This is a genomic window from Halobaculum gomorrense (assembly GCF_900129775.1).
Lineage (GTDB): Archaea > Halobacteriota > Halobacteria > Halobacteriales > Haloferacaceae > Halobaculum > Halobaculum gomorrense.
Window position 1 is genome coordinate 391056 of sequence record NZ_FQWV01000002.1, and the last position, 54476, is coordinate 445531.

Here is a 54476-nt window from a genome sequence, read left to right on the forward strand (position 1 = left end):
TACGGCGTGCTGGCGAACCCCGACGTGACGTACACGGGCGCCGAAGAGATCGAACCTTCGGAGGGCGACGTGCACGTCAAGACTGTCGCCTACCAGTGGAACTGGCGGATGAACTACCAGACGGCGAACATTACCGAACTGACCGCAGACGACATCGACACTGCGGTCGTTCCGCAGGCGGAGGGGGTCGAAGGCCCGGTGATCGTGGTTCCACAGGGCCAGGATCTCTACTTCACGACTGCCTCTGAGGACGTGATCCACGGCTTCAGTGTCCCCGCACTCGGGCTGAAACAGGACGCCATCCCGGGGCAGACGAACACGATCAAAACAGTCGCCAAGGAAACGGGCGTTTACCAGGGGTACTGTACGGAGTACTGCGGTGTCGCTCACTCCAAGATGTACTTCACCGTCATCGTCGTCGACCAGGGTACCTACGACGAGTTCGTCGACAGCCAGACCGGTTCCAGCGACTCCAGCGGCTCAAGCAGCGCGTCGCTAGCAGCGCCGACCAGGCTCGGCGCGTAGTGCGACCGGACGGTAGCGGACGGTAGCTCCGATCAGTTCGGTGGCGGTCACCGCTCCGCGGGGGCGACCGCCGGTCCGACGGCGTCGCCCCCGCGTTCAAGTCGACGGTCCCCGTAGCGTCCGTATGCGCGACGAGGCGGAGATCCGAGAGCAGTACGAGTACCTCGCCGAACAGTTGGACTCCGAGGAGATGCGCCATCAGGGCGTCCGAGAGCTGTTCACCCACTACAAGCGCGCCCTCGGGTGGGTGCTGGAGGAAGAGCACATCTGAGCGGTCGCCGGACCGATCGCCGGCCCCGGTAGCTTAATATCGATTCCGCGGCTATCGGTATGTGACGCTTCGTCTGGAGGGCCGAAGCGTCAGCGGGGACCGATCCGGGCGGCGCGCCGCGGGTGTTTCCGCGGCGCGCCCCCGTTCGTTCTCGGGTCCCACACCGCCGGTCCGTGAGCCACGGCCCACGCCAACTATTCGATGCTGAACCCCGTTTTTTCGCTCTCGTTTCCGTCCCCGTCGTTCCACTCGATCTCGAACTCGACGCTCAACTCGTCCGGTCCGCTCCCGGTCTCGCGTTCGGCTTTCACCTCGAACGTCGCCGACGCGGGCACGCGCATCGTAATGGAGTCCCCGGTTCCCGACAGCGTGAACGAGCCGTCCGATTCGAGTTTCTCGGCGAGTTCGCGGAGGTGCGCGGCGATCTCGCTGCGGTCCTGCCGACGCTCCGATTTGAACAGCACTTCTTCAGGCATGTGTGTTGCTACGGCGTACGGTAGCAAAAACCAGTCGGCGATGCCGCCGACGGATCCATCATCCATGTGGGTGGGGCGTGGAGTCGAGTACATCCCGTCGAGCGATCTCGGATCTCGTGATACGACGACGAAAATATATTATTTCTGAGGTGATTGCGACTCGGCGTAGCGTGCGTGAACCGCCGGTTCGAGCCCGAACGACCCGATCAACGAGCGGCACATTTATCTCGGACCGATAGTAACAAGCTAGGAGACAGTACCAATGTACGACCTGACAGGGTTCCAGCGCGACCTGCTGTACGTGATCGCTGGCCAGGACGAGCCCCACGGGCTCGCGATCAAAGCGGAGCTCGAGGACTACTACGAAAAGGAGATCCATCACGGTCGGCTGTACCCGAACCTCGACACGCTGGTCGAGAAGGGGCTCGTCGAGAAAGGCCAGCGCGACCGGCGGACGAACTTCTACACGCTCACGCGCCGCGGGCGACGAGAGATCGAAGCCCGTCGCGAGTGGGAGCAGCGGTACGTCGACTAGCGCCGACGGGGCACCGATCGCTTCCCGCTTCAGCTCTCTATTGCCGCTGTTCTCCCTCCCCCGGGCGCGACTCACTCCTCCTCGGTTGCTTCCCGCTCTCCGTGAGTGGAATCGCCCTCTGAGTCGGGCCCGGAATCGACGTTGCCCCGGGTATCGGCGTTCGCCTTCGCGGCGGCGACGGCGTCTGATCCCGACTCTTCTGGGGGACCCGCGGCCGTGAGATGCGTCGGGTCGACGGCGTACGGTCGGAGCGGTTCGCCGGCGAGCAGTTCCGGGAGGACGATTCGAACGAAGTGCACGACTAGCACGAGCAGGATCGGCATGAGGAAGATCCCGTACCAGCCGAACAGCAGCGGTCCGAGCGTGTACGCCAGCATCACGGCGCCAACGTGCAGCGACCGGCCGGAGACGTACGGTCGCAACACGAGGTCCGGGATCGTGTCGACGACGACCAGCGACGCGAGCGCGAACACGAGCACGAACGCAAGCCCGCCGGTGACGCCGTTCGCGACCGCCCGCGCCGCCATGAACACGGCGACCGGGACGTACACCAGCTTCATCCCGACGATCGGGACCAGGCTCGCGACGCCGGCAAGCAGCCCGACGAGCGCGGCCGCCGGGATGGACCCGCCGACGGGCGCGAACACGTTGAGCACCGAGTAGACGATCACGGCGATCGTCCCCGTGACGATCGCGTTGAGGATATTCCCGAAGAAGACCGACTTCAGGTCGCGGTCGACCGCGAGACCGTACGCGTCGACGATCCCGGCCTGGTCGGTGAACCGAACCAGATAGCGGCCGAGGCGCGCCCCGTCGCGGAGCAGGTAGAACGCGACCGCGAGCATGACGAACAGATGGATCGCCCCGGTACCGATAAACGCGAGGGTGCCAGCGGCCTGCGTGAGTGAGTTCACCGTCCCGCTGACCGTCTCGATAGTGATGTACCGCTGCCAGTCGAGGGCGGCGATCTGCGACGGGTCGGTCAGCGCGTCGAGCGTGCTCTCTGTGAACGGGAGCTGCGCGAGGTACCCGTTGGCGGCGATGTTCAGCTCCTGGACCTGGTTGGCGACGATGAGCAGGGCGTAGCCGACGAGCAACAGCGCCGGGAGCGTCATCGCGAAGATCGCTACCGCGGCGGCGACGCTCGTCTGCGGGATCCGCCTGCGGATCCGGTTGTAGATCGGTCGCGTCGCGTAGTAGATGAACACTCCGAACACGAACGTCCCGACGAACGAGTAGACCACGAACGTCAGCGCCGCCGTTAGCAGCGCGCCCACCCCCCACCACGCCGTCCGCGACCAGTCGACGTCCGAAAGCGTCATACGCAGTGCCCTCCGTGCGCCGCCAAAAGCGTGTCGCGGCGACCGACCGATCGCGCCCACGCCGCCCGAAAAAGTATATACTACTATAGAGTAGTATTGTGTCATGGATACGTCGGGTGCGGGTATCGTCGGCGATCCGCTGGCGCTGCCCGTCGCGCGGCTGGCGTTGGCGGCGGCGCTCGGGCTGTTTCTCGGGCTGGAGCGCGAGTGGTCCGAGAAGTCGGCCGGTATCCGGACGTTCTCGCTGACCAGTCTCGTCGGCGCGGTGTTCACGCATCTGGCGACGGAGACGGCCGTCGGCGGCGCGCTGCTGGCAGTCGGCGGCGTGCTCGTCATCGTGCAGGGCGTCCTGTTGGCGGTTCGCGGACTCCGGACGGGCGCGGACGGCTCGCTGTCGCTCACCACGTCCGTCTCGCTGTTGGCGGCGTACGGCGTCGGCGCGCTCGTCGCCGTCGGCGCTGTCGTCGAGGGCGTGACCGTCGCGGTGGTCTCGGCGGCACTACTGGTGTTGAAGCGGGAGCTGCACTCGTTCGCGGGCGACCTCTCGCGTGCGGAGCTGCGCTCGATGACCGAGTTCGCGATCCTCGCGTTCGTCGTCTACCCGGTGTTGCCGGCGGGCGAGCGGGTGGTGTTCGGGGTCTCGCTGGAGCCGCGGGTCGCGTGGCTCATGGTCGTCACCGTCGCCGGGATCGGCATCGCGAACTACGCGCTCGTGCGGACCTACGGCGGCCGCGGAATCGCCGTGACGGGCTTTCTGGGCGGGCTTGCCTCCTCGACGGCCGTCGTGGGCACGATGCTCGACCACGCGACCGACCGGACGGAGTCGGTGTCGTACGCCGTCGCCGGCGTGCTGTTGGCGGACGCGGCGATGGCGCTGCGCAACCTCGCCATCGCCGTCGCGTTCACTGTCGGGGGCGATTCCCCCGTGCTCCTCGGGGTCGCCGCGCCGTTGGGCGCGCTCGCGCTGGGCGCTGTCGCCGTGGCGGCGGCGACCGCCGACTGGCGCGCTCGGGTCGACCTCGACATCGAGTCGCCGTTCTCGCTGCGCAACGCCTTAGCGTTCGGCGCGGCGTTCCTCGTCATCCTCGCGGCCAGCAGCCTCGCACAGGCCCGCTTCGGCACCGCCGGGCTGTACGCGTCGGCGGTCGTCTCGGGACTGGTCTCCTCGGCCGGCGCGACCACCTCGGCGGTGTTGCTGTACCGCAGCGGCACCGTCGGCGCCGGCGCGGCGACGGTCGCTGTCCTGCTCGCCACCGTCTCCAGCGTCGGGGTGAAGGCGGCACTGGCGTTCGCCGGCCCGCGGGCGTTCGTGCGACGCGTCGCCGTCTACAGCCTCGCGCTCGTCGCCGGCGCAGCCGCGGTCGCGCTCGCGACGACGATTGCGTGATCCGGCGTGGTCGACGCGGTTTGCCCCGGCCGGCCCGATTCGTTCCGACAATACTGGCCAGTTATTGAAGTCTATTACAATGAATTTCGAAACCGTTGAATCTCTCGTCAATCCAGGCCACTATTTTATATTTCGGCGTCCAGATCCATCGGCATGGACCGAGACACGGCCGACGTGCAGGTCGCCGGGATGCCGGGCGACCGCGCCCGCGAGTGGGCCGCGTACCACCGGGAGGTCGCCGCGACGACGACGTACGTGTACGACTTCGTGTGGGACATCACCGCCGAGGCGGAGGGGCCATTTTGCACCGACGTGGACGGGAACGTCCTGCTGGATTTCACCTCGCACGTCGCCGCCGCGCCGCTGGGCTACAACAACCCGAAGATCATGGACCGGATGGCGGAGTTCGACATGGTCGACCCGACGAAGATCGCCGGGCAGGACTTCTACGTCTCTGACGGCGCGGACCCGGGCGAGTCCGCGCTCCCCGGCCCCGCCGACCTGATGCACGAGCTCGTCGACCGCACCGACCACTACGGGCTCGACACCGTCTTTCTCTCGAACTCCGGCGCGGAGGCCGTCGAGAACGCGATCAAGATCTGCTACGACGCCTCCGACGGCGGGAAGTACGGCGTCACCTTCGACGGCGCGTTCCACGGCCGGACGCTCGGGGCGCTCTCGCTCAACCGCTCGAAGTCTGTGTACCGCAAGCAGTTCCCCGAGGTGCCCGGCGTCCACGACGTGCCCTTCTGCGAGGACCGCGGGTGTTCGCCCGAGACGTGCTCGTGTGGCTTCTTCGTCGACGACGGCGACACGTCGCTGCTGCGGAAGAAGCTCGACCCGAAGACGGGCCACGTCGACCCCGAGGAGACCTCTTACATCGTCATGGAGCCGATCCAGGGCGAGGGCGGCTATCGCTTCCCCTCGGAGTCGTTCATGGCGGAGGTCGCCGACCTCGCGGAGACGCACGACATCCCGCTGATCGCCGACGAGATCCAGTCGGGGATGGGCCGCACCGGCGAGCTGTGGGGCTCGGACCACTACCCGATCGAGCCGGACGTGATCACCGGCGCCAAGGGGATGCGCGTCGGCGCGACCATCGCCAACGAGGAGACGTTCCCCGAGGAGCGCGCGCGCCTCTCCTCGACGTGGGGCGCTGGCGACATCGTCTCGTCGGCGCAGGGCGTCTTCACGCTGCGTGCCATCGATGAGTACGACCTGCTCGACAACGCCGTCGTCCGCGGTGCGCAATTCAAAGAGACCGTCCGCGACGCCGCTCTCGACGGCGTGACCGACGTGCGCGGGAAGGGACTGATGCTCGCCGTCGAGTTCGGGTCCGCCGACCTCCGAGACGAGGTGCTGGAGGCGGCGCTGCACCGCGGGCTGCTCACGCTCGCGTGTGGCTCGACGGTGATCCGGTTCCTCCCGCCGCTGGACGTGACCGAGCGGGAGATCGAACTGGGCGCGCACCTCCTGATCGACGCCGTCGGCGACGCGACGTAGTCGGGGGCGGGGCTACGCCGCCGGGTCGTCGCCGGCGTCGCGCGCCTCCGCCTCGCTCTCGCGTTCCTCCTCCTCGGCGAAGAAGTCGGACTCATCGTCCTCCTCGTCCCGCCGCAGGTAGTCGCTCTCCAGCATCTCCGAGATGGCCCGGCCGAGGTCGTCGAGCTCCTCGTCAACGCCGTCGGCGCCGCGGTCGGGGAACACCTCGCGGTCCGCCTCGGGGATCGACGGGGCACGATAGCCGACCTCGTCGCCGGCGGGGTCCCAGTAGAAATCGAACTCCCCGAACAGTCCGAGTCGGCCGACCGTCTCGAACTCTTCGACAGACAGGTAGGTGCTGTCCGCCCACTCCGCGAAGGCATCCCCCCACGCGCCGTCGTGGAGGGCCGTTTGGATCGTCTCGCGTCGGTAGTCGTCGCCGGACTCGTCCTCGCCGGCGTCGACCGCGTCGTACTCGCCTCTGCTCCGGGGGCCGCGCAGGCTCGGCGGGTCGGAGACATCCACGTCCAGTGTCATACCGACCGTTCGGCGCCCCGGGACAAGGTCCTTCCTCCGGTTCCCGCGCAGCCGAGCCGAGTCGGGACGGAGCGGGCTTACTGCTGGTAGCGCCGCTCGTCGCTGCGCTCGGGGTAGCCACCGGCGCCGCCGGTCCCGTCGGCGCCCCCGGTCATCTCGTCGTACGTCATCCCAGACAGGTACTCGTCGTACGTCACGTCGAACGCCTGCCGGAGGTGGAAGTCGAGGTCGCCGGTGTCGAGCGTCCGCCGGAACAGCGCGTGGATCCCTCGCCGAATCAGCTCGTCGCGGTCAGTGCCCAGCGCCGCCGCGAGCAGCGACAGCTCGTGTTTCGTCTCGCGGTCGAAATCGACCGCGATCTCGTCGTCGAGATCGCCGTACTCCGCGGTGATTGCGTCGTCGAGGTCGTCGAGGCTCACGGTGGGTGGGTGTCGCGGCCGGCGGAAACCGGTTGCGCTCTGGCTCGGCCTCCCTCGCCGAGCGCGACCGCCGACCCGGGACCGTCAGCGCTTTTCGCCCGGCGACCCCCGACCCGGTAATGAGCGCACACCTCCCCGACGACCGCGACGCGGTGCGGGAGGCGCTGATCGCGTGGTACGAGACCGATCACCGCGAGTTCCCGTGGCGGCGAACCGACGACCCCTACCGGATCCTCGTCTCGGAGGTGATGAGCCAGCAGACGCAGCTCTCGCGGGTTGAAGAGGCGTACGCCGACTTCCTCGACCGCTGGCCTGCGGTGGCGGATCTCGCGGCGACTGAGCGCGGCGCGGTGGTCTCGTTCTGGTCGGGCCATTCCCTCGGCTACAACAACCGCGCGAAGTACCTCCACGAGGCGGCCACGCAGGTCGTCGACGAGTACGACGGGGAGTTCCCGACCGACCCCGAGAAACTGCAGGAGCTGATGGGCGTCGGCCCGTACACCGCGAACGCGGTCGCGTCGTTCGCGTTCGACAACGGCGACGCGGTAGTCGACACGAACGTGAAGCGGGTGCTCCACCGCGCGTTCGGCGTCCCCGACGACGACGACGCGTTCGAGGCGGCCGCGAGCGACCTCATGCCCGACGGCGAGTCGCGCGTCTGGAACAACGCGATCATGGAACTGGGCGGGGTCGCCTGCGGCCAGTCGCCGCGCTGCGACGAGGCGGGCTGTCCGTGGCGCCGCTGGTGTCGCGCATACGAAACCGGGGACTTCACGGCGCCGGACGTGCCCGAACAGCCGAGCTTCGAGGGGAGCCGGCGGCAGTTCCGCGGGAAGGTCGTGCGCGCGCTGGGGAATCACGACGAGCTGACCCTCGACGAACTCGGCCCGCGCATCCGGGTCGACTACGCGCCCGACGGCGACGGCGAGGGGAGCGAGGACTGGCTCCGTGGACTCGTGGGCGACCTGGCGGACGACGGTCTCGTCGAGGTCACGGAGACGGAGGAGGGAACCGCGGTTCGGCTTCGGCGGTAGCGCGACCGTCACCCCGTCCCGGGACGAACGTGGCACGGAGTGACCCGGAGGCCGTCGACCGTAATTCGTTTATTCGAGGTGCCCCGCCGAGGTTGTATGCCCATCTGCCAGAACTGCGAATCGTTCGTGACCGAGCGATACGTGAAGGTGTTCGAGCCGGAGGATATCGCCCGGCCCCGCGCGTGCCCCCACTGCGAGGACATGGTCCGGCGTGGGAAGGAGGTCCGCGCAAAAAAGAACTGAGTCGGCACCGATCAGCCGCCTGGTCTCTCTGCCGCCGATCTCTTCGTTCTCACCTCGCTTGCAGACCCCGAACGTCCCCGTCGATCAGGGTTCGATCACGAGCTTCCCGAGGAAGCTGTCTTCCATCACTGCGACCTGGGCCTCCGCGGCGCCCTCGAGGTCGTAGCTGTGGGCGACTTCGATCGTGATGTCCTCGCCCCACAGCGACCCGATGTCCGCGAGCGCGTCCGCGAGGCTCGGCGTGTTGAACATCGACATGAGCTGGAGGTTCAGGTCCTTGCCGCGCGCGGCCGACGACTGCGGGAACCCGATCTGGGGGTCGTTCTCGCCGATGCCGACGACGCGACACCCCTGTGCGGCGACCTCGGCGTCGAAGCCGAGGTACTCGTCGAGCCGGTGGTCGAGGATCACGTCGACCCCGTCGCCGTCGGCGGCGGCGACGACCGCCTCCGCGAGGTCGTCGCGGTTGTAGTCGAGCACCGCATCGGCGCCCAGTGCCGCGACCTCGTCGTGGTAGCTCTCGGCGGCAGTGGCGATCACGTGCGCGCCGGTCGCGGCGGCGACCTTCACCGCCGCGTGGCCGACGCCGCCGGAACCGCCGTGGATCAGCACCGTCTCGGCGGGACGCAGGGTCGCGTGCTGGACGAGCGCCCGCCAGGCGGTGACGGCGGCGACGCCCGCGCCGCCGGCGGCGACGAGGTCGGCGTCGTCGGGCAGTACCGCGATCCGATCGTCGGGGACCGCGACGTACTCGGCGTAGCCGCCGGGCATCGCCCCCGACAGGCCGGTCGCGAACGCCCTGTCGCCCGCGGCGATCCCTTCGACGGCGTCGCCGACCTCGACGGCCGTGCCGGCGGCGTCGACGCCGGGGACCGCGGGCAGGCCGTACGGCTCGTAGGAGCCCTCGCGGAAGTACGTGTCGACGGGGTTGACGCCCGCCGCTGCGACCTCGACGATCACCTCATCGGGGGCCGGCTCCGGCCGGTCGACCTCGTCCACCTGGAGCACCGATTCGTCGCCGTGTTCGTGGAAGCGGACTGCGCGCATGGGCGATACGTCCACCCGGGCCGACTTAACTCCGGGCGGCAGCGGAGCCGGTCGGTGCGGTGACGGCGCGGCGGCGGAACCGACGCGGCGGGTCGAGCGGTGACATCCTTCCCGGCGTACACGCCGGGGCTTCCCGTACCGCAGGTGAGATAGCCGACCGGTGGAGTGAAATCGTCCCCCGCGGTAGCGGTCGGATATGTCTCTCCGGCACGCCGGCGCGACGCTGTTCGGCACCGGGCTGCTCGTCTGCACGGCATTGCTCGTGACCGTCGGCCCGGCCGCGGCGACGACGCTCGTGGCCTGTCCCGGTCCGGAACGACTCGCCGAGTTCGCCGTGACTGGGGTGCGGACGTGGCCACCGACGCTGACGTACACCGACGGCTGCAACGCCATCGTCCTCCGACCGTCGGTGCTGTGGTCGGCCGTCGCCGCCGCGGTCGGGCTCGCGCTGGCGGGTGTCGGGCAGGCGCTCGTCCAGCGGACGTGAGCGAGGAGGCGACCCGGCGCTGCGAACGAGGAGGCGACCCGGCGCTGCGAACGGACGCGAACGCGACCGGAATCGGCGGGATTTAACCCCCCGAGTGGCTGCTATCCACACGCATGAAACTTCACGAATATCAAGCGAAGCAGATCTTCGCCGACGCCGGGATCCCGACCCCGGACTCGCGGCTCGCGTCCACCGTCGACGAGGTCATGGACGCGGTCAACGAGATCGGCTACCCGGCGGCGATCAAGGCTCAGGTCCACGTGGGCGGGCGTGGCAAGGCCGGGGGCATCGAGATCGCCACGAGCGAGGCGGAGGCGCGCGAGGCCGCCGAGTCCATCCTCGGGATGGACCTCAAGGGCTACACCGTCGACAACGTCCTCGTCGAGGCCGGCGTCGACTTCGAGAACGAGCTGTACGTCGGGATCACGATGGACCGCGGCGAGGGCGAGCCCGTCGCGATGGTGTCGACCGAGGGCGGCGTCGACATCGAGTCGGTCGCCGAGAAAACGCCCGAGAAGATCGCTCGCGAGCACATCGACCCTGCGTTCGGCCTGCACCCGTACCAGGCCCGCAAGGTCGTCTTCGAGGCCGGCATCCCGGCGGACGTGGCGATGGACGTGGCGTCGATCCTGGGGACCCTCTATGACCTGTACGAGTCGAAAGACGCCTCCGAGATCGAGATCAACCCCGTCATGATCACCTCGGATCGCGAGGTCGTCGCCGCGGACGCGGTGATGAACATCGACGAGGACGCGCTGTTCCGCCAGCCCGAGCTGGCCGAGATGGAAGACGAGGCCGCCGAAGACGACTTGGAGGCCAAAGCCAACGAGTACGGCTTCGACTACGTCCGCCTGTCGGGTAACGTCGGCATCATCGGCAACGGCGCGGGGCTGGTGATGACGACGCTCGACCTCGTCGACTACTACGGCGGCGAGCCCGCTAACTTCCTCGACATCGGCGGCGGCGCCAAGGCCGAGCGCGTCACGCACGCCCTGGACATGGTGTTCGCCGACGAGAACGTCGATTCGGTCGTGTTCAACATCTTCGGCGGGATCACCCGCGGCGACGAGGTCGCAAAGGGGATCAACGAGGCGCTGGCGGGGTTCGACGAGATCCCCAAGCCGGTCGTCGTCCGCCTCGCGGGGACGAACGCCGCCGAGGGAATGGAGATCCTCAACAAGGACCTCGTGCAGGTCGAAGGCACCCTTGAGGACGCGGTCCAACGTGCAGTGAAGAACGCTGAGGAGGTAGAAGCATGAGTATCTTCGTCGACGACGACACCCGGGTCGTGGTGCAGGGCATCACGGGCGGGGAAGGCAAGTTCCACACCGAACAGATGCTGGCGTACGGCACGAACGTCGTCGCGGGCGCGGTGCCCGGGAAGGGCGGTCAGGAAGTCACCGGCGTCCCAGTCTACGACACCGTCGACGAGGCCGTCGACGCCGAGGACGCCGACGCCTCCGTCGTGTTCGTCCCGCCGGCGTTCGCCGGCGACGCCGTCTTCGAGGCGCTCGACACCGACCTCGACCTCGTCGTCGCCATCACCGAGGGCATCCCCACCCAGGACATGGCCAAGGTGAACAAGCGCCTCTCGGAGGTCGACACCCGCCTCATCGGGCCGAACTGTCCGGGCATCATCACCCCCGGCGAGGCGAAGCTCGGCATCCTCCCGGGCAACATCTTCGAGTCGGGCGACGTGGGGCTGGTCTCGCGCTCCGGGACCTTGACGTACCAGGTCGTCTCCAACCTCACCGAGCGCGGTATCGGCCAGACGACCGCCATCGGCATCGGCGGCGACCCGATCATCGGCACCTCCTTCGTCGACGCGCTGGAGGCGTTCGAGGCCGACCGGGACACGAAGGCCGTCGTCATGTGCGGCGAGATCGGCGGCGAGGACGAGGAGCAGGCCGCCCGCTACATCGCACAGAACATGGACACGCCCGTCGCCGGCTTCATCGCCGGGCGCACCGCCCCGCCGGGCAAGCGCATGGGCCACGCCGGCGCCATCGTCTCCGGCTCCGGCACCGGCACCGCCGAGTCGAAGATCGGCGCGCTCAACGACGCGGGCGTCCCCGTCGGCGACACGCCTAACGAGGTCGCCGACCACATCGAGGACTTCCTCTAGACGCTCCCGTTCTCCGGTCCCCGTTTTCTCACCCGTCGTCGACGCCGAGCGCCGCCCGCAGTTCCGCTCGCGTCACGGTCTCGGCGTTCGTCGCTTCGCCGTCCCCACTCCCGCCGTAGCCGACGCCGGTGGCGACGAGCGCGACGTGCGCACCGACATCCACCGCACCGGCATCCACCGCACCGACGATGTCGCGAGTGGTCGCCGCGGCCGCCGGCGGGAGCGGAGTTCATCGCCACCGATCCCCGTGCCGTATGCCATCTTTCCACGTTCGGGAACGACGGACTCTTTCGTGTGAGTCGTGAACCGCGACGTAGCTCCGACAGCACCGCTGTCGCGAGTCCCGCTCTCATGAACGCACGCAACGCACTCCCCGCGCTCGCACTGCTCTCCGTGCTGGTCGGCGCGGTCGCCCTCGCGGGCGGCCTCGCCGCCGGCACCGCAACCGCACAGACCGCCAACTCTTCGGCCGACATCTCCTTCAACGACCAGGTCGGCGTCGAGGAGGTCACCGTCGCCGAGGTGACGCTCCCTGAAGGCGGCTTCGTCGCCGTCTACAACTCTTCGGGCGGCCTCGTCGGCGCCTCCGCGTACCTGGAGGCCGGCACCCACGAGAACGTCACGGTCGCCGTCTCTCCGGCGTTCTCGCGCAGCCAGGTCGTCGTCGCGGAGGCCCACCGCAACAACGGCTCGGAGTCGTTCAACGCCTCCGCCGATCTCGCGTACACGAACGAGAATGCCCAGGCCGTCGCCGACACGGCGTACGTCGCCACCGAGGAGTTCTCGCGCACGACCGCGACGGCGACTGAGACCGCCACCGCGACGGAGCCGCCGACCGGGACCGCCGCGACCACGGCGAGTGACGGCGGCGACGCGACGGCGACCGACTCCGCCACCGAGACGAGCGGCCCCGGCTTCACCGCCGTCGCCGCCCTCGTCGCGCTCGTCGGCGCGGCGCTGCTGGTCCGCCGGTAACGTACCGTCGCCGCTCCGACCGACCGGCAGACGCCGATTTTATGGTCGATTCCGTCGGTTCCGCCCTGCTTCGGATGCGGTGCCGGGACCGCCGGGACGGAACGCGGGATTGAACCCTCGCGGCGCCGAATCGAGCGTATGACCGACGACGCCGCGGCCGACGAGTCGACCCGCGACGGCGACGAGGACGCGAGCGGCGCCGACGCCCGCGACGACGAGTGGCTCGCTCGGATCCGCGAGATGCGCGCCGAAAAAAATGAGTTCCTCGCGAGCGACCCGCAGTCGCCCGTCGACCCGGCGCTGCGCGACGATTTCGACGGCCTCGACTACTTCGACCCGGACCCGGCGTACCGCGTCGAGGCGGCCGTCGAGGTGCACGACGACCCCGACACCGTCGAGTTGACCGTGCGCAACGGCACGGCCGAGCGGTTCCACCGCGTGGCGACGTTCTCGTTCACGCTGCCGAACGCCGAGGGCGAGCCGGTCGAGGAGACGCTGGAGGCGCTACGTGCGGAGGGGTCGGCCACGTTGTTCGTCCCCTTCCGGGACAAGACGACGGGCCAGCAGACGTACGACGGTGGGCGGTACATGGACCTGCATCCGGACGGCGACCTGGCCGACATCGACGCGGTGACGCTCGATTTTAACCTCGCGTACACGCCCTTCTGCGCGTTCGCGGACGCGTTCGCCTGCCCGCTGCCGCCGACGGAGAACTGGCTGGAGGTGGCAATCCCGGCCGGCGAGCGCGGCCCCGAGATCGCCTGAGCCGGCGAGCGTGCGCTCGGCTGCGGCGACGGCGGCTTCGCTCGCGGCGCGACCGGTCGAAAAGTAACTCTTAGTACGCGCGAGGTGCCACCGACGCCCATGCAACGAGACGTGGTCCTCGGCGGGATCCTCATGCTGGTCGGCACCGCGCTGTTCTTCCCGAGCGTCGCACCGCAGTCCGGGCAGCTCGCGACGTGGGCGCTGGTCCCGGCGGCGGCGCTGCTTACGTACGGGACGTACCTCATCGGCACCAGCGAACGCGGTCGCGCCGTCTGAACGGGAACGAAAACGAAAACGAGAACGAAAACGAAAACGAAAACGGAAACGAAAAACGAAAACCAGAATCGCGACCGCCGATCCCGATCCGATCCCGAGCGCGCACTCAGTTCTCTCGGCTCTCGTCGTACCGTGTCAGCGCCGCCTCAGCGCCGCCTGCGACGTAGCCCGCGTCGACGCCGACGATCTGGTAGTCGTACCCCAGGTCGGCCCACTCGTCGACCTCCCGAAGCGAGGTCGCCAGGGTGCCGACCGGCACCTCGCTGTCCGCCAGCACCGACTCGACGGCCGCGCGGAACCGCTCGGCCTCGTACTCGCCGAAGATGCCCAGGTCCGCCGAGAGGTCCGCCGGGCCGACGAGCAGCGCGTCGAGTCCGTCGACGGCCGCGATCTCCCCGGCGTTCTCCACCGCCGCCTCGGTCTCGATCTGTGCGATCGCGGCGACGCGGTCGTTCGCCCGCTCGTAGTAGCCGTCGAGGTCGCGCCCGTACGCCGAGGCGCGCGTCCCCGCGACGCCGCGGCGGCCCTCGGGCGGGTATCGAACGGCGTCGACGAACGACTCGGCCTGCGCAGCCGTGTTCACCTGCGGCGCCATCACGCCCGCCGCGCCGGTGTCGAGGACGCGCTTGATGCGGACGTGGTCGTTCCACGCGACGCGGACCACGGCGGCCGTGTCGGCGGCCGCCGCCCGCTCGGTGTCGCCGCGGCCGCGGTCGCCGCTCCCGGCGCCGTCGCGTGCGTTCGCGGCGTCGACCGCGCGGACGGCCGCCTCGACGGATTCGAGTCCCGTCGGGGCGTGTTCGGTGTCGATCACGACGAAGTCGGCGTCGGTGAGCGCGAGCTGTTCGGCGAGCTGTGGCGACGGCGTCGACAGCCAGTGACCGGCGGGGCTCTCGCGGAGCGTCGCACGCAGTCCCGCGACGCCGGGGTCGTCACTCATATGAACCACTCCTCGCCGACGGGACATCAACTCCACACAACCCCCGTTCGACTGCCGCTACGCCGACGCCGACCGGACGATCCCCGCGAGCAGCGCGCCGCCGCCGACGGCGACCACGACGACCGCGACGCCGATCGCCTGGGTCGGCGACTGGTCGATCCACCGCTGGAGCCACCACGCCCAGTAGTGGAGCTGCGTGTACACGGCGAAGCGGTACGGGACGTGGATCCACGCGAGGAGCGTCACGGCCGCGACCCCCAGATAGTCGACGGCGTCCCGCTCCCGTACCCACATGGGGGCCGCTCGCACTCCGGGTCATAAAAGGGTTCGTCCCCGAGTCTCGGGCGTGAGAACCGTCGAGCCGCGTCGCCGGTCGGGGTCCGCCCCCGCCTCTCGGCTCGGCCGCTACTCGCCTCCCGCGGCCTCGACGCGAGCGGCGTACGTTTCGAGTTCTCCCGCGAGCTCGCGGGCCTCGGCCGCCGAGAGCGTGACGCCCTCGGCGTGGGGTGGGAGCTCCTCCAGTTGCGTGTTGTCGAGTTCGAGTTCGAGCGTCACCTCCTCGGGCTCCTCACGCGGCGCGGTGACGTTCAACACGGCGACGGCCGCCTCCTCGAAGTCGTGGCCGCGGGCGAAGCCGTCGAGCAGGTCGAAGGTGGTGTAGGCGTTGACGCGGATGAGCCGGTCGGGCATGGGCGGCCCTCAGTCGTCCGACGGGATAGGGCTGCCGTCCGCCCGCGCCGGCGCCGGCGAGGCGTCCATGTCGTCGTCCTCGGCGTAGGGGTACCACGTCATCTTCGTGTTGTGCATGTACGGGTCCTCGTAGTCGGTCTCCTCGGGCTCAACCAGCTCCGCCAGCGTCTCCTCGTCGGTGCGCTCGACGAAGTCGCGGAAGCTCTCGTCGCCGTTCTTCCGCTCCTCGAAGTTCGCGAGGAGGTTCTCGATGGCGCCGGGCACCTCGTCGGCGGGGACGCGCTGTTCGACCCACTCGGCGAAGCGCGGCTCGGCCCCGAGGCCGCCGCCGAGGCCGATGTCGAGCGCCTCGACCGGCTCGCCGTCCTTGCGGGTCTTCATCCCGCGCAGGCTGATGTCGGCGATCTGCGGCTGCGCGCAGGAGGCCGTGCAACCCGACAGGTGGATGTGGAAGTCCTCGACGCCGTCGGGCACCTCGACGTTGTCCTTGAGCCAGCGGGCGTACCGCACCTGCCGGTTCTTCGTCTCGACGATGGACAGCGAGCAGAACTCCGTGCCGGTGCAGGCGATGGAGCCGCGCATGAACGGGTGCGGGTCCGGCTCGTAGGTGTCGAGCAGCGGCTCTTCGAGCAGCGCGTCGAGGTTCCCCTCGGGCACGTCGGTGACGATGACGTTCTGCCGCTGAGTGACGCGCACCTCGCCGGAGCCGTACTCGTCGGCGATCCGGGCGAGTTCGCGGGTGTCGTCGGCGCCCATCCGGCCGACGAGGACGTTCAGGCCGACGTAGTAGTTGCCGTCGTTCTGCTCGTGGACGCCGACGTGGTCGTGGTGCCCGTCGTCGTTGCGCCCGGAGTTGTACGTGTAGTCGTCGCGCAGGTCGTCGCCGGCGTGTTGGAGCTCGAAGTCCACGTAGTCCTCTTGGAGGACGCGGCGGATCTTCTCGGTTCCCCACTCGTCGGTGAGGAACTTCATCCGGGCGTTATAGCGGTCCTCGCGGTCGCCGTGGTCGTTGAACAGCGCCGAGATGCCGCCCGCGACCGCATCGGCGTCCTCCGGCGGGACGAACACGTCGATGCTGCGCGCGAGGCGCGGCTCGTTGCGCGAGAGGCCGCCGCCGACGCGGACGTTGAATCCCTTGACGCCGTCCTTCTCGGCAGGCTCGAACGCGAGGTCGTTGATGTCGCCCTGGCCGCAGCCCTCCTCGCAGCCGGTGACGCTCACCTTCCACTTGCGCGGGAGGTTCGCGTGGTCGTCGTTGCCCTTGAACGTCTCGTTGAGATCCATCGCGACGGGCAGCGCGTCGACGAACTCCGCGGAGTCCTTACCCGCGACGGGACAGCCGACGATGTTGCGCCAGGAGTCACCGCACGCCTGCTGGGTGGAGAGACCGTTCGCCTCCAGCTTGTCGAAGATCTCGGGCACGTCCTCCAGCCGGATCCAGTGGAGCTGGATCGACTGGCGGGTCGTCCAGTCGACGTACGCGTCGCCGAACTCGGGGTTCTCGCCCGGGCCGCGGGCGTACTCGTCGGCGATGTCGGCGACGACTTCGACTTGCCCCGGCTCCAGCACGCCGTTGGGCGTCCCGATCCGCATCATGAAGTAGCTCTCCTGGCCGTTCCGCTGGTGGTACAACCCCCACCACTTGAAGCGCTCGAACCAGGCGTCGTGTTCGTCCTCCGGGATCGACTCCCACCCCTCCTCGGCGAACTTCATCAGGTGCTCCCTGATCTCGTTGCCGTACACCTCCGATTTCCAGTTTTCGACGTCCGTGGGCATTCGTGGACGAACACACTCGCCCGACGACCCTAAAGTGCGCTCCCGCGTCAATCCTCCCCGACGCTGCCGGGAACCGGCAACCTTTGCGAGGTCGCCGGTGCGCCGAGGCCGCCGCCCGAAAACCGAACCGCCTCCGCCGCCAGCGACCGGAATTCCCCGTCGACCACGCGACCGACCGGAACCGCCCGGACCGACGCGTCGGTGCCACACCGGATGCACTGCCCGTACACGTCGGCGGTGACGGTCCGACCGTTGACGCCCACGTCGGTGAACCCCTCGACCACGAAGTCGGCGCACGCACAGGCGCACACCGGGGTGCTGCCGCCGGCAACGCGCCACAGTTCGCTGACGCTGACCCGGCGCTCGTCGTTCACGGACACCCACGCGCCGTCGTCGAGCACGCGGAGGGCGACGCTCATACTCGATCGAAGCGGCCGGCGAACATACTCTCGTCGCCGGGCGCAACGGCCGACGGTTCCGGTGACGCCGGTGCGGTCGGGGATCGCCAGCAGTCGTCCGGATCCTCACGATCCGGCCGTCCCGGATAGCGGCAGCAAGATCCTCGACCGGGGAGCGTCGGTCACGTTTGACTGTGCGACGCGGCTTATGATAGTTGGGTGTCTGTACGGTAGTGATGGCAGAACAGACGACCGACGATCGATACGGCGACGAAGAAGTCGACACCTCTCATCTCGACGATCTCGAAGACGGATGCGGCTGCGCAGAGGTGTGGGAACACCTCTCTGAAGACGGGGAGTCGGAGTAGAGGGTCAGCGAGCGACTAGCTATCAGTCCAACACGCACTTGCTCCATCCGAAGAGCGATCGGAAGCAATGAACCAAACGGTCAAGATCTCTGTCCAATGACCCGCATAGTCATACCTCACTGATCCTCAGAGGAGGAGCTGATTGAGGCTGGGGCATCGCACGTGACGCTTACAGAAACACTCGGTCCGGTCAGACTTCCGCCGACCGAGACCGAGTATGAGGACACGTTCTCCCTCTCGCATAACTCGTCCATCCGGTCGCGGATCGTGTCCACCCACTCTGAGAGGAGCGTCATCCGATCACCGGAGAAGCCGATCTCTGCGAATTCCTCCTCTGGCTCCGTCTGCAGTAGCTGATCTGCAAGCAGCAGGTGCGATTGGACCTCTGCTATCGAGTCTGCGTTCTGGATTCCCTGCTCCAATATCTCCAGTTCTTCTTCAGTTAGCACACGAGTTGATTTACATGGCACCAGTTTATTCGTTCTCCTCAGGATCCGATCTCCGATCGATCGTCTGGGAAGCGCCGTTGACGTTCAGTCGGTTCCAGTTCTTTTTATCATGACGAACGGTCATATCGCCGGACGATTCGATGATCGCATACCACTCCATCGGAGACAACTCTTCCGTTACCGAAGAAGCTAGCCGGCCGATAGCTCCGGCAACGATCGGTGCCGCAAAGCTCGTTCCCTCTGCAAACGCAACCCTGTCGTCGTCGATCAGTTCCGGACGGAGCGGCGGAGCCAACACGTTCGGGTTTCCTCGATAGGCCTCAATATTGCCGTCGTACCACTCCTCTGCCCGGTATTTCTCACACGGGTGATCCGAGGTGCATCCTTCAAAACTACAGTACGGTCCTTGGAGGGTCCGTTTCGTCCGATCTGATGCGCTGGTTTCAGCCCAGATCCGTCGATCCGCTTCAGGAGGGAGATCCCTGGTCGGACAGCGGTTGATCACGCCTCCGACTGACAGAGTGAATTCAGATAACGCGGGACACAAAACGTGTTCCACCATCCGTTCGCTTTTATTTCCGGTCGCCGCCACGACGGCGGTCCCACTGGCGGTCGTTGCTTCGAGAGGTCTGTTGAGCACACAGCCCTTACAGAACTTGTGCAACACTCCAGCCGAGATATTTAGTATATCGATACTGTCGTCTATACATTGGCCGAGGACATCTGTCAGCCGGGCGTTGGGTCGGTCTGTCTCCAGTTCTCTGGGTTGTCCCGACGTCGATGGACCGCCTGTCGCGGCCGAGAACCGCTCGTCTTTCGCACTCCTTTGCAGTTCACGAGCGGACTTCAGTCGGTAGAAGTAGAACGTCGCATCTGGAAGCAAATACGAGAGGACGCCGAAAACTCGAGTTCCGTGTGACCACTGTTCCTGTTTGTTTTCCCCCTCTGGGGAGAAGTCACGGGACTGTCCGATACTTAGGTCTTGCAAACCGGGGACTTCCGGTCCTTCAGGTAACTCGTAGAGAGTATCGGCGATCGCAACATTGAGATTGTTTCCAGTTTCCAGATCGCCTGGGAGGTTGATGAACTCTGAATAGGCAGAATTGACAGCTGAGAAAACGAATGCGGGTTGCTTATCCGAGGCGGCGTGTTGGTCAGTTTCCCTCCGAACCTCGCCCGGCCGCGAACCGCAATTCACCCTCGGCGTTCATCGACGTGACGGCGTTGAGTTCGTCCAGGTCAGCAATTCGATCTTCGGAGATCGAGATCTCTAACATATCGAACCGAAGTTTTTCGAGTACACTTCCGCCGAGTTCGTCAACTGCTCCGGCGACTGCCTCAACATCACCGTCCGTGGCGACGGTAAGAACCATCTCGCGTCCTTCCTCCGGAGCACGAATGGCCTCGGCGATACTTCGACTCATCTTGCGAGTGGAGGATTGGGATCGGCCATCTTAACACCAGCGCAGGTTACTATCGTCGATAATTGAGAAATTCCCCGATTTCGGTTCATCCCACGGCTGATCTGATCCTATCTGAACCCCGTGACAGGAGATCGCCGTACCGGGCGTTCCGGTACTGTATCTGTCCAAACACTGCCGGGGGTGGGCTCCGAACCCACGATCTCCGCATGGCCCAGGTACGAGGCTCGGCGGGCCCCGTTGGGGCGGAGGCTTCCAAGGCGTTCCGCACCGAATCTCGAAACCCTATGAGTGCGGCGCTATGTCCAGCTAAGCCACCCCGGCTCACGTTGTCGTCGGGCAGTCGTACTCTTGAAGCTTCCCATCCCGACGCAGTACGATACACCGAGACACACCGGCGGACACATCGCCTGTGGATCACCTCGTTCGGGTCGCAAACCGGCTCGGTTCCGGCGTACCCGCCGGGTTTAAGCCACGGGGCGGGCGAAACGCTGGTATGAGTCTGCCGGAACTGGTCCAGGTGGAGTTGGGCGAGGAGGACCCCGTCGCCCGCGTCCACCTCGGCGGTGACGACGAGTTGTTCGTCACCCCGACCCGCACGCTGATCTACCGCGCCGAGGGGTTCCTCTCCGACGAGTCCGTCGAGGAGTTCCCGCACGACGCCGAGCGCGTCGCCGTCTCGGGGGGACGGAAGGCGACGTTCACGCTGGAGTACGGCCTCGATGGCGACCGCACGTTCAAGATCCCGGGCGGCAAGCTCGACGAGGTCCTCCACCCCGTGCTCGCGGGCGTCCTCTCGGCCGCCGGGATCACAGCGCCCGGCGAGACCGTCGAGCGCACCTTCCGCTTCTCGGAACTCACGCTCGTCGTCACCTCCGCTCGCCTCGTCAAACACGTCGGCGCGGCCGTCTGGGACGACGACTACGAGGAGTTCCACTACGACGACGTGACGGACCTCACGTTCGAGGAGGGGAGCGTCGCGACCACGCTCGTGCTCACCGCCGACGGTCGCCAGGAGCGCTTCAAGACGCCCAGCGACAGCGCACGGGCGATCAAGGAGCGACTCACGAACGCGCTGTTGGCCCACTACGAGGTCGACACGCTCGAAGCGTTCCGCGCGCTCTCTGCCGGGGCCGACGGCGAGGACGGCCCCGAAGAGGGGGTCGACCGCACCGACTTCGGCGGCGGACCGGACCCCCTCTCGGCCGATCCGGCGTCGGTCGACACCGCCGCCGGCACCCGTGAGGACCCGCTCGACGACGACGCACTCGACAACGGGGACGCGGGTGAGGGCGCCGTCGCCACGGGCGGCGTCGCCGGCCCCGACGGCACCGACGCATCGGGCGCGGCGGGCGGAGGGGCGACCGCCGCGACGGAGGTACGCCGCGACGCCGAGGCGGCCGAGCCGGCCGAGTCCGACGCGCGCATGCACGGAGACGAGGAGGACGGCTTCGGCGACAGCGGCTTCGAGCCGGCCGAGCCGACCGACGACCTGGCACAGGAGGTCGCGGCGCTGCGAGAGACCGTGGAACGGCAGGGCGAACGGATCGAGCGGCAAACGCAGATCGTCGAGAAACTGATCGAGGAACTGCGCCGCGGGCGCTGAAGGCGCGCCGCCTCGGCCCGTTCCCGTCTCCCGCTGCTCGCGTCACTCCTCTCGCCCGGTCACCTTCCGGATGCACGAGGAGCCGAAGGGTCCGAGTTCCCCGGCATCGAGCGCGATGAAGTGGCCGGTGGTGATCCCGGCGCCGCACCGGCGACACGAGAACTCGCCCTCCCGGCAGATCACCTGCGAGTCGAACCGAACGAACCCGGAGCCGTGAACGCGAACGACCGCGTCTTCGCGCTCGATGACCCCCCGGCGCTCGGCCTCCTCCAGCACCTCGCGGGTGACCGCCGGACTGGTCGTCACCGTCTCCAGCCGGTCCATGAGGTCGGGCAGCGGTAGCTCCTCGTCCTCGAGGCGGTCGAGCAGTTCGACGCCGAGCGCGACCGTCTCCTCGCGGGTGCGCGTCGGCGCGCCGTCGTCGGGGGCCACGTCGCCCGTCGTTGGATGCGGGCGCTGTTAAGCGTCTCGGGGCGTCCGAGCGCGCGAGGCCCGAACGCCGCGACGGCGCGTCCGACTCCCGCGACCGCGACGCTTATTCGGTCGAGGGTCGCCACTGAGCCCGTGAACCGTCGCGCACTCGCTGGCGGCCTCGTCGCCGCCGCGATAGCGGTCGCCCTCCTGTCCGCCTCCCCGAGCGCCGTGCTCGATCGCCTCTCGTGGGCCGTCGCCACCCCGACCAGGCTGCTCGCCGTGCTCCTCGCGCTCACGCTGGTGCGACCGCTCCTCGCGTGGCCGGTGACGCTGCTGGCCGTCGTCGCCGGGTACGGGTTCGGACTGACGGCGGTCCCCCTGTCGCTGGCCGCGATGGTGCTCACGTCGGTCCCGCCGTACCTGTTCGCTCGCCGCGGACGGGGGTCCGACCCGGCCGCCGTCGGCGGAGATCGGTTGACGGCCGCCGTCGGCGACCTCGTCGACCGGGCCGTTGGTGCTGGCGAACGCGCCGTCTCCGTCGCCGGCGGCACCCGCTCGGTCGCCGCCTCCCGACTCCTCCCGTTCCCGTCGGATGCCGTCTCCCTCGCCGCCGGCCTCGCGGGCGTCCGCGCCGGCCCGTTCGTCCTCGGGAGCGCGGTCGGGGAGCTCCCGTGGGCCGTCGCCGGCACGGTCGCCGGCGCCTCCGCCGGCAGGGTCGCCGAGGCGGGGCTCGCCGGGGCGGTCGACCCGCGACTGATCGCGGCGGCTGCGCTGGCGGGACTGCTCTTGCTCGCGGGACCGGCGTACCGCCACTACCTGTCGACGGCGACCTGACCGGCGGGCGAGTTCCGGCCGGGCGCTACTCCTCCGCCCCCGCGGGCGAGCTCGGGTCGCGAGCCAGCAAGATCGCGTCCGTGCCGTCGTCGTAGAACGACTGCCGCCGGGCGTCCGGACCGGCCAGCCGAAACCCCAGCGACGCGTAGAGACCCCGCGCGGCGTCGTTGTCGGCGGCCACCAGCAGGGTGACGCGACCGTCGGCGCCCGCGAGGAGTCGACGGAGCAGTCGCGTGGCTCGGCCCTCCCGCCGGCGGTCGGGGTGGACGACGAGTTCGGCGACGTGGACGCCGTCGCCGCCGACCGTGAGGAGGTACCCGACCGCGGCACCGTCCTCGGCCTCGGCCACGAGCACGCCGTCGGTTCGCAGACCGTGTGACAGCAGCGGCGGGCTCGGCTCACGGAGTAGTGCCTGGAGACCCCTGAGGGCCGTCTCGTCGTCCGGACGGCCCGTCCGGACGGTCACAACAACGCGGGCAGCGCCCTCGACGCGGACGCCGTCGCGGTGAGGGCCGCCGACGCGAGCGGAGCGACCGCGCTGGCGACCGACGCGAGCGCGTCGGTGATCGCCGAGAGCGCCGCCGCCGAGGGAAGCGCCGCCGCGCCGGTCACGACCGAGAGGGCGACCCCAGCGAATCCGCCCGAGAGGGTCGCGAGCGTGTTCACCGCCTGGTTCCCGAGTCGGTCGCCCTCGACGGTCGCGCCCAACAGGCTGTCGACGGTCATGCCGACGAACCCCGCACCCGTGACCGCGACGGCGACGGGGACCGTGACGAGCGCTCCGCCGCCCGCTCCCGCCGTCGAGCCGGCCGCGGCGCTCGCCGAACCGATGGCCGCGAGGGGCGCGTCGCCGAGCGGCATCAACAGCGCCGCGAGCGCGGCGACGAGTCCGGCGCCGGCGACGCCGACGACCTCCCCCTGCCAGGTGATCGCGCCGTCGGTTCCGGGGTCGACCGGTCGGAGCGTCGTCACCAGCCGGGGGGCGTCGAACAGCCCGCCGAACTCCGAGGAGAGCGTGTCCGCCATCGCCGTCGCGACTGAGCCGGCGAACGCGAACGCCACCAGCGTCGGGACGGGCGTTCCGGGGACGACGGCCCTGGCGGCCGCGAACGCGATCACGGCCACCAGCGCCACGCCGGCGTTCCCGAGTACGTTGCCGGCGCCCCGGGCGCCGTCGTTCCCTTCGGCGACGCCGCGGGCGTCCTTCTCGGTGAAGCGGAACTTCGCGGCGAGCCCCCCGATGCCGAAAAACGAGATGAGCACGACGAACCAGCCGAGGCCGCCAAGCACGACCGTCACGAACGCCAAGAGCACGCCCGTCAGCATCCCCGAGACCGACGCCGTTTCGAGGACGTACGAGACGAGCCCCAGCGCGGTCGAGAGCACGAGCCCGACGACGACGAGCGTCGGCGTGACCGAGACGCCGCCGGCGGTCACGAGCGCAGACGCGATCCACAGGAGCACGCCGACGGACACCATCACGATCGGGTCGTCGCGGGGGAACAGCACCGAGCGGAGGAGCGCGGCGACCAGCGCGGCGACGGCCGCGAGGAACACGTACGTCGGGACCGCCCCGGGCGCGAAGGAGTCGGCGGCGACGGCGACGGCCGCCTGTCCGAGCGTCGCGGCCGCGAACGCTCCCACGGCGAACGCCGTCGTCGTGGCGAACTCGTCGGTCGTGGACTCGCGAACGACCTCGCGGGCGAGGACGCCGTACGCCAGCGAGAGGGCGCTGGCGGCGTAGACGGAAACCGGCATCGGCGCCTGTGGGAGCGCGGTCAACACGCCGAGGGCGGTCGCCGCGAGGGCGAAGCCCGCGAGGCCGTTGAGTCGGCGGTCCTCGTAGTCGCCCGGGCGGGCGAACAGATCGAAGAACCGACCCTCGTCGACGACGAACGCCGCGAGGACAGCGACGGCGGCGAACGGTGCCGCGGCGGCCGGCCCCAGCGCCGGCGCGGCCAGCACCGCCGAGGCGACGACGGCGAACGCGCCCGCGCGCCGGAGTCGGTGTCTCACGGTCGGAAGTATCGCCGACGCACACTTAACGGTCCCGGGACGGCGCCTCGGCCCCCGACGCGGCGCCGGCGCGACCGCGAGAGCGGTAACGCTTTCGGGCCCCCGGTCGGACTCTCGCCCCAGAGTGGGACTCTACGACGCGTACCTCGGCCTGCGCCACCGGCGCAACCCGGCGGACCCGCCCGCCCACGTCGCGCTGGTGATCACCGAGCGCGACCTGCTCGAACAGGGCGCCTACAAGACGCTGGAGTCGTTCCTGGGCTGGGCGTTCGAGTTCGGCGCCAAGCGGGTCACCGTCTCCGTCTCGGTGCTCGACGAGGCCGTCGTCGACACGCTCGCGCGGGAACTCGCGGATGTCGACGCCCCCGAGGCAATCGCGGTGCGCACGCCCGCCGACACCGCGCGCGCGAACGCGCCGATCCGGGTGAACATCGGCCTCGGCGGCAAGCGGGAGTTCGCCGCCGCCGTCCGCGACATTGCCGAGGCCGTCGAGGCCGGCGAGCTTGACCCCGACGAGGTCGCGGAGGCAGACATCGAACAGCGGTTGATCTTCCCCGAGGAGCCGGACCTCGTGATCAAGACCGGCGCGGAGCGGCTCTCGGATTTCCTCATCTGGCAGTCCGTCTACTCGGAGCTGTACTTCACCGACGTGAACTGGCGCGACTTCCGGAAGCGGGACTACCTCCGAGCGGTGCTCGACTACCAGAACCGCCAGCGGCGGTTCGGGAGATGACCGGCCGGCGGCCGCGCTCGCGCCGCCGGCCGGCTCAGTCCGCCGGCTCGCCGGTGCTCGCCCCGCCCGCCTCCAGCGCCTCGTTCAGTTCATCGTCGGTCGCATCGCCCTGGAGCCGCTCGCGCAGGCGACCCGCGACCGCCCGCGCCTCGTCCAACTCGACCTCTGCGAGCGCGCGCACGAGCGCTGTCGCCCGCTTCGTTCGGGTTCGCCGCCAGGACTCCTCGCGCGCCTCGTAGGTGCGGATCGACCGCAGGAAGTCCGGCTTCGAGAACTCCGGCCAGTACGGCGAACAGAAGTACGCCGCCGCCTCGTTGCCGTTGGCGTGCCACGGCAGGAAGTTCGAGGTGCGCTCGTCGCCCCCCGTCCGGATGATGAGGTCCACGTCGCGGACGGGGCGGCGGTACAGCCGGGACTCCACCTCCGCGACGCCAACGTCGTCGGCCGCGAGGTCGCCGGCGGCAACGTCGCGGGCGACCGCGCGCACGGCGCCGAGCAGCTCGTTGCGGCCGCCGTACGCCAGTGCGATGTTGAGCGTGAAGTCGTCGTACCCGGCGGTGCGGGCCTCGGCGTAGTCGACGGCCTCGCGGACTCGGCCCGGAAGCCGCTCCACGTCGCCGAGCGCCCGGATGCACACGCCCTGATCGTGGACACGGTCGGCGTCGGCGAACTCGCGGAGCTTGTCCTCCAGCAGGTCGAACAGCGGCTCCAGTTCATCGTCCGGCCGCTCGAGGTTCTCCGTCGAGAAGGCGTACAGCGTCAGCTCCTCGACGCCGAGATCCGCACACCAGTCGAGCACCCGCTCGGTCGTGTCTGCGCCCGCGCGGTGGCCGTCGGGCGCGTCGTCGCCGCGGCTGCGCGCGTACCGGCGGTTGCCGTCCTGGATGATCGCGACGTGGTCCGGGCCGTCGCCGATCTCACGGCGGAGCACCCGCTCGTAAGCGCTGTCGACTGCCCCGGCGAGTCGCGATCGGAGGGTCACTACCGACGCAGAGGACGCCCCGGAATATGTGTCTTGTGAGAGGAGTAGCACGTTCGTCGGTCGGGCGTCGGACGCCGGTCGCGCGTACGCGACGGCGCGCCGGCGGGTCCCGCTCGTCGTCGCCGCTCACCGGTCCGCGCGCGTTCGGTGGACCGTGTCGGTCTCGCCGTCGATCCAGTACGCCCACGTCTGGGTGAAGTAGTCCGCGTGCATCACCGTCGAGGTCGCGGTGCCGTTCTCGACGGGATCGCCGCCGGTGTTGGAGGAGGCGGTGCAGGTGACGACGGCGCGCCAGGCGTCCCGCTCGCGCGAGACGCCGTCGAGCTCGCACTCGATTGACACCTCGGTCGACTCGTCGTACCAGAGGCTGTTGTACACGTAGCGGTACTCGTGGGTCCGCGCGAACGAGCCGACCGAGGATTCGTTCCACGTCGCGGGCGGGTCCGGCTGCGTCTTCGGCCCGTCGGGCCACTCGACCGGTTCGCCGGGGAGGCCGGCGGCGGCGACGCTCGTCGCAGACGCGTCAGTGTAGGCCTCGGAGGAGGTCGCGGTGGGGCCGTCCGCCCGACCGCCGGGCGCGCCGAGACAGCCGGCGGTCACCAACAGCAGCGCGATGCCACACGCCAGGAGGGGAGGGGTGCGGGGACGCATCGACTCACCGATCCCGAGTGTCCGTGAAGTGTCTTCTGTCGGTGGCTCGCCGTCGCGCCCACGATCACTCCTCGTCGACGGGGATCTCGACCGCACCGTCGTCGGTGGTGGCGGCGCCGGTGCCGATACCGGCGGCGCCGTCGGCGACGGCGTCAGTGCCGGCGCTCGCGGTCGCCCTCGGGTTGAGGCGGCGGATCCGGTCGGCGGTCACCTCAGTTCCGGGTGAGTAGTGGAGGATCGGGTCGCCGACGGGCGGCTCGAACCCGTTCGCCTCGAACAGCGTGTTCGTCCGGATCGCCGCGTCGGCGTCGGCCAGCGGCCACGGCTCGTGGGCGATATCGCCGTAGTAGACCCGGCCGCGGCCCTCGGTGTAGAAGCGGTAGTTCTCGACGAGGAACGCTTCGAGGCTCCCCGGCTCGGGCGAGCGCGTCTCGCCGGCGGGGCCGTACGTCGCGTCGAAGTGGACCTCGGGCGCGCCGCGGTGGGTGCGGTGGCTGGTGAACGTCACGCGGTCGCCGTCGCGGGTCACGTCCATCGCGGCGCGGTAGTACGGCAGTCGAAACAGCGTCCGCGCGACGCCGACCCCGATCGGGTCGGCCGCGTCGAGGGAGAAAAAGTACACCCCCTTGGTGTCGCCGTCGCTGACGTACGTGCGGAGGTTCAGCTCCGGGAACGACAGCCCCACCGGCGCCCCGCGCGGCCGGATATCGGTCATCTCGAACGGGACGACCCCGAGGTAGGCGTCGCCGTCGTGGGTGGCCACCGACAGCGGCTCCGGGAGGCGGGCCTCGACCGTCGCGGGGTCGACGCGCCAGTGGGCGAACAGGGCGTCGCGCCACTGCATCGACAGCAGGCGTCGCTGCATACGATCCGTAGGAGCCGCGGACGGAAGGGTCAAACGGCCCTTTGAGCGTCCCGAACGGTTAGGCACCCCGCCTCGGTACGGACGCCCATGCGACGTGGTCCACTCGTGACGGTGTGTTGTGCCCTCCTCGTCGTCCTCGCCGGCTGCGCCGGCGGCGACGGGGCCGACGGCGCGGGCGGCGGCAGCGACCTCGGCGCGACCGCCCGGCCCGAAGCCGCGGAGGCGACGGCGGCCGCGGGCGGCGCGGCCGACGGGGCGGGCGGCGCGGCGGTGAACGCGCAGGTCGCGAACCGGGCGATCATCTACGAGGCGACGGTCGAGCTGACGGTCGACGACTACGGGGCCGCCCGCGAGAACCTGACCGCGCTCGCCCGCGAGCGCGGCGGGTACGTCGAGCAGTCGACCCAGGAGGTCCGCGGCGAGGGCAACGAGACGTGGACCGTCGGTCGGATCGTGCTCCGGATCCCGTCGGGGAACTACTCCGGTGCTGTCGAGCGGATCCGTTCGACCGGCGAGCTCCGATCGTTCCACGAGTCGACCCAGCGCGTGGGCGACCGGATCGTCGACCTGGAGGCGCGCCTGAAGAGCCTCCGCGCCGAGCGAGAGCGCCTCCGCGAACTGTACGAGCGGGCGAACGACACCGAGGACGTGCTCGCGGTCCAGCGCGAGCTGTCGGACGTGCAAACGGAGATCGAGCGGACGCAGGCGCGGCTCACGAGCCTGCAGCGGCGGGTCGCCTACTCGACGGTGACCGTCGAGCTACGCGAACCGCGACCCGACTACGAGCCGCCCGAGCGGAGCGCGTGGTACGAGACACCCCTGACCGGGGCGTTCCTGCAGTCCGTCGACGGCGTCGTCGTCCTCGGGCGCGGCGCGGTCGTCCTCGCCGCCTACGCGCTGCCGTACCTGCTCGTGCTCGCGGTTCCGGCCGCCGGCGTCGCGCTCGGCTACCGGCGCGCCCGCCGTCGCCGCCGGCGGTGACGCCGTCGGCCCGACTCCCCGTCCGATCGCGCGGCCGGGCTCACTCGTCGAGGGATTCCCGAACCGACGCGGGCAGCGCCTCCACGAGCGCCGCGAGCGTCTCCTCGTCGCCGGCGCCGACGTAGTAGCCGTCGCCGGACGCCGAGACGACGCCGGCCTCGCTCGCGAGCAACTCCCCGGCCTCCTGCTCGAACGGGTCGGGGTACGCGCAGACGATCCCGGCGATGCTTCCGCGGGCGAGCAGCCCCCAGTCGACGCACGGCGACCACGTCTCGAGCACCCGCTTGCAGCGGTCGGCCAGTCCGCGGCGGACGGTCTCGACCTCGCCGCGCAGGGCCTCGTCGCGGACGGCGGGCAGCCCGACCACGAGCGAGACCGTCGAGCGGTCCAGCGGGCGGTCCCGCGGCGCCGCCGTCACCGGCTCGTCGTTCAGTGTCGCGCCCCCGCCGCGGACGGCGACGTAACAGTCGTCGACGAGCGGCTCGTAGATCGCCGCGACGAGCGTCTCGCCGTCGACCTGCACTGCGACGGCGGTCGCGATCGAGGGGTAGTCGATGGCGTAGTTGTTCGTCCCGTCGAGCGGGTCGACGATCCACTCGACGCGTCCGCTGCCCGACCGACCGGACTCCTCGCCGTGGAGGGTGTGGGCCGGGAACACCCCGCGGATCTCCTCGAAGATCAGCTCCTCGGCCGCCTCGTCGGCCTCGGCCTTCACGTCGTCCGTGTGGAACTCCCCGACGGTGCCGCCGTCGCGGAAGCGCTCGGCGAGGTAGTCGCCGGCCGCGCGCACCGCCGCCTCCGCCGTCTCCGCGAGCGCCTCGGGCGTCGGGACCCCGGCGGCGTCCCAGGCGGCGTCGGCGGTCTCGTCGTCCCCGCGCTCGAAGCCGTCGTCACCGTCGGTCATTGCCGGTGGTGAGTCGCTCCGGCGCTTCAACGCCTCGATCCCGCGGACGGATGCGGCCGCGACGACCGGATGACGAAGCTATATCCGCCGTCACCCGGCACCACGTGTCATGACGGAACTACCGCTTTCCGCCTTCTACGACCTGACGCAGGTCGGCGAGGTCGCGGTCTCGCCGGTGGGCGACCGGGTCGCGTTCACCGCCACCGAGTACGACGCCGACGCCGACGAGCCGATCGGCTCGCTGTTCGTCGCGCCGGCCGACGGCGGCCGCGAGCCCCACCGACTCACCCGCGTGTCGGGCGCCTCCGCGCCCGCGTGGTCGCCGGACGGCGACAGGTTGGCGTTTCTCGCCGCCCGGGACGAGGACGCAGAGCGCCGTGTCGGCCGCGACGAGGGTGACCGCGAGGACGGCGACGACGAAGCGAACGCCGAGGACGCCCCCGCGGCCGACGGCGACGGGGACGAGGAGCCCACCCAGCAGGTGTGGGCGTTCGACCTCGCGCTCGGCGGCGACGCGACCCAGGTCACCGACTTCGAGGAGGGCGCCAGGGAGTTCGACTGGGGCCCCGACGGGCAGCGCCTCGTCGTCGCCGCGCGCGACCCGACCGAGGCCGAGCAGGCCTACCTCGACGGCCGGAAGGAGGGCGAACCGGTCGAGACCGAGCGTCTACAGCACAAGCTCGACGGCGTCGGCTACACCGACACCGTCCGGACGTACCTCCACGTCGTCGACGCGGACACCGGCGAAGCCGAGCGCCTCGACGACGCCAACGGCGGCGGCGCCTATCAGGACCTCTCGGGAATGGAGCCCGCCTGGGGCGCGAGCGATCGGATCGCGTTCACCTCCTGTCGCGAGGACGACCCCGACGACACGCTCGTGCGCGACGTGTTCACCGTCGCGCCCGACGGCACGGGCCTGCGGAAGCTGACGGACTCGGACCTGTCCGCGAGCGCGCCCGCGTGGTCGCCCGACGGCGAGCGCCTCGCGTTCCTCGGCGGCGACCCCGAGAACTGGTGCATCCCGACGCAGGTGTACCTCTACGAGGACGGCGAGTACGCGTCGCTGACCGCCGACCTGGATCGAACGGTCGCCCGCGGCGGCGCGCCCGTCTGGGCCGACGAGGCGACCCTGTACTGCCTGTTCGCCGACGAGGCAAGGACTCGGCTGATGCGCGTCGCCGCCGGCGGCGACGCGGTCGAGACGGCCGCGGCAGCCGACGGGGACGGCGACGGTGCGAACGCCACCGAGCGCGTCTTCGAGGCGCAGGGGACGGACCGCGCGATGGCCGGGTTCGACCTCTCGGCGGACGGTGAGCGCGCCGGGTTCGTGTTCTCGCACCCGAGCGACGGGCGGGACGTGTACAGCGTCGATACGACTGACCTCGACGCCGACGAGGCGGTCGAGGCGGCGTCGCTGACGCGGCTCTCCGAGGTCAACACCGACCTCACCGAGGAGTACGCGATGCCCGAGTCGAAGCGCATCGAGTGGGAGAGCGACGGCGAGACGATCTCGGGGATCGTGTACCACGACCCCGGCGTGGACCTGTTCGACGGCGACCACCCGCTCGTCGTCGCCATCCACGGCGGCCCGATCAGCTACGACGAGCCCGTGTTCAGCTTCGACCACGCGGCCCTCACCAGTCGCGGCTACGTCGTCCTCCGGCCGAACTACCGCGGCGGCTCCTCGTACGGCCGCGAGTTCGCCGAGGCGCTGCGCGGCCAGTGGGGAACCCACGAGGTGACCGACATCGCCAGCGGCGTCGCGGACGTGGTCGAGCGCGGCTGGGTCGACGACGAGCGCGTGTTCGGCTACGGCTTCTCCTACGGCGGCATCGCACAGGGGTTCCTCGTCACCCAGAAGCCGGACCTCTTCACCGCCGCCGCGCCCGAGCACGGCATCTACGACCTCCGATCGGCGTACGGCACCGACGACTCCCACATCTGGATGGAGAACGAGTACGGCCTCCCGTGGGAGAACCCCGAGGTGATCGACGCCTCGTCGTCGATCACGGACATCGGCGGCGTGGAGACCCCGCTGCTTGTCACCGCCGGCGCCGAGGACTGGCGCTGCCCCCCCAGCCAGAGCGAACAGCTGTACGTCGCCGCGAAGAAGCAGGGCGTCGAGGCGCGCTTGGTCCTCTACGAAGACGAGCACCACAACATCGGCACGCCCGACCGGGCGATCCACCGGCTGGAGGAGCTGACCGCGTGGTACGCCCGCCACGACCCCGCAGTCGACGACCCCGCAGTCGACGACCCGCACGGGCGTGAGGACGCGGAGTAGTCGCGGTCCCGCAGTCGGACAACTCCTTTCCCCGTCGACGCGGATCGAACGCACATGGAGTTCGAGGTGATCCGCGGCGACATCGCCGACCAGTCCGCCGACGCGCTGGTGAGCGCCGCCGGCACGAGCCTTCGCATGGGTAGCGGCGTCGCCGGCGCGCTCCGCCGCACGGGGGGCGAGGAGCTGAACCGGGCCGCGATGGCGAAGGGACCAGTCGACCTGGGCGCCATCGCGGTCACGGACGCGTTCGCGCTCGACGCCGACCACGTGATCCACGCCGCCGCCATGCCCCACTACGGCGACGGTAAGGCGACCGCGGAGAGCATCCGCGACGCCACGCGAAACGCGCTCGCGGCCGCCGACGAGCGCGGCTGCGCGTCGCTGGTGATCCCGGCGCTCGGCTGCGGCGTCGCCGGGTTCGATCTCCGCGACGGGGCCGAGGTCATCGGCGAGGAGATCCGCGCGTTCGAGCCCGAGTCGCTCCGAGACGTGCGGTTCATCGCCTACTCTGAGTCCGAGTACGAGGCGGTCTGCGAGACGGTCGACGCCGACGGCTGAGGCCGTCGCCCTCGGGTCGCGTCGCCGCGGCGAGGGCTCCCCCCGGTGTCGACCCCACCGCGCCGGTCGCGACCGCCCCCGGTACCGATTTGTTCGCGGCGACCATCCCGTCGGCGTGAACGTTCCACGCGACGCGTCCGAGCCGTGTCCGACGTGCGGGACCGAGTACGACTCCGTCTCGCTGCACGACGCGGGTCTCATGGTGAACCTCCTCGACAACGAGCGCTACCGTCGGGTCTGCTTCGACCCGGTCGCGGGCGACGACGGCGAGCCGCTGGTGGCGTTCTATCACCACACCCACGAGCAGGTCGACGCCGGCGGGTGACAATCGCGGCGCGAGCGGCTCGCTCGCGCCCCGTTCCCCGTTCGCATCGAGGCACTCACTGCGTTCGTGCCTCGCCCCGCTCAGGCCCACGGCCGCTCCTTCGGAACCCCCTGAACGGACTCGCTCGCATTCGCTCGCTCAGGCCCAGGGACGTTCCTCCTCCGAGCGCCCGTGAGGGACGCGGCGCACGGGGCGCCGCTATGCCCACGGCCGCTCGGAGAACTCCCCGCTGTCGACCTCCCGCTGGATCTCCGCGGCGGTCCCCTCGTCCACGCTCACGAGGTGACACAGGGGGTGCCCCGGCGCGGCCACGGGGTTCTGAAGCGCTCCCACGACCACTCCCGTGAACGGCGCGCGAACGGTCCGCTCGCGCGTCTTGAAGTGGTCTGTGATCGTGCAGATCGAGTCGCCCTCGCGCACCAGCGGCGCGTCGTACTCCATCTCGACGAGGCCGCCGGTGTCGGCGCGGAGCCACGTCTTGTCCCGCGCGGCGTCGACGACGCGTCGCCAGCCGGGGTAGATCACCGGCTTTCCGGGCAACACGTCGTGCTCCGCGAGGACACTCTCGACGCCGTCCAACCCCCGCTCGATCAGCTCGGGCTGGAAGCGATGAGCGCGTCCCATCTCGATCGTGATCGTCGGTATCCCCGCGTTCGTGGCGACGCTCCGGAGGCTCCCGCCGTCGGCCTCCCCCGAGAGCACCACGTTGCTGCCGAACGCCCACGCCAGCCGCGCCACTGCGGGGTTCGTCATGTCCGCGCGGACGTGGTACATCGTCGTTCGCCCGCGCGTCGAGGTGTGAAAGTCGAGGGCCAGATCGCACTGCCGGACGAACGTCTCGTAGATGGCGTTGGCCATGCGCTCGGCCGTGTTCGAGCGCGGCTTCCCCGGGAACGACCGATTGAGGTCCTGATCGTAGATCGGGAGGTAGCGCTGCTGGGCGAGGTAGCCGGGGACGTTGCACACGTGGATGCACACGAGCGTGCCGTGGATCTCCGCGGGATCGTAGCCGGCGGCGACCTCCTGAAGCACCTTCACGCCGTTGAGTTCGTCGCCGTGGATCGCCGCCGTCAGGAGGACGGTCGGCCCGTCGTGCTCGCCGTTGATCACGGTGACGGGAACCTCCACGGGGTCGCCGAGATACGTCTCGCCCACCTCGTGGCGGAAGTGGCGAACCTCTCCGGGGTCGACCTCCACCTCGTACCGGAACGGCTCTGGTTCGCCTCTCACACTCCTCTCGACTCCGCTTCCGCTATCGCTTCCGCTGTCGTTCCCGGCATCGATCACGCGTCCGTTCACGCCCGTGTCGTCGCCATCGGGGCCGTTCATACCGCGACGGTGGGACGGGCGACAGGATGAACTTCCCGGAGGAATCGGCAAGCATTGTGACGTGATCGGATCGTCGGAGGGACTCTCGGTGGGCGAAACCGACCCTTCGGTCCGGTCCCTGTTTCTGATCGATGTCCGACACCAGCGACCACGACCACAAGTACAGCCACATTCACGAGCGCGTCGACGAGTCGATCGACGCCCGGGACGACTGGGCGCGACGGCGACGCAAGGGGATCCCCACCGACGAGAACCTCCTCGTCGTCGCCTGCATGGACGAGCGCATCCCCGTCGAAGACGCGCTTGGCCTCGAACTGGGCGACGCCCAGATCTACCGAAACGCCGGTGGGAAGGTAACCGACGACGTGATCCGATCGGCCGCGCTGACGACCAACTTTTTCGAGACCGACGAGATCGTCGTCGTGAACCACACCGACTGCGGCATGATGTCCGCGAGCGACGACGACGTCGCCGCGGGCCTCAAAGTACAGGCCGAAGCTGCGGGCGTCGACCTCGACGAGGTCGATCTGGACCCCGCGCTCCCGGCTCTCGACATCGGCGATGCGAGCGTCGAGGAGTGGGTCCGGATGACCGACGATATCGACGAGACCTGCGCCGCGCAGGTCGAGTTCCTGGAGAACCACGAGTTGATCCCCGACGACGTGACCGTCTCGGGCTACGTGTACGAGGTCGAGTCCGGCGAGCTCCGCCGCCCGGGCGAGCGCGTCGCCGAGGAGATCAGCGAGCGGCGCGTCTGAGGCGACGGCGCCGCCCGCGCGACGGGGACCGCGATCGTCGTCCGCGCCGGCGACGGTCCCCCTGACGGGATCTCCCGGCCGAGCGTTCATGCCCCCGGAGCGCCAGCGTTCGTCCGTGCCGGTGCTCACCGACTCGCTGGAGATTGGAGGTGTCACGCTCCCGAACCGGCTCTACCGCGCGCCGCTGCTCGAACACGCGGGCAACGGACCCGACGCGGTCGACACACTGATCGACGAACTGGAGCCGGCGGCCGTCGCTGGGGCGGGCCTCGTCTGTCAGGGCGCCACCATCGTCCGCGCGGAGGGCGGCTGTGCCGCCCCGGGGATGACGCGCGTGCACGACCCGGAGTTCGTCGCCCAGCTCGCTCGCCTCACGGGTGCGATCCACGACCACGGCGGCCGGATCGCGATCCAGCTGGAGCACGGCGGGCTCCGATCGATGGAGACCTGGCACCGCGGCTTCCGCGAGCGGAACCCGGACCTCGAACAGCTCGCCGTCTCCCGGTCGCCCCGCCCGCTCCGTCTCCTCGACCGCCTCGGCTTTCTGGAGTACGACCCGCACGTCCTCACGACCGCCGAGTGTCGGGAACTGGCCGCCGACTTCGGCCGCTCGGCGGCCGCCGCCGTCGACGCCGGCTACGACTTAGTCCACCTCGCGGGCGCCAACATGGGCATCCTCCACCAGTTCGCCTCGCCCTTTTATAACCGTCGCGACGACGAGTTCGGCGATCACGCCCGCTTCTTCGAGGCCGTGCTCGCGGAGATCCGCGACCGCGCCGGCGACGTGCCGGTGCTGACGAAGGTGCCCGCCGAGACCGAGGCGCCGCCGGGGGTCGCCCCGACGCTGTCGGCCGCCGAGTGCGTGCGTCTGTGCCAGCGCCTTGACGCGATGGGGTACGACGCGCTCGTCCCCGTGAACGGCTCGGCGTTCTGGGACATGAGCGTGATCCGTGGCGCGTTCCCCGGGCGGTCGTGGCGCGACGAGCGCTTCCGAGAGGGGTACGTCGACGCGTTCGGGTCGCGCCCGCGGGCGACGCTCGTCGCCGCCGCGAACTGGGTCGAGTCGTTCGTGTACTCGCGCGAGCCGGCGTGGAACGCCGGCCTCTGCCGACGGGTCCGCGACCGCATCGACGCGCCCGTGCTCTGTGTTGGCGGAATCCGCGACCGGTCGACCGTCGATCGCCTGCTCGGTGATGCCGCCGACGCCGTGGGGATGGCCCGTCCGTTCTACGCCGAGCCCGAACTCCCGGCCCGATTGCTGCGTGAGGACGCGGCGGCGGACGGCGTCGCGGCAGTCTGCGAGGACTGCAACAACTGCGTCGTCCCGCAGGCGACCGGCGAGCCGGGTGTCTGCCGGACGCCGGCCGTACTGGAGCGGGCGGGCGAACTCCGGAAGGACGGCGCCTACGACCGGGACCCGTAGCGGCGGTTGCGGGCGGCGCCGATCAGAGCTTCGCTCGCGCCGACGAGAGCGTCGGCATCGACACCCCGACCACGTCGGCGAGCGCCTCGGCCGCGCCGAGCAGCCACTCCGCGCGCTCGATGCGCGACTCCAGGTCGCCGGGGCCGATGCGGTACGCCGCCACCAGCTCTTCGACGCTCGCGCCGTCGACCCACTCCGAGAGGATGCGGGCGGTCTTCACCGACTCCAGCCAGCCCTCGAAGTCCTCGGCGTCTGTCATCCCCGTCGTCAGCTCCGCCGAGTGCGCGCGCGCGAACTGGTAGATTTCGGCCCGCTCGGCGTTGCCGAGGTAGGTGTCGACCATGTCCGGGGTGTCGCAGATCACCTCGAAGGCGGTGAGTTCGGTCACGTCCGCGTCGTTCATTCCCGCGACCGCCTCCAGTCGCTCGACGATGCGGACGCCGGTCTCGGGGGTGACGTACTGTCGGGACACCTGCGCGCCGAGGTCGGTCGCCTCGATGCCGCTGCCGGTGTCTCCGGTGCCCCCGTTGCCGCCGGCGCTCCCCTTCGCCTTTCCTTCCCCCGCCTCCAGCATCCCGTCGTCGATGAGGCTCGCGATCGCGTCGCCGACGGCGCCGCCGAGGTCGGGGTTCGCCGTTCTGGAGGCGTAGAAGGTGCCCGAGAGCGCGTCGAGCACCGCCGCCTGCGACCCGGCGAACCCCGTCGCCACGAGCGCGAGGGTGTGCGTCCGGAGCGCCGCACGGTCCCTGAGCTTCGACTCGACCCGCTCGGGATCGGCGGTGACGTACCGGTTCCACAGCGCCTCGCGGCCGTCCTCGTCGTCGGCGACCAGCACGGCCTCGCCGTACGGGTCGAGGTGGGGACGGCCGGCGCGGCCGCACATCTGGTGGACCTCCAGCACCGGGAGCCACTCGGTCCCCTCGCCGGTGTAGCGCTGCTGGTCCCGCACGACCACCCGTCGGGCAGGGACGTTGACGCCGGCGGCGAGGGTGGGCGTCGCGCAGATGACCGCCAGCCGGCGCTCTCGGAACGCTCGCTCGACGAGCGCGCGCTGGTCCGAGGAGAGACCGGCGTGGTGGAACGCGACGCCCCGATCGGCCGCCTCGGCGAGTCGCGACCCCGTCTCGGTGCCGCCGGCTTCGCGCAGTTCCTCGGCGACGGATGCGGCGTCCGACGTGCTGTCGGCGGTATCGACTGCGTCCGCGAGGCGCTCGTCGCGCAGCCGCTCGGCCAGTGCCTCGGCCTCTCGGCGCGAGGAGACGAACGCGAGCGCCTGCCCGCCGTCCTCGACGGCACCGCGGACGAGCGCGGCCGTCACCTCGGTGTCGGCGTCGGTCGACGGGTCGTCGGCGTCGACCGGCACCGACAGGGTCGTGCCGTCGTCGAACTCGACGGCGTCGGCCGCGTGGACGCCGACCCGGAGGTCGACCGGCCGCCACGTCGACTCCACCAGCTCGGCGTCGAGCCAGTCGGCGATGTCCTCGGGGTTGTCGACGGTCGCCGACAGCGCGACGATCTGCACCGCCGGCGTGCGACGACGGAGAGTCGCGAGCGTCACCTCCAGCGTCGGCCCGCGGCCGGCCGCCCCGAGCAGGTGGACCTCGTCGACGACGACGCACGCGAGGTCGTCGACCCACCCGGCGCCGTTGCGGATGGCCGAGTCGACCTTCTCGCTGGTGGCGACGACGATATCGTTGCCCGCAAGCTCGCTCGCGGCGGAGTCGTAATCCCCCGTCGAGATGCCGGCGTCGACACCGGGGAGGCGATCGAACTCCTCGAACTTCTCGCGGGCGAGCGCGCGCAGCGGGCAGACGTACAGGCCCGGCCCGTCGGCCGTCAGCAGGGCCAGCTCGGCGACGAACGTCTTGCCCGAGGCGGTCGGCACCGCGGCGACGACGTTGTCGCCGTCGCAGACGCCGGCCTCGACTGCCGCGGCCTGCGGGGGGTACAGCTCCTCGATCCCCTCCCGCTCGAAGTGCTCGACGTGCTCGGGAGCCAGCGGGAGGTCGGCGACGCGCATTCGATGCCGATGCTGGGTCCCTCTCGGGTATAAACCTCCGTCTCGGAGCGACGGCTGCCGGCCGTCGTCTCCTCAGTGACTCCCGGTGTGACCGTGGCCGTGGGTGCGGCTGTGGTCGTCGCCGTCGGCGTGATGGTGGTGCGCGCCGTCGGCGTGCCCCTCCGGGAGCCGGTCGGCGTGGGCGTGGGGGTCGCCCTCGACGAACTCGTGGGCGTTGCGCTGGCCGTCGGCGAACGCCCCCGCGCGGGCGGTGAACGCGTCGGCGTCGACGAGGTCGCGGTCGACGAGGAACCGTTCGAGGGCCGCGAGCCACGCGCCGTAGTAGTCGGCGTCGCTGCCGTCCTCGGCGCCCGGATCGGCGTCGAGTTCCGCGACGAGTCGGGCTCGAAAGTCGTCCCACGCGCGACCCGGTTCGTCCTCGTCGGTGAGGGCGACCGCGAGCGCGAACGACCGCGCCATCCACGGCTCCGCGAACGTCGGTTCCTCGGCGCTGCCGGCCCTCGGGACCGGCTTCGCCGCCGTGTCCGGGGGCGCGGCCGTGCCTGCGGTTGCGGCGCCCTCCTCCGCCCGCGCGCCGCCGTCGGCGGCGATTGCGCCGCCGCCGCCGAGGCGCTCGACGCCGATCATCGCGTTGCGGGAGACCAGTTCCGCGAGTTCGGTCTTGTCCATGTCCTCGGTTCCCTTAGGCTGCTCCGGAAGCACCATGTAGCGCACCTCGGAGTTGGAGTCCCACACCTCCACGTCGATCGAGTCGTCCAGGTCGGTGTCGAACTCCTCGCGCAGCAGCGCGCGCGGTTCGTCCACGACGCGCGAGCGGTACGCGGGGGACTTGTACCACGTCGGCGGCAGGCCCAGCACGGCCCACGGGTAACACGAGCAGAGCGTGCAGACGACGACGTTGTGGGTGTCCTCGGAGTTCTCGATCACTCGAAGCTCCATCACCTCGTCGTTCACGGAGATGTCGAGGTCGGCGACGGCCTCGATGCCGTCATCCAGCAGCCACTCGCGGTACTCGGGGTCGGTCCACGCCCGCGCGACGACCCGGGCGCCGTTCATCGGGCCCACGTCGCCCTCGTAGGTCGCGATCACCTCGTCGACGGCGTCGGTGCTCAGGATTCCCTGTTCGGTCAACAGCGACTGGAGCGCGCGTGCCCTCGCCTGTGGAGCGATCTCGTCGCGAAGCTCCGGATCCGGGTGAGACGGCGGGTCGGCGTCCGTCGCGTCGTGGTTGTCTGCCATGAGATGTGGTGACGCGTGTGGAGGCTTAGGCGTTCGCCTGCGGCTGCGGGCGTGTCGTCGCCGGCGGGCTATCCGTCCGCGGGGTCGACCAGATACGGCTCCCACAGCTCGGTGTGCAGGCCGTTGGCGTCGGTGCAGTCCTCGCCCCACAGCTCCTCAGCGTCAAAGCGGACGTTGTATAGCTGTTCGGCGCGCTCGTCGTCACCCTCCTTCCGGGCGTTCTCATCGGGGTAGACGTGCGCGCCGCGGTCGGCGACGATCTCGCCCTCGGCGCCGCGGACGTAGCGCGGGCAGCGCGTGTGTCCCACGGGGTGGCGCTTCGCCACGCGTACGCGATCGCCGACGGCGAACGCCGGGTCGCCGTCGCCGCGGCGGCTCAGGTACTTCTCGCGCACGCCCTCCAGTAGCGTGGGAAGGCGGTCGGGGTCCTCCATATCCGGCACCTCGGCTTCCCCCGCCGCGAACGCCTCGGCGCGCTCGCGGAGTTCCGCGGCGTCGACGACGCCCGCCTCGACGAACAGCGTCTCGAGGGCGCCCAGCCAGCGCTCGTAGTAGGGGACCGTCAGGTACCGCTCGTGGTCGTCGCCCTCCAGCGTGTACCGGAACCGGTCGAGCTCGAAGCTGTCGGAGCCCAGGCCGGCGATGTACAGCGACTGAACGACGCCCTCCCACTCGTGGTGAAAGGGGCTGGCGTCGTCGGGTTGATCCGGCGGGAGGTCGCGAAAAGAGTCCATCCCGCCGAGGTCGTGGATCCCATCCATACGCGGCCGTCGTAGAGGAAGTTGGTAAAGTCTTGGTGAGTGGTGACATGGCTGTAGTCCGCGGCGATCGGCCCGAGTGGAACAGTACCGCCGACGCGACGAAGACCATCTTGACCGCGAAAGCCCCCGCGGCTCTGCACTCCCGCGACTCGCTGCGGTCCTCGCTCTGCTGCGGTGCTTGCTTCGCCGGGGTTCGCGCAGAGCCGCGGCCCCTTTCAGTCCCACCCGAAGTCGGGACAGGAGTCGTTGCTGGCCGGCCGGATGGATATCGTCGACCCCGGACCCCCGCGAGAACCCGCGGCGGGGAGTCGGCGTCGTCGTTTGGTCGGTCGCTCTCTCAGTCGTCGCCGAGGAGACCGGCGTCGAAGAGGCGCTGCATCCCCTCCTTGAGGCGCTCCTCGCTGGCGGCGTAGCTGATGCGGGCGTAGCCGGGCGCGCCGAACGCCGAGCCCGGAACCGTCGCGACGTGCGCCTCCTGGATCGCCTCCTCGGCCCAGGCGGAGTCGTCTTCGTCGACCGGTAGCATCATATAGAACGCGCCGTCGGGGACGGCCACGTCGACGCCGTGGCCGTCGAACAGCTTGACGAGCATGTCGCGGCGCGACTCGAAGGCCGCCCGCATCTCCTCGACCGAATCGTCGGTGTTCCGGAGCGCCTCGATGCCTGCGCGCTGGACGAAATTCGTCGCACACGAGACGGAGTGGCTGTGGAGCTTCCCCGCCTGCGAGACCAAGTCGCCCGTCGCGTGGAGGTAGCCCAGGCGCCACCCGGTCATCGAGTACGCCTTCGAGAAGCCGTTGATCGTCACCGTGCGGTCGGCCATGCCGTCGAGGCTCGCGAGGCTGGTCTGCTCGACGCCGTAGACGATCTCGTCGTAGATCTCGTCGGAGATGACGGCGAAGTCGTGCCCGACGGCGAGGTCGCGCACGCCCTCCAGCGCCTCCTCGGTGTAGACGGCGCCCGTCGGGTTCGACGGGGAGTTCACGATCAGCAGCTCCGTCTCCTCGGAGACCGTCGCCGCGAGGTCGTCGAGGCCGTCCGCGAGCGAGAAGTCGTGCGGCGCCAGGTCGACGCGCGCGAGGTCGCCGCCCGCGAGCTTCACCATCGCCTCGTAGGACACCCACGCCGGGTCCAGCAGGACGACCTCCTCGCCCTCGTCGACGAGCGTCTGGACCGTCTCGTACAGCGCCTGCTTGGCGCCGGGCGTGACGATCACGTCGTCGGCGTCGGCGTCGATGTCGTCGGCGCGGAGCTTCTCGGCGATCGCCGCCTTCAGCTCGGGGACGCCGTTCGAGGAGGTGTAGCCCGTGTGACCCGCGTCCATCGCGTCCTTGCCGGCCTCGACGACGTTCTCGGGCGTCGGGAAGTCGGGCGCGCCGACCGAGAGGTCGACCACGTCGTGCCCGGCCTCCTCCAGTTCGTTCGCGGCGTTCGAGATCGCCAGCGTCGCCGACGGCTCGACGCGATCGACGCGCGCGGCGAAGTCGTAGGCGAACTCGCCGTCGGCGCCCTGTCCGCTCATGCGGCCACCTCCGGCGCCGGCAGGCCCTCCGCGAGGTCGACGGCGGCGGTCGCCGCCTCGGCACCCTTCTCTGCGCGCTCGCGCGCCTCCGCGCCGCTTTGCCCCGGACCCGACACGCCGAAGGTGACGGGCGTGTCGCGGTCGAGGCTCACGTCGACGAGCTTCGTCGCGACGGCGTGGCCGATCACCTGGTCGTGGTCGGTGTCGCCGGAGACGATGGTGCCGACGACCGCGACGGCGTCGATGTCGTCGCGGCGGGCGAGCCGGTCGGCCGCCAGCGGCGCGTCGTACGCGCCGGGTACGTCGACGGTCTGGGCAACGGCGGCGCCGCGCTCGGCGACCGCCTCGCGGGCGGACTCCTCCATGGCCTCGGCGATGGACGCGTAGTAGCGCGCGACCACTAGGCCGAGTGTCGTCTCGGTCATTGTGCGAGTCGACGGCGGGCCCGCAGAAATGCGTACCGCTCCGGGCGGATGTGTCCGGGCCGTCAGTGGCGCGCTCGGAGCCGGCGGAATCTCCCGACGGGCAATTCCACAAGAGTTGTTACCGCCGGCGTGTGAGCGCTCGTCAATGAGTGACCCCGCCGGCGAGGCCGACGCCCCCGACGGGACCGCCGACGGCGACGAGGACGCTGCCAGCCCCATCGGGGGCCTTGAATCGCCGGTCGCCGCCCTCTGCGACCGCGTTGGCGACCCCGCGACCGCGGCGGTCGTTCTGATCGTCGTCGGCTCGCTGCTCCTTCGGACGGTCCAACTGGGCGGGCGGATATTCCACTGGGACGAGGGGCGGGTCGGCTACTGGATCCTCCGGTTCGACGCCACGGGCGAGTTCTTCTACCGCCCGATCATCCACGGGCCGTTCCTCCCGGTCGTCAACAACGTCCTCTTCGATTTCATCGGCGCGTCCGACTTCGCCGCGCGGCTCCCGGTCGCGGTCGTCGGGGGCCTGCTCCCGCTGGTCGCGCTGCTGTTGCGCCACCGGCTCCGCGGGCGCGAGCAGGTCGCGCTCGCGCTGTTGCTGGCGGTCGACCCGCTGCTCGTCTACTACGGCCGGTTCATGCGCGGCGACGTGCTCGTCGGCTCGTTCGCGCTCGGCGCGTTCGCGCTCGCCGTGTACGCTATCGACACGCGCCGGACGCTCCCGCTGTTCGGATCGGCGACCTTGCTCGCGCTGGGGTTCTCCGCCAAGGAGAACGCCCTCGTCTACCTTGCGTGCTTCCTCGGCGCCGGGTTCCTCCTCCTCGATCACCGGCTGGTGCGGACCGCGCGGCGGACCGGCTCGCCGCTGGACGCCGCGGTCGGCGAAGCCGTCGCGCTGCGGCACTTCCTCGACGACTGGACAGCGGGAGCGCGAACCAGACGACGGATAGCGGCGCTGGTCCGCGAGCGCGATCTCGGGGCGCCCTGGGCGCCCGAGGCGGGGTTCCTCGGCCACCTCGCGATCTGGATCCCGATCGGCGCCGCCGGGGTCGCCGCGACGTTCCTCGGCGTCGTCGCGTTCTTTTACGCCCCGCGCCCGGAGCTGTGGAACGCGTTGGGGCTGGGGAACCTCATGTCCGGGGCGCCGACCCCCGACGCGTCGGTCGGCTCCGTGTGGTACGAGGCGACGTGGGGCGCCGGCGAGAAGTTCTGGAGCACGTGGGCCTCCGGGACTCACTCCGGGCACCCGTACGTCCCGTACCTCTGGGACATCCTCGAGACGCTGGCGTACGGCTCCGGCGTGCTCGTCGTGCTCGCGCTCGTGGGCTTTTTCGCCGACGGCTACGGCGAGACGCGCGGCACTCGACCGCTCGTCGCGTACGCGACCTACTGGGGCGCAGCGTCGGCGGTCGGGTACCCCGTCGCGACGGACATTCAGGCGCCGTGGGCAGCGGTCCACATCGTGCTCCCGCTGGCGATCCCGGCGGCCGTGGGGCTCGCCGAGGTCGGCGACTCGCTGCGGGGCGGCTTCGCGAGCGGCGACGCGGTCACAGCGGCGCTCGCGGGACTGGTGATCGTCTCGGCCCTCGGGGGGGTCGTCGCTCCGAACGTCGACTACTGGAACTCGGCGTCGGCCGACGACAAGCAGGTGCTCCAGTGGGCGCAGCCGGAAAACGAATACAAGACGGCGCTTCGAGACGCTGCAGCCGTCGCCCGCGACAACGAGGGAACCGACGTGCTGTGGATCGGGACGAGCACGAGCAGGGGGACGCGGCTGTACGTCTCTGAGGAGGCCAGCGTCGACCGAATGCCCCCCGGCGGGCCCAGTTGGCACTCCCGGCTCCCGACGCCGTGGTACCTCGAACGCGCGGGTGCGAACGTCACGTCGTCGCCGCCGGAGGCCCGGTTCGACGGCCTTCCGTCGGCCGAGGAGATGCCCCCGGTCGTCATCGCGAAGCCGAGCGACGCGGAGGAGCTGGAGCCCCGCCTCGACGGCTACCAGTCGCGCGAGTACGCCTTCCGGCTGTGGACCGAGCGAATCGTCGTGTTCATCGACGAGGACGCGCTGGCCGACGCTCGCGAGTGAGGCAGTCGTCGCCTCCGCCGCTGCGTCGCCGGCGTCGCCGCGGCTGACGCCACGATCGTGCACACTTCCGGGTGGGTGAAGCAAGATTTATTCGCGGACCTGCCGAAGCCGCGGCCGTGAACCCGACCTGTCCCGGGCCGACGCTGGGCGTCGTCGGCGGGGGCCAACTCGGCCGCATGCTCGCTGAGGCCGCCTCGCCGCTCGGCGTCGACGTGGTCGTGCTCGACCCGACGCCGGCGTGTCCCGCCTCCAGGGTCGCCGAGCAGATCGAGGGACCGTTCGACGACCCTGACGCCGTCCGCGAGCTGGCCGAGCGCGCCGACGCGCTGACGCTGGAGATCGAACTCGCCGACCCCGACGTGCTGGAGGCGATCGGCGGGGAGTACGACGTGCCGGTGAACCCCTCGCCGGACGCGCTGGGGACGATCCAGGACAAGCTCGTTCAGACGCGGACGTTCGCCAACGCCGGCATCCCCGTTCCGGAGTTCGTCGCCGTGGCGGACGCCGGCGACCTCGCCGACGCCGTCGAGCGGTTCGACGGCTGCATGCTGAAGGCCCGCACTGGCGGCTACGACGGCCGCGGCAACGTTCCCGTCGAACCGGGAGACGACTACGAGGCGAAGCTGGCGGAGGTGGGCGCCGGCGAGGGCGGCGCGATGGCCGAGGAGCTGATCGACTTCGAGCGCGAGCTCTCCGTGGTCGCCGTCCGCGGCGACGGCGAGCGCCGCGCGTTCCCCGTCGTCGAGAACGTCCACCGCGAGGAGATCCTCCGCGAAACCGTCGCGCCCGCGCGGTGTTCCGAGGCCGTCGCCGAGCGCGCCCGCGAGGTCGCGCTCGACACGCTGGAGACGCTCGACGGGCGCGGCGTGTTCGCGATGGAACTGTTCGAGGAGTCCGACGGCACCGTATCCGTCAACGAGGTCGCCCCTCGTCCCCACAACTCCGGCCACTGGAGCATCGAGGGAGCCACGACCTCGCAGTTCGAACAGCACGTCCGCGCGGCCCTCGGGTGGCCGCTCGGGACCGCCGAGGCGCGCGCGCCGACCGTGATGGCGAACGTCCTCGGCGACGTGCCCGAACCGCGCCCCGCGTCGCTGTCGGGCGTCGGCGACGTGCTCGCGGCGCCGAACGCGAACCTCCACTGGTACGGCAAGCACGAGGCCCGCCCGCTGCGAAAGATGGGCCATCTGACGATCGTCGACGTCGACGCCTCGACAGACGACACGGCCGCCCGCGACGACCTGCTCGCCCGCGCCCGCGACCTGCGCGACGGGCTGACCTTCGAGTGACCGCTCGGCCACCCGCGCGACCACTCCGCCTCACCATCCCAACACACTCACCACCCCGACACACGCACCATGACAACCGTTCAGGACCTGATCGACCGACTCGAATCGGAGGCGAACAGCGACGCCGACCCCGACACGACGCCCGACGTGGGCGTGATCATGGGGTCGGACTCGGACCTCGACACCATGCAGGGCGCCTTCGACGCCCTCGACGGGCTCGGGTTCGCCGAGCAGACCGACTTCGACGACCCGCCGGCCGCGCGCTTCACCTACGAGTCGTACGTCGTCTCCGCGCACCGGACGCCCGAACTCATGTACGCCTACGGCGAGACCGCGAGCGACCGCGGGCTGGACGTGATCGTCGCCGGCGCGGGCGGCAAGTCGGCGGACCTGCCGAACATGACCGCGAGCATCGCCTACCCGATTCCCGTGATCGGTGTCCCGGTGCAGGAGAAGTCCGTCGACTCGGTGATCGGGATGCCCACGGGCGCGCCCATCGTCGCCGTCGACGCGGGGAAGTCGTTCAACGCGGCGCTGTCGGCGGCACAGATACTCGCGCGGGAGCACGACGAGGTGACGGAGGCGCTCGTCGAGTTCCACGAGGAGCAGCGGGCGGGCGTCGGCGACATCTCCGCGGCCCTTCACGACCGCGGGGTCGAGGGGTTCCGGGAGGCACGCGGACGCGAGCGGTAGTCGGGTCGGCCGACTCCCGACCCCCGCGCGGGGACGGGAGCCGCTCCTCGCGGCGACCCGATCCGCGTCGCCCCGAACCGGGCGGTACACGCGTGCACGCGTAAGTGAAGCACTTATCTGTGGGGGCGCCAAACCGACGTACGATACGGAGAACCCGGTATGAATGCATGGATAGCGATCGGCGCGTTGGCGGTGATGGGCGTGGGGATTCCGCTCGGCATGATGGCGGTGTCCGCGCTGCTTCGCCCCGGCGTGCCGGAACAGGGCAAAAGCGCCACCTACGAGTCCGGTGAGATCCCGACGGGGTCGGCGACGGGCATCCAGTTCAACATCCAGTACTACATGGTTGCGCTGCTGTTCGTCGTGTTCGACGTCGAGACCGTTCTGATCTTCCCGTGGGCGGTCATCTACCAGCCCGCGCTCGCGTCGGGCGTCGGACTGGCGACGGTGCTGCTCCCGATGCTGATCTTCATCGGGGTGCTCGTCGTCGGACTCGTGTGGGCGTGGCGACAGGGCGCCGTGAAGTGGGTCTCCAGCCCGCGTGCGGCGAGACAGAAGACGGAGCGTTCCTGATATGAGTAGCGACAACAGACCGTTCGTCACGGACGACAGCCAGGTACTGACCGACACCCGGGACGCCCGGATGACGGGCGAGGACAACCGCTTCAACTCGAAGCTGCGCGAGGCGTTCGGCTCCTCGCCGTTCATCCTCACCAAGTTCGACAAGTTCATGAACTGGGTGCGGGGCTCCTCGATGTTCATGCTGCAGTTCGGGATCGCCTGCTGCAGCATCGAGATGATGCACACCTACGCGGTCAAACACGACCTCGACCGCTTCGGTGCGGGTGTGCCGCGCGCGTCGCCGCGACAGGCCGACGTGATCATCGTCCCCGGGACGATCGTCTCGAAGTTCGCGCCGCGGATGAAGCGCGTGTACGACCAGATGCCCGAGCCGAAGTTCGTCATCGGCATGGGCTCGTGCACGATCTCCGGGGGCCCGTTCCAGGAGGGCTACAACGTGATCAAGGGTGCAGAGGAGGTCATCCCGGTCGACATCCACGTGCCCGGCTGCCCGCCGCGCCCCGAGGCGCTGGTGTACGGCGTCGCGAAGCTGCAGGAGCGCATCGCCAACGGCGAGTCCTCGCCGGTGACGGTGAAGCCGTACGAGCTGGAGCAGTTCGGCGACCTCGACCGCGACGAGATCGTCGACCAGCTCGCACAGGAGATCGACGAGGAGGACCTCGTCATGCGGTACAACTGGGCGGACTCCCCGTAACTATGAGTCTGGAAGAACCCGAGCCGGACGTTCCGGCCACCGTCGAGGAACAGTCCCCCGACGAGATCGCCGAGATGCTCAGCGATCACGTCATCGGCCGCGAGGAGCACCTGAACGCGCCGGGGTACGTCATCCGCCCGGACGCAGTGCAGGACGTGCTCTCGACGCTGAAGACCGAAGCGGGGTACGACCACCTCTCGTGTGTCACCGCCCAGGAGTACGAGGACCGCTACGAGTCCATCTACCACCTGAAGAAGTTCGACGACCCGACCCAGGAGGTCAGCGTCGTCGTCCCTGCCGACCGCGAGAACCCGGTCAGCGAGTCCGCCGATCCGGTCTTCCGGACGGCCGACTGGCACGAGCGCGAGGCGTACGACCTCGTCGGTATCGAGTACGACGACCACCCCGACCTGCGGCGCATCCTCCTGCCCGAGACCTGGCAGGGCCACCCGCTGGCGGCGGACTACGACCAGGACCGCCCGCAGGTCGTCCCGCTGCGCGAGAACGCCAACCCGCTGCAGGAGGACCAGCGCTCCGAGCAGGACACGGACACGATGTTTCTCAACATCGGTCCCCACCACCCCGCGACCCACGGCGTCTTGCACCTGAAGACGACGCTGGACGGCGAGCAGGTCGCGGACGTGGAGTCCGACATCGGCTACCTCCACCGCTGCGAGGAGCAGATCTGCCAGAACGGCACCTACCGCCACCAGATCATGCCGTACCCCGACCGCTGGGACTACATCTCGGCGGGCCTGCTCAACGAGTGGGCGTACGCGCGCGCGGCCGAGGACATGGCCGACATCGACGTGCCCGAGTACGCGCAGGTCATCCGGACCATGGGGGCGGAGCTGTGCCGGATCGCCGCGCACATGCTCGCGGTCGGGACGTTCGCGCTCGACGTGTACGGCGACTTCACCGCCATCTTCATGTACGCGATCCGGGACCGCGAGAAGGCCCAGAACATCCTGGAGGACCTGACGGGCCAGCGGCTCATGTTCAACTACTTCCGCCTCGGCGGGGTCGTCTGGGACCTGCCCGAGCCCCGCGAGGAGTTCTTCGAGAAGACCCGCGACTTCCTCGAGGACCTCCCGGAGGCGCTGGAGGAGTATCACGACCTCATCTCGGGCAACGAGATCCTCCAGATGCGCACCATCGACACGGGCGTGCTGCCGCCGGAGGTCGCCAAGAGCTACGGCGCGACCGGGCCGGTCGCCCGCGGCTCCGGCATCGACTACGACCTGCGCCGCGACGACCCGTACGGCTACTACGACGAGCTCGACTGGGACGTCGTCACCGAGGACGGCTGCGACAACTACAGCCGCCTGCTCGTTCGCCTCCGCGAGGTCGAGGAGTCCGCGAAGATCATCGAGCAGTGCATCGACCTGCTCGAGGACTGGCCCGAGGAAGACCGCACCATCCAGGCCAACGTGCCGCGGACGCTGAAGCCGGACGACGACGCGGAGATCTACAGCGCGGTCGAGGGCGCCAAGGGCGAACTCGGCATCTACATGCGCTCGGATGGGACGGACAAGCCCGCCCGGTTCAAGATCCGGTCGCCGTGCTTCTCGAACCTGCAGACGCTGCCCGAGATGGCGGAGGGCGAGTACGTGCCCGACCTCATCGCCGCGCTCGGCAGCCTGGACATCGTCCTCGGTGAGGTGGACAGATGACCGGGGCGGCCCCGCTCCAACAGGGGATGCTCCCCGACACGATCGCGAAGCTGCTGGGGCTGGGCGCGTTCGGGGTCGCCGGCGACGTGGTCGCCGCGCTGCTGGGGGCGTTCCTCGTCGCCAACTTCCTGCTCATCAACACGGCCTTCGCGGGCCCGTGGGCGAAGCGGAAGATCACGGCGGCGTTCACCGACCGGATCGCGGTCAACCGGATCGGGCCGTTCGGCCTGTTCGTCATCGTCGCCGACGCGGTCCGGCTCCTCTCGAAGGAGCTGGTAATCCCCGAGGGCGTCGACCGCCCCGCGTGGGACCTGGGTCCGATCCTCATCCCGTTCTCGGCGCTGCTCGGCTTCGCGGTCATTCCGATGGGTAGCGGCCTGCAGTTGGCCGACCCCGAGACGGGGCTGGCGTTCGCGTTCGCCGCCTCGTCGATCGCGTCGCTCGGCCTGATTATGATGGGGTACGCGTCGAACAACAAGTACAGCCTGCTCGGCGGCCTGCGTGCCGTCGCCTCCAACCTCGCCTACGAGATCCCGCTCGTCGTCACCGGCATCTCCGTCGTGCTGTTCACGGGGACGCTCCAGATGAGCGCGATCGTCGAGGCGCAGCAGGCGACGTTCGTCTCGGTGGCCGGGGTCGCGATCCCGCAGTGGTTCGCGTTCGTGAACCCGTTCGCGTTCGTGCTGTTCGTGCTCGCGAACGTCGCGGAGGTCGGCCGCAACCCGTTCGACATCCCGGAGGCGCCCACCGAGATCGTCGCCGGGTACCAGACGGAGTACTCCTCCGTCTACTTCGTGCTCATCTACCTCGGTGAGTTCATCCACATCTTCCTCGGCGGCGCCATCGCGGCAACGCTGTTCCTCGGTGGCCCGGCTGGGCCCGGCCCGGCGGCGCTGGGGATCGTCTGGTTCACGGCGAAGATCTGGGCGTTCTTCCTACTCACCCAGTGGCTCCGCTCTGCGGTGCCGCGACTTCGCGTCGACCAGTTCATCGAGATCGGCTGGAAGGGCATGCTGGTGCTCTCGTTTGCGAACCTCGTCCTCACCGCGGTGATCGTGGGGGTGCTCGCGTAACAATGATCGGAATACTGAAAGGAATGGCGACGACGATGAAGCACGCGCTGGACGGCAAGACGTTCACGGTGGAGTACCCGGACGTCGCGCCCGAGGTGAGCCCGCGGTTCCGCGGGGTCCACAAGTTCTCCCAGGAGCGGTGTATCTGGTGCCGCCAGTGCGAGAACGTCTGTCCCAACGATACGATCCAGATCGTGCAGGACGACCAGCGCAACGGCGAACAGTACAACCTCCACATCGGGCAGTGCATCTACTGCCGGCTGTGCGAGGAGGTGTGTCCGGTGGACGCCATCCTGCTGACGCAGAACTTCGAGTTCACCGCCGACACGAAAGACGAGTTCGTCTACAACAAAGAGCAGCTGAAGAACGTCCCCTGGTACAAGGGGATCGACCCGCTCAACTCGCGCAACCCCGACCGCAACGCGTGGGTCGGCGAGGGCGACGGCGAGATCGACTACCAGTAACGTACTCGACGTTCTTCGGGTTCTCCACCCCTTCGTTCTCGACCCGCGAGCCGCCAGTGCGTGTCGCGCTCGTCGTCGCCGTGGCTGCCGGCTCGCGAACACCCCCTCGCGCGGGCCGACGGCGGGTCGGGCGCGTCGACGCCGTGGGGCGTTCGGTCCGTCGGACACCTCGCCGGTCGTCCGATGTCGACTTGTCGACCCGCGTCTGGGCCGCCCGCGATCACATATAAAAGTGGATCGGCCGGAACCGGCGACTCGCACACGCACACCCACGCGTACGCGCAAACCGTTCTCGAAACCTTCAAACGGACTCCGGCGGGAGTGTCCCGTAATGGTTGTAGAGACTATCGCGTTCGCGCTGTTCGCCCTCGTCACTGTGGGGAGCAGTCTGGGCGTGGTGCTCGTGGAAGACGTGTGGCACTCCGCGCTCTTCCTCGGGGCCGCGCTCCTCAGCGTCGCGGTGCACTACGTGATGTTGCAGGCGGAGTTCCTGGCCGCCATGCAGATCCTCGTCTACGTGGGCGGGGTTCTGGTGTTGATCACGTTCGCCGTGATGCTGGTGCGCAGGGAGGGTGAACCGGAGGCAATGGAGGTGTTCGACGCGTGAGCGACGCCGACTCGGGGTCGCGTCCGCGGCTGAAGCTCGGGGGGCACTTAGCTCCGGGGCTGGCCGCGGTCGCGCTGTTCGGCGTCCTCGCGCTCGTGTTCCTGCGGGCCTCTTTCGGCGAGGCCGCGGGCTTCGAGCAGGGCGCGTCGATCACCGCCGCGATCGGCTACGCGATGTTCGACATCGACGCGGGCGCGGTACCCGGCGAGTCGATGCTCGTGGCCTTCGAGATTATCGACCTCGTGCTGGTCGCGGCGCTCGCGGGCGCGGTCATGCTCGCGCGCACCGGCGCCGGCGCCAGCGTCGTGACGGCGCTGACCGACGGGGGAAGAGACTCCGAGTCGGCCACGATCGCCGACTCGGTGCGTGAGCTTCGCGACACGCTCCGCGGGGGTGAGGAGTGATGGTGCCGCCGCAGTATTACCTTGTCCTCGCGGCCGCCGTGTTCTGTATCGGCGTGTTCGGCCTGCTCACGCGCAAGAACGCGCTGCTGTTCCTGATGTCGGTCGAACTCATGCTCAACGCCGCGAACATCAACCTCGTCGCATTCTCCTACTACTGGGGGAACGTGACGGGCCAGACGTTCGGGCTGTTCACGATGGCGCTCGCGGCCGCGGAGGTCGCGGTCGGCATCGGGATCATCCTCGTGCTGTACCGCAACTTCAAGGACGTGGACGTGACCGAAGCGGCGACGATGAGGTGGTAAGTTATGGCAGGAATCTTTGACTTCGCGCCGGCCATCGTACTGCTCCCGTTCCTCTCGTTCCTGATCGCGGTCGGGACCGCCCTCTCGGGGCGCGACCTGCTGCCGAAGGGCGGCGCCATCCCCGGCATCGCCGCGACCGGCGGGTCGCTGGTGCTGTCGGTCGCGATGGCGGCCGCCGTCGCAGGGGGCGAGGTGTACGACGAAACGATCTACGCGTGGGCCGCCGGGGCGGTCCCCGGCAGCGAGGGGCTCGAACTGACGTTCGGCGTCCTCATCGACCCGCTGTCGGCGATGATGCTCGTCATCGTGACGCTCATCGCGCTGCTGGTTCACGTGTTTTCTCTGGGGTACATGAACGACGACGGGCAGACCGGCCTTCCGCGCTACTACGCCGGCCTCGGGCTGTTCACCGCGTCCATGCTCGGGTTCGTCGTCGCCGACAACCTGCTCATGGCGTTCATGTTCTTCGAGCTGGTGGGGCTGTGCTCGTACCTCCTCATCGGCTTCCACTTCCGCGAGCCCGGCCCGCCGTCGGCCGCGAAGAAGGCGTTCCTCGTCACCCGCTTCGGTGACTACTTCTTCCTCGTCGGCGTCGTCGCCGTGTTCGCGACGTTCGGCACCGCCCAGTTCGTCGGCACCGAGTCGGCGCCGGGATTCCCGGTACTGGCCGAGCAGGCGCTCCACGGCGAGTTCACGGCGAACACGTTCCTCGGGCTCGGTCCCCAGGCGTGGTTCACCGTCGTCGGTCTGCTCGTGCTCGGCGGTGTAATCGGCAAGTCCGCGCAGTTCCCGCTGCACACGTGGCTGCCCGACGCGATGGAGGGTCCGACGCCGGTCTCGGCGCTCATCCACGCGGCGACGATGGTCGCGGCCGGCGTCTACCTCGTCGCGCGGATGTACGGCTTCTACGCCGTCTCGCCGACGGCGCTTGGCGTCATCGCGCTCGTCGGCGGCTTCACCGCGCTGTTCGCCGGGACGATGGGCGTCGTGAAGCGCGAACTGAAGCAGGTGCTCGCGTACTCGACCATCTCGCAGTACGGCTACATGATGCTCGCGCTCGGCGCGGGCGGCTACGTGGCCGCGACGTTCCACCTGCTCACCCACGCGTTCTTCAAGGCGCTGCTGTTCCTCGGCGCCGGGTCGGTCATCCTCGCGATGCACCACAACGAGAACATGTGGGACATGGGCGGGCTGAAGGACAAGATGCCCGTCACCTACTACTCGTTCCTCGCCGGGTCGCTGGCGCTGGCGGGAATTTTCCCGTTCGCCGGCTTCTGGTCGAAAGATGAGATCCTCTTCGAGACGCTCGTCCACGGGCTGGGCGGCTCGCCACTGCTGCTGCTGGGCTACGCGTTCGGCCTGCTGGCGGTGCCCGTCACCGCGTTCTACACGTTCCGGATGGTGTATCTCACCTTCCACGGTGAGCCTCGGACGGAACAGGCGGAGTCGCCGGAGCCGGTCCGCTGGAACGTGAAGGGGCCGCTCGCGGTGCTTGGCGTCCTCGCGACGGTCGCGGGCGCGGTCAACCTCGCGCCGGTGGCCGTCCTCACGGGCGCGCACGTAGACTTCCTCCACTCGTGGCTCGACGGCGGCTTCTCGGCGCTCACCGTCCACCACTACGAGGAGATCGACCCGTACGCGTCGGCCTACCTCGGCGGCGAGGTGACGACGGTCCTGCTCGGTGCCGCGGTGTCGCTCGGCCTCGCGCTGTTGGGTCTGGGACTCGCGTACCGGCTGTACGCGGTGCCGGAGCCGGTCGAGCACACGGACAAGCTCGGCTCGGTCAAGGGCCTGCTGTACGACAACTACTACCAAGACGAGTATCAGGTGTACCTCGCGAACCGGGTCGTCCTCCCGCTGGCCCGCGCCGCGGACACCTTCGACCAGGGCGTCATCGACGGCGCGGTCAACGCCGTCTCCAGCGTGAGCCTGTTTTCGGGCTCGCGGATCCGGCGTATCCAGACGGGCGTGGTGAGTAACTACGCGGCGCTCGTGACGCTGGGGCTGACGGCGCTGCTTGTCGTCTTCGGCGTTCTC

General features: G+C 69.7%; 61 protein-coding genes, 1 tRNA gene and 1 pseudogene (2 of these 63 cut by a window edge). 35 read left to right on the forward strand and 28 right to left on the reverse strand.

All coding sequences use genetic code 11. The features are described 5' to 3' along the window. Together coxB and BUE16_RS16890 are read left to right on the forward strand one after the other, a co-directional pair. Positions 1–525, forward strand: the 3' portion of a protein-coding gene (gene coxB, locus BUE16_RS05510; RefSeq protein ID WP_073307408.1) for a cytochrome c oxidase subunit II. Its footprint begins 291 nt before the window's first position; 525 of the gene's 816 nt are visible here — the last part of the coding sequence; its start codon lies beyond the left edge, outside the window; the stop codon is at positions 523–525. A gap of 124 nt (positions 526–649) precedes the next feature. Further along, on the forward strand, positions 650–796 hold the full coding sequence (locus BUE16_RS16890; protein WP_200778378.1) for a hypothetical protein: 147 nt from the start codon (positions 650–652) through the stop codon (positions 794–796). Positions 797–990: 194 nt separating this feature from the next. Here the strand turns inward: BUE16_RS16890 and BUE16_RS05515 are convergent, their stop codons facing one another. Next, positions 991–1272: an amphi-Trp domain-containing protein gene (locus tag BUE16_RS05515; RefSeq protein WP_073307409.1), complete on the reverse strand. Its 282-nt coding sequence runs from the start codon at positions 1270–1272 to the stop codon at positions 991–993. 262 nt (positions 1273–1534) lie between these two features. Here BUE16_RS05515 and BUE16_RS05520 point away from each other — a divergent pair, with 262 nt between their 5' ends. Next, complete coding sequence (locus tag BUE16_RS05520) at positions 1535–1807, forward strand: PadR family transcriptional regulator (protein ID WP_073307410.1); 273 nt, start codon at positions 1535–1537, stop codon at positions 1805–1807. Positions 1808–1878: 71 nt separating this feature from the next. On the opposite strand, the gene BUE16_RS05525 is transcribed toward BUE16_RS05520, so the two are convergent. Further along, positions 1879–3129: an AI-2E family transporter gene (locus tag BUE16_RS05525; protein ID WP_073307411.1), complete on the reverse strand. Its 1251-nt coding sequence runs from the start codon at positions 3127–3129 to the stop codon at positions 1879–1881. A gap of 103 nt (positions 3130–3232) precedes the next feature. Here BUE16_RS05525 and BUE16_RS05530 point away from each other — a divergent pair, with 103 nt between their 5' ends. Beyond that, positions 3233–4516 (forward strand): MgtC/SapB family protein, encoded by a 1284-nt coding sequence (locus tag BUE16_RS05530; RefSeq protein ID WP_073307412.1) that lies wholly within the window; start codon positions 3233–3235, stop codon positions 4514–4516. A gap of 153 nt (positions 4517–4669) precedes the next feature. Continuing rightward, the gene (locus BUE16_RS05535) at positions 4670–6019 is read left to right on the forward strand and encodes a class-III pyridoxal-phosphate-dependent aminotransferase (RefSeq protein WP_073307413.1); all 1350 of its coding nucleotides are present in this window, start codon (positions 4670–4672) and stop codon (positions 6017–6019) included. A gap of 12 nt (positions 6020–6031) precedes the next feature. On the opposite strand, the gene BUE16_RS05540 is transcribed toward BUE16_RS05535, so the two are convergent. Then, positions 6032–6535, reverse strand: coding sequence for a hypothetical protein (locus BUE16_RS05540; RefSeq protein ID WP_073307414.1), 504 nt, complete (start codon positions 6533–6535; stop codon positions 6032–6034). A 77-nt stretch (positions 6536–6612) separates the two neighbouring features. Then, positions 6613–6954 carry a hypothetical protein gene (locus BUE16_RS05545; RefSeq protein ID WP_073307415.1) on the reverse strand — a complete coding sequence of 114 codons (342 nt, stop codon included), beginning with the start codon at positions 6952–6954 and terminating at the stop codon, positions 6613–6615. Positions 6955–7073: 119 nt separating this feature from the next. On the opposite strand from BUE16_RS05545, the gene BUE16_RS05550 reads away from it, so the two are divergent. Then, positions 7074–7988, forward strand: coding sequence for an HhH-GPD family protein (locus BUE16_RS05550; protein ID WP_073307416.1), 915 nt, complete (start codon positions 7074–7076; stop codon positions 7986–7988). Positions 7989–8084: 96 nt separating this feature from the next. Beyond that, on the forward strand, positions 8085–8231 hold the full coding sequence (locus BUE16_RS16895) for a DUF7563 family protein (RefSeq protein WP_200778379.1): 147 nt from the start codon (positions 8085–8087) through the stop codon (positions 8229–8231). An 84-nt stretch (positions 8232–8315) separates the two neighbouring features. Here the strand turns inward: BUE16_RS16895 and BUE16_RS05555 are convergent, their stop codons facing one another. Next, positions 8316–9278, reverse strand: a complete 963-nt coding sequence (locus tag BUE16_RS05555; RefSeq protein ID WP_073307417.1) for an NADPH:quinone reductase — start codon at positions 9276–9278, stop codon at positions 8316–8318. A 196-nt stretch (positions 9279–9474) separates the two neighbouring features. Here BUE16_RS05555 and BUE16_RS05560 point away from each other — a divergent pair, with 196 nt between their 5' ends. From BUE16_RS05560 to sucD, 3 genes are all read left to right on the forward strand, one after another. Then, a complete protein-coding gene (locus BUE16_RS05560) occupies positions 9475–9765 on the forward strand; it encodes a hypothetical protein (RefSeq protein ID WP_073307418.1) in 291 nt (96 codons plus the stop codon). Between the two features lie 113 nt (positions 9766–9878). Next, the gene (gene sucC / locus BUE16_RS05565; RefSeq protein ID WP_073307419.1) at positions 9879–11024 is read left to right on the forward strand and encodes an ADP-forming succinate--CoA ligase subunit beta; all 1146 of its coding nucleotides are present in this window, start codon (positions 9879–9881) and stop codon (positions 11022–11024) included. Next, complete coding sequence (sucD, locus tag BUE16_RS05570) at positions 11021–11890, forward strand: succinate--CoA ligase subunit alpha (protein WP_073307420.1); 870 nt, start codon at positions 11021–11023, stop codon at positions 11888–11890. Before sucC ends, sucD begins: the two co-directional genes overlap by 4 nt. 28 nt (positions 11891–11918) lie before the next feature. Here the strand turns inward: sucD and BUE16_RS17325 are convergent, their stop codons facing one another. Next, the gene (locus BUE16_RS17325; protein WP_268762479.1) at positions 11919–12053 is read right to left on the reverse strand and encodes a hypothetical protein; all 135 of its coding nucleotides are present in this window, start codon (positions 12051–12053) and stop codon (positions 11919–11921) included. Positions 12054–12241: 188 nt separating this feature from the next. Between BUE16_RS17325 and BUE16_RS05575 the strand changes: the two genes are divergently transcribed. The 3 genes from BUE16_RS05575 to BUE16_RS16900 all read left to right on the forward strand — a co-directional run bounded on the left by BUE16_RS05575 (position 12242) and on the right by BUE16_RS16900 (position 13906). Continuing rightward, a complete protein-coding gene (locus BUE16_RS05575; protein WP_073307421.1) occupies positions 12242–12865 on the forward strand; it encodes a DUF7282 domain-containing protein in 624 nt (207 codons plus the stop codon). A 240-nt stretch (positions 12866–13105) separates the two neighbouring features. Next, complete coding sequence (locus BUE16_RS05580; RefSeq protein WP_073307673.1) at positions 13106–13630, forward strand: DUF1684 domain-containing protein; 525 nt, start codon at positions 13106–13108, stop codon at positions 13628–13630. Positions 13631–13729: 99 nt separating this feature from the next. Then, entirely contained in the window at positions 13730–13906 is a 177-nt protein-coding gene (locus BUE16_RS16900) for a hypothetical protein (RefSeq protein WP_200778386.1), read from the forward strand. 106 nt (positions 13907–14012) lie between these two features. Here the strand turns inward: BUE16_RS16900 and BUE16_RS05585 are convergent, their stop codons facing one another. The 5 genes from BUE16_RS05585 to BUE16_RS05605 form a co-directional block, all read right to left on the reverse strand. Next, positions 14013–14846: an HpcH/HpaI aldolase family protein gene (locus BUE16_RS05585; RefSeq protein ID WP_073307422.1), complete on the reverse strand. Its 834-nt coding sequence runs from the start codon at positions 14844–14846 to the stop codon at positions 14013–14015. A 57-nt stretch (positions 14847–14903) separates the two neighbouring features. Further along, positions 14904–15140 carry a hypothetical protein gene (locus BUE16_RS05590; protein ID WP_073307423.1) on the reverse strand — a complete coding sequence of 79 codons (237 nt, stop codon included), beginning with the start codon at positions 15138–15140 and terminating at the stop codon, positions 14904–14906. A 111-nt stretch (positions 15141–15251) separates the two neighbouring features. Beyond that, positions 15252–15536, reverse strand: coding sequence for a DUF6360 family protein (locus BUE16_RS05595; protein WP_073307424.1), 285 nt, complete (start codon positions 15534–15536; stop codon positions 15252–15254). Positions 15537–15545: 9 nt separating this feature from the next. Continuing rightward, entirely contained in the window at positions 15546–17312 is a 1767-nt protein-coding gene (locus tag BUE16_RS05600) for a nitrite/sulfite reductase (protein ID WP_073307425.1), read from the reverse strand. 47 nt (positions 17313–17359) lie between these two features. After that, positions 17360–17731, reverse strand: coding sequence for a hypothetical protein (locus BUE16_RS05605; protein ID WP_073307426.1), 372 nt, complete (start codon positions 17729–17731; stop codon positions 17360–17362). 215 nt (positions 17732–17946) lie between these two features. Between BUE16_RS05605 and BUE16_RS17330 the strand changes: the two genes are divergently transcribed. After that, positions 17947–18078: a hypothetical protein gene (locus BUE16_RS17330; RefSeq protein ID WP_268762480.1), complete on the forward strand. Its 132-nt coding sequence runs from the start codon at positions 17947–17949 to the stop codon at positions 18076–18078. Positions 18079–18194: 116 nt separating this feature from the next. Here BUE16_RS17330 and BUE16_RS05610 read toward each other — a convergent pair whose 3' ends face one another. The 4 genes from BUE16_RS05610 to BUE16_RS16645 form a co-directional block, all read right to left on the reverse strand. Continuing rightward, a complete protein-coding gene (locus tag BUE16_RS05610) occupies positions 18195–18527 on the reverse strand; it encodes a hypothetical protein (protein WP_073307427.1) in 333 nt (110 codons plus the stop codon). 25 nt (positions 18528–18552) lie between these two features. Next, positions 18553–19515 carry a S8/S53 family peptidase gene (locus BUE16_RS05615; protein ID WP_073307428.1) on the reverse strand — a complete coding sequence of 321 codons (963 nt, stop codon included), beginning with the start codon at positions 19513–19515 and terminating at the stop codon, positions 18553–18555. Positions 19516–19681: 166 nt separating this feature from the next. After that, positions 19682–19951 carry a hypothetical protein gene (locus BUE16_RS05620; protein WP_073307429.1) on the reverse strand — a complete coding sequence of 90 codons (270 nt, stop codon included), beginning with the start codon at positions 19949–19951 and terminating at the stop codon, positions 19682–19684. 172 nt (positions 19952–20123) lie between these two features. Next, positions 20124–20272 (reverse strand) — tRNA-Met (locus BUE16_RS16645). 172 nt (positions 20273–20444) lie between these two features. On the opposite strand from BUE16_RS16645, the gene BUE16_RS05625 reads away from it, so the two are divergent. After that, positions 20445–21554, forward strand: coding sequence for a DUF7115 domain-containing protein (locus BUE16_RS05625; protein ID WP_073307430.1), 1110 nt, complete (start codon positions 20445–20447; stop codon positions 21552–21554). 42 nt (positions 21555–21596) lie between these two features. On the opposite strand, the gene BUE16_RS05630 is transcribed toward BUE16_RS05625, so the two are convergent. Beyond that, on the reverse strand, positions 21597–21986 hold the full coding sequence (locus BUE16_RS05630) for a DUF5830 family protein (RefSeq protein WP_073307431.1): 390 nt from the start codon (positions 21984–21986) through the stop codon (positions 21597–21599). Between the two features lie 132 nt (positions 21987–22118). On the opposite strand from BUE16_RS05630, the gene BUE16_RS05635 reads away from it, so the two are divergent. Continuing rightward, a complete protein-coding gene (locus tag BUE16_RS05635; protein ID WP_073307432.1) occupies positions 22119–22802 on the forward strand; it encodes a TVP38/TMEM64 family protein in 684 nt (227 codons plus the stop codon). Positions 22803–22827: 25 nt separating this feature from the next. Here the strand turns inward: BUE16_RS05635 and BUE16_RS05640 are convergent, their stop codons facing one another. Together BUE16_RS05640 and BUE16_RS05645 are read right to left on the reverse strand one after the other, a co-directional pair. Then, on the reverse strand, positions 22828–23268 hold the full coding sequence (locus BUE16_RS05640; RefSeq protein ID WP_073307433.1) for a GNAT family N-acetyltransferase: 441 nt from the start codon (positions 23266–23268) through the stop codon (positions 22828–22830). Continuing rightward, positions 23265–24818, reverse strand: coding sequence for a DUF92 domain-containing protein (locus tag BUE16_RS05645; protein ID WP_073307434.1), 1554 nt, complete (start codon positions 24816–24818; stop codon positions 23265–23267). The genes BUE16_RS05640 and BUE16_RS05645 overlap by 4 nt, the downstream gene beginning before the upstream one ends. A gap of 124 nt (positions 24819–24942) precedes the next feature. On the opposite strand from BUE16_RS05645, the gene BUE16_RS05650 reads away from it, so the two are divergent. Further along, positions 24943–25551 carry an undecaprenyl diphosphate synthase family protein gene (locus BUE16_RS05650; RefSeq protein ID WP_073307435.1) on the forward strand — a complete coding sequence of 203 codons (609 nt, stop codon included), beginning with the start codon at positions 24943–24945 and terminating at the stop codon, positions 25549–25551. 34 nt (positions 25552–25585) lie between these two features. Here BUE16_RS05650 and uppS read toward each other — a convergent pair whose 3' ends face one another. The 3 genes and pseudogenes from uppS to BUE16_RS05665 all read right to left on the reverse strand — a co-directional run. Further along, complete coding sequence (uppS, locus tag BUE16_RS05655; RefSeq protein WP_073307436.1) at positions 25586–26533, reverse strand: polyprenyl diphosphate synthase; 948 nt, start codon at positions 26531–26533, stop codon at positions 25586–25588. Between the two features lie 126 nt (positions 26534–26659). Then, the gene (locus BUE16_RS05660) at positions 26660–27184 is read right to left on the reverse strand and encodes a hypothetical protein (RefSeq protein ID WP_073307437.1); all 525 of its coding nucleotides are present in this window, start codon (positions 27182–27184) and stop codon (positions 26660–26662) included. 187 nt (positions 27185–27371) lie between these two features. Further along, positions 27372–28115: pseudogene (locus BUE16_RS05665) on the reverse strand (YqjF family protein); the annotation flags it as partial. A 21-nt stretch (positions 28116–28136) separates the two neighbouring features. Between BUE16_RS05665 and BUE16_RS05670 the strand changes: the two are divergent. Continuing rightward, on the forward strand, positions 28137–29030 hold the full coding sequence (locus tag BUE16_RS05670; protein ID WP_073307439.1) for a DUF4349 domain-containing protein: 894 nt from the start codon (positions 28137–28139) through the stop codon (positions 29028–29030). A 40-nt stretch (positions 29031–29070) separates the two neighbouring features. Here the strand turns inward: BUE16_RS05670 and BUE16_RS05675 are convergent, their stop codons facing one another. Beyond that, positions 29071–29934 carry an inositol monophosphatase family protein gene (locus BUE16_RS05675; RefSeq protein WP_079991509.1) on the reverse strand — a complete coding sequence of 288 codons (864 nt, stop codon included), beginning with the start codon at positions 29932–29934 and terminating at the stop codon, positions 29071–29073. 109 nt (positions 29935–30043) lie between these two features. Here BUE16_RS05675 and BUE16_RS05680 point away from each other — a divergent pair, with 109 nt between their 5' ends. The 3 genes from BUE16_RS05680 (at position 30044) to BUE16_RS05690 (ending at position 33101) form a co-directional block, all read left to right on the forward strand. After that, the gene (locus BUE16_RS05680) at positions 30044–32218 is read left to right on the forward strand and encodes a S9 family peptidase (protein ID WP_073307440.1); all 2175 of its coding nucleotides are present in this window, start codon (positions 30044–30046) and stop codon (positions 32216–32218) included. Between the two features lie 54 nt (positions 32219–32272). Next, complete coding sequence (locus BUE16_RS05685; protein ID WP_073307441.1) at positions 32273–32776, forward strand: macro domain-containing protein; 504 nt, start codon at positions 32273–32275, stop codon at positions 32774–32776. Positions 32777–32891: 115 nt separating this feature from the next. Further along, positions 32892–33101, forward strand: coding sequence for a hypothetical protein (locus tag BUE16_RS05690; protein WP_073307442.1), 210 nt, complete (start codon positions 32892–32894; stop codon positions 33099–33101). A 198-nt stretch (positions 33102–33299) separates the two neighbouring features. On the opposite strand, the gene BUE16_RS05695 is transcribed toward BUE16_RS05690, so the two are convergent. Next, positions 33300–34430, reverse strand: a complete 1131-nt coding sequence (locus BUE16_RS05695; protein WP_079991510.1) for a succinylglutamate desuccinylase/aspartoacylase family protein — start codon at positions 34428–34430, stop codon at positions 33300–33302. Between the two features lie 131 nt (positions 34431–34561). Between BUE16_RS05695 and BUE16_RS05700 the strand changes: the two genes are divergently transcribed. Together BUE16_RS05700 and BUE16_RS05705 are read left to right on the forward strand one after the other, a co-directional pair. After that, positions 34562–35188: a beta-class carbonic anhydrase gene (locus BUE16_RS05700; RefSeq protein WP_073307443.1), complete on the forward strand. Its 627-nt coding sequence runs from the start codon at positions 34562–34564 to the stop codon at positions 35186–35188. A gap of 88 nt (positions 35189–35276) precedes the next feature. Beyond that, on the forward strand, positions 35277–36611 hold the full coding sequence (locus BUE16_RS05705) for an oxidoreductase (RefSeq protein WP_073307444.1): 1335 nt from the start codon (positions 35277–35279) through the stop codon (positions 36609–36611). A 22-nt stretch (positions 36612–36633) separates the two neighbouring features. On the opposite strand, the gene BUE16_RS05710 is transcribed toward BUE16_RS05705, so the two are convergent. The 5 genes from BUE16_RS05710 to ribH form a co-directional block, all read right to left on the reverse strand. Continuing rightward, positions 36634–38631 carry a DEAD/DEAH box helicase gene (locus BUE16_RS05710; protein WP_073307445.1) on the reverse strand — a complete coding sequence of 666 codons (1998 nt, stop codon included), beginning with the start codon at positions 38629–38631 and terminating at the stop codon, positions 36634–36636. A 72-nt stretch (positions 38632–38703) separates the two neighbouring features. Further along, positions 38704–39870 carry a nitrile hydratase subunit alpha gene (gene nthA / locus BUE16_RS16025; RefSeq protein WP_079991511.1) on the reverse strand — a complete coding sequence of 389 codons (1167 nt, stop codon included), beginning with the start codon at positions 39868–39870 and terminating at the stop codon, positions 38704–38706. A 68-nt stretch (positions 39871–39938) separates the two neighbouring features. Beyond that, on the reverse strand, positions 39939–40631 hold the full coding sequence (gene nthB / locus BUE16_RS05725) for a nitrile hydratase subunit beta (RefSeq protein WP_073307446.1): 693 nt from the start codon (positions 40629–40631) through the stop codon (positions 39939–39941). Between the two features lie 337 nt (positions 40632–40968). Next, entirely contained in the window at positions 40969–42153 is a 1185-nt protein-coding gene (locus tag BUE16_RS05730; RefSeq protein ID WP_073307447.1) for a pyridoxal phosphate-dependent aminotransferase, read from the reverse strand. After that, positions 42150–42578: a 6,7-dimethyl-8-ribityllumazine synthase gene (ribH, locus tag BUE16_RS05735; RefSeq protein ID WP_073307448.1), complete on the reverse strand. Its 429-nt coding sequence runs from the start codon at positions 42576–42578 to the stop codon at positions 42150–42152. Before ribH ends, BUE16_RS05730 begins: the two co-directional genes overlap by 4 nt. A 145-nt stretch (positions 42579–42723) precedes the next feature. On the opposite strand from ribH, the gene BUE16_RS05740 reads away from it, so the two are divergent. The 12 genes from BUE16_RS05740 to nuoL form a co-directional block, all read left to right on the forward strand. After that, positions 42724–44658, forward strand: coding sequence for a flippase activity-associated protein Agl23 (locus tag BUE16_RS05740; protein WP_079991512.1), 1935 nt, complete (start codon positions 42724–42726; stop codon positions 44656–44658). Positions 44659–44774: 116 nt separating this feature from the next. Next, positions 44775–45947: a 5-(carboxyamino)imidazole ribonucleotide synthase gene (locus BUE16_RS05745; protein WP_073307449.1), complete on the forward strand. Its 1173-nt coding sequence runs from the start codon at positions 44775–44777 to the stop codon at positions 45945–45947. Between the two features lie 69 nt (positions 45948–46016). Further along, the gene (gene purE / locus BUE16_RS05750) at positions 46017–46640 is read left to right on the forward strand and encodes a 5-(carboxyamino)imidazole ribonucleotide mutase (RefSeq protein WP_073307450.1); all 624 of its coding nucleotides are present in this window, start codon (positions 46017–46019) and stop codon (positions 46638–46640) included. A gap of 159 nt (positions 46641–46799) precedes the next feature. Further along, positions 46800–47213 carry an NADH-quinone oxidoreductase subunit A gene (locus BUE16_RS05755; RefSeq protein ID WP_073307451.1) on the forward strand — a complete coding sequence of 138 codons (414 nt, stop codon included), beginning with the start codon at positions 46800–46802 and terminating at the stop codon, positions 47211–47213. Between the two features lies 1 nt (position 47214). Further along, positions 47215–47916, forward strand: a complete 702-nt coding sequence (locus BUE16_RS05760) for an NADH-quinone oxidoreductase subunit B (RefSeq protein ID WP_073307452.1) — start codon at positions 47215–47217, stop codon at positions 47914–47916. A 2-nt stretch (positions 47917–47918) separates the two neighbouring features. Continuing rightward, positions 47919–49589, forward strand: coding sequence for an NADH-quinone oxidoreductase subunit D (locus BUE16_RS05765; RefSeq protein WP_073307453.1), 1671 nt, complete (start codon positions 47919–47921; stop codon positions 49587–49589). Then, the gene (locus tag BUE16_RS05770; protein WP_073307454.1) at positions 49586–50662 is read left to right on the forward strand and encodes a complex I subunit 1/NuoH family protein; all 1077 of its coding nucleotides are present in this window, start codon (positions 49586–49588) and stop codon (positions 50660–50662) included. The genes BUE16_RS05765 and BUE16_RS05770 overlap by 4 nt, the downstream gene beginning before the upstream one ends. A 2-nt stretch (positions 50663–50664) precedes the next feature. Continuing rightward, a complete protein-coding gene (locus tag BUE16_RS05775) occupies positions 50665–51126 on the forward strand; it encodes a NuoI/complex I 23 kDa subunit family protein (protein WP_073307455.1) in 462 nt (153 codons plus the stop codon). 331 nt (positions 51127–51457) lie between these two features. Continuing rightward, on the forward strand, positions 51458–51733 hold the full coding sequence (locus tag BUE16_RS05780) for an NADH-quinone oxidoreductase subunit J (protein ID WP_073307456.1): 276 nt from the start codon (positions 51458–51460) through the stop codon (positions 51731–51733). Beyond that, positions 51730–52137, forward strand: coding sequence for an NADH dehydrogenase (locus tag BUE16_RS05785; RefSeq protein ID WP_073307457.1), 408 nt, complete (start codon positions 51730–51732; stop codon positions 52135–52137). Before BUE16_RS05780 ends, BUE16_RS05785 begins: the two co-directional genes overlap by 4 nt. Then, a complete protein-coding gene (nuoK, locus tag BUE16_RS05790) occupies positions 52137–52439 on the forward strand; it encodes an NADH-quinone oxidoreductase subunit NuoK (protein ID WP_073307458.1) in 303 nt (100 codons plus the stop codon). Before BUE16_RS05785 ends, nuoK begins: the two co-directional genes overlap by 1 nt. A gap of 3 nt (positions 52440–52442) precedes the next feature. Next, positions 52443–54476 carry the 5' portion of an NADH-quinone oxidoreductase subunit L gene (nuoL, locus tag BUE16_RS05795; protein WP_073307460.1) on the forward strand. The gene runs 18 nt beyond the window's last position, so 2034 of the gene's 2052 nt are visible here — the first part of the coding sequence; the start codon lies at positions 52443–52445; its stop codon lies off the right edge, out of view.

Bases quoted from the DNA above. Each gene is read 5' to 3' on its own strand.
- BUE16_RS16890 (WP_200778378.1), top strand. From the start codon at position 650: ATGCGCGACGAGGCGGAGATCCGAGAGCAGTACGAGTACCTCGCCGAA.
- BUE16_RS05515 (WP_073307409.1), bottom strand. From the start codon at position 1,272: ATGCCTGAAGAAGTGCTGTTCAAATCGGAGCGTCGGCAGGACCGCAGC.
- BUE16_RS05520 (WP_073307410.1), top strand. From the start codon at position 1,535: ATGTACGACCTGACAGGGTTCCAGCGCGACCTGCTGTACGTGATCGCT.
- BUE16_RS05525 (WP_073307411.1), bottom strand. From the start codon at position 3,129: ATGACGCTTTCGGACGTCGACTGGTCGCGGACGGCGTGGTGGGGGGTG.
- BUE16_RS05530 (WP_073307412.1), top strand. From the start codon at position 3,233: ATGGATACGTCGGGTGCGGGTATCGTCGGCGATCCGCTGGCGCTGCCC.
- BUE16_RS05535 (WP_073307413.1), top strand. From the start codon at position 4,670: ATGGACCGAGACACGGCCGACGTGCAGGTCGCCGGGATGCCGGGCGAC.
- BUE16_RS05540 (WP_073307414.1), bottom strand. From the start codon at position 6,535: ATGACACTGGACGTGGATGTCTCCGACCCGCCGAGCCTGCGCGGCCCC.
- BUE16_RS05550 (WP_073307416.1), top strand. From the start codon at position 7,074: ATGAGCGCACACCTCCCCGACGACCGCGACGCGGTGCGGGAGGCGCTG.
- BUE16_RS16895 (WP_200778379.1), top strand. From the start codon at position 8,085: ATGCCCATCTGCCAGAACTGCGAATCGTTCGTGACCGAGCGATACGTG.
- BUE16_RS05555 (WP_073307417.1), bottom strand. From the start codon at position 9,278: ATGCGCGCAGTCCGCTTCCACGAACACGGCGACGAATCGGTGCTCCAG.
- BUE16_RS05560 (WP_073307418.1), top strand. From the start codon at position 9,475: ATGTCTCTCCGGCACGCCGGCGCGACGCTGTTCGGCACCGGGCTGCTC.
- sucC (WP_073307419.1), top strand. From the start codon at position 9,879: ATGAAACTTCACGAATATCAAGCGAAGCAGATCTTCGCCGACGCCGGG.
- sucD (WP_073307420.1), top strand. From the start codon at position 11,021: ATGAGTATCTTCGTCGACGACGACACCCGGGTCGTGGTGCAGGGCATC.
- BUE16_RS05575 (WP_073307421.1), top strand. From the start codon at position 12,242: ATGAACGCACGCAACGCACTCCCCGCGCTCGCACTGCTCTCCGTGCTG.
- BUE16_RS05580 (WP_073307673.1), top strand. From the start codon at position 13,106: ATGCGCGCCGAAAAAAATGAGTTCCTCGCGAGCGACCCGCAGTCGCCC.
- BUE16_RS16900 (WP_200778386.1), top strand. From the start codon at position 13,730: ATGCAACGAGACGTGGTCCTCGGCGGGATCCTCATGCTGGTCGGCACC.
- BUE16_RS05585 (WP_073307422.1), bottom strand. From the start codon at position 14,846: ATGAGTGACGACCCCGGCGTCGCGGGACTGCGTGCGACGCTCCGCGAG.
- BUE16_RS05590 (WP_073307423.1), bottom strand. From the start codon at position 15,140: ATGTGGGTACGGGAGCGGGACGCCGTCGACTATCTGGGGGTCGCGGCC.
- BUE16_RS05595 (WP_073307424.1), bottom strand. From the start codon at position 15,536: ATGCCCGACCGGCTCATCCGCGTCAACGCCTACACCACCTTCGACCTG.
- BUE16_RS05600 (WP_073307425.1), bottom strand. From the start codon at position 17,312: ATGCCCACGGACGTCGAAAACTGGAAATCGGAGGTGTACGGCAACGAG.
- BUE16_RS05605 (WP_073307426.1), bottom strand. From the start codon at position 17,731: ATGAGCGTCGCCCTCCGCGTGCTCGACGACGGCGCGTGGGTGTCCGTG.
- BUE16_RS17330 (WP_268762480.1), top strand. From the start codon at position 17,947: ATGGCAGAACAGACGACCGACGATCGATACGGCGACGAAGAAGTCGAC.
- BUE16_RS05620 (WP_073307429.1), bottom strand. From the start codon at position 19,951: ATGAGTCGAAGTATCGCCGAGGCCATTCGTGCTCCGGAGGAAGGACGC.
- BUE16_RS05625 (WP_073307430.1), top strand. From the start codon at position 20,445: ATGAGTCTGCCGGAACTGGTCCAGGTGGAGTTGGGCGAGGAGGACCCC.
- BUE16_RS05660 (WP_073307437.1), bottom strand. From the start codon at position 27,184: ATGCGTCCCCGCACCCCTCCCCTCCTGGCGTGTGGCATCGCGCTGCTG.
- BUE16_RS05670 (WP_073307439.1), top strand. From the start codon at position 28,137: ATGCGACGTGGTCCACTCGTGACGGTGTGTTGTGCCCTCCTCGTCGTC.
- BUE16_RS05675 (WP_079991509.1), bottom strand. From the start codon at position 29,934: ATGACCGACGGTGACGACGGCTTCGAGCGCGGGGACGACGAGACCGCC.
- BUE16_RS05680 (WP_073307440.1), top strand. From the start codon at position 30,044: ATGACGGAACTACCGCTTTCCGCCTTCTACGACCTGACGCAGGTCGGC.
- BUE16_RS05685 (WP_073307441.1), top strand. From the start codon at position 32,273: ATGGAGTTCGAGGTGATCCGCGGCGACATCGCCGACCAGTCCGCCGAC.
- BUE16_RS05695 (WP_079991510.1), bottom strand. From the start codon at position 34,430: ATGAACGGCCCCGATGGCGACGACACGGGCGTGAACGGACGCGTGATC.
- BUE16_RS05700 (WP_073307443.1), top strand. From the start codon at position 34,562: ATGTCCGACACCAGCGACCACGACCACAAGTACAGCCACATTCACGAG.
- BUE16_RS05705 (WP_073307444.1), top strand. From the start codon at position 35,277: ATGCCCCCGGAGCGCCAGCGTTCGTCCGTGCCGGTGCTCACCGACTCG.
- BUE16_RS05710 (WP_073307445.1), bottom strand. From the start codon at position 38,631: ATGCGCGTCGCCGACCTCCCGCTGGCTCCCGAGCACGTCGAGCACTTC.
- nthA (WP_079991511.1), bottom strand. From the start codon at position 39,870: ATGGCAGACAACCACGACGCGACGGACGCCGACCCGCCGTCTCACCCG.
- nthB (WP_073307446.1), bottom strand. From the start codon at position 40,631: ATGGATGGGATCCACGACCTCGGCGGGATGGACTCTTTTCGCGACCTC.
- BUE16_RS05730 (WP_073307447.1), bottom strand. From the start codon at position 42,153: ATGAGCGGACAGGGCGCCGACGGCGAGTTCGCCTACGACTTCGCCGCG.
- ribH (WP_073307448.1), bottom strand. From the start codon at position 42,578: ATGACCGAGACGACACTCGGCCTAGTGGTCGCGCGCTACTACGCGTCC.
- BUE16_RS05740 (WP_079991512.1), top strand. From the start codon at position 42,724: ATGAGTGACCCCGCCGGCGAGGCCGACGCCCCCGACGGGACCGCCGAC.
- purE (WP_073307450.1), top strand. From the start codon at position 46,017: ATGACAACCGTTCAGGACCTGATCGACCGACTCGAATCGGAGGCGAAC.
- BUE16_RS05755 (WP_073307451.1), top strand. From the start codon at position 46,800: ATGAATGCATGGATAGCGATCGGCGCGTTGGCGGTGATGGGCGTGGGG.
- BUE16_RS05760 (WP_073307452.1), top strand. From the start codon at position 47,215: ATGAGTAGCGACAACAGACCGTTCGTCACGGACGACAGCCAGGTACTG.
- BUE16_RS05765 (WP_073307453.1), top strand. From the start codon at position 47,919: ATGAGTCTGGAAGAACCCGAGCCGGACGTTCCGGCCACCGTCGAGGAA.
- BUE16_RS05770 (WP_073307454.1), top strand. From the start codon at position 49,586: ATGACCGGGGCGGCCCCGCTCCAACAGGGGATGCTCCCCGACACGATC.
- BUE16_RS05775 (WP_073307455.1), top strand. From the start codon at position 50,665: ATGATCGGAATACTGAAAGGAATGGCGACGACGATGAAGCACGCGCTG.
- BUE16_RS05780 (WP_073307456.1), top strand. From the start codon at position 51,458: ATGGTTGTAGAGACTATCGCGTTCGCGCTGTTCGCCCTCGTCACTGTG.
- nuoK (WP_073307458.1), top strand. From the start codon at position 52,137: ATGGTGCCGCCGCAGTATTACCTTGTCCTCGCGGCCGCCGTGTTCTGT.